The sequence below is a fragment of the Shewanella sp. KX20019 genome (assembly GCF_016757755.1).
Lineage (GTDB): Bacteria > Pseudomonadota > Gammaproteobacteria > Enterobacterales > Shewanellaceae > Shewanella.
Map to the genome: position 1 here is coordinate 922744 of NZ_CP068437.1, position 57671 is coordinate 980414.

Below are 57671 nucleotides of genomic sequence, written 5' to 3' on the forward strand. Positions count from 1 at the left end.
TTGATTGCTTCTCGAGCTGCAGTGCGGATTTGGGTGACATCATTGCTAACAAGGCGAGAAAGCAGATCGCGATATTCTGTTGCAACTGCAGAGATATCGGCATCGGTCTGTTTCGATTTAAGATCAACTATCCAGTGAGTCTCCTCATATCTCAGCTCCATTGAGCCAAAATTGATATAGGAAAGACGCAAATTCTGAAACGTCTGGCGGCCAATAAAAGGACGACTGTAGCTGCGAATATACTGGCCGACGCCATCAGGTTGACCAAGTAACGACAACACCACCTCTAAGCTGTCACCGGTTTTTATTCTTGCAAAATTATCTGCCGTGGCACGAATATGTTTGCCATTAATCGGAGCTATATGCGCTGTATATTCAGTCGCATCAAATTGTGCGACTTCAGTGTTTTTAAGATCTTTAATCGCTGCCTTAAAGTAGCGCTTTACCTTGTTTGATTGGGCTAGTTTAAGTTGTGAGCTCAATAGCTGTTGATATCGACCATTTTTGCTTTCACCGATAGCTTTGGCTAGCCAAGAGATTGTATCGTCAAACTCATCATCTTCTTTATTGCCATTATGATTCATCGACCAAATTGTAAATGCGGCTAAGTCCCACAGTTGAACGTTATCTGGCAGGTCATGATGTAGCGATTTAGCCCCCAGTTTCACGTTCTGTAAGTTCTGGCTAGTGAGTAAATCTGCATAGATAGATGCTTTACTGTCAAAGTCGGCGTGAGTCATGAATGAGCAGAGGATTAAAAAAATGGCGAGGAGTTTTTTCATTTTATCGAAGATCCATTATTGTCGGCATCCTAAGTCGATGATGCCGTAAAGCTGTCCATAGTGAATGTATGATGACCGAAAATTTGGCCGACTTCAATTGACTGATATTGATAAGGGTTAAATCTAATGCTTGTCGAAATCTAAAGGTGGACGACTGGCGGCCTTGTTGGGTGCCATCATGTAAGGTCTATTCTTGCCCGCTTTAGCGGTATGCGCAGTAGATAACACTGGGCTACTTTCCTGTATAACTAATGCGATAAATGGCATTGGCAGCATCATCTGATACCAGTAAGGAACCATCATCCAAAGTTAGCACTGCAGCAGGCCGTCCCCAGCTTTTTTCCCCTTGTAACCAGCCAAATGCAAAGACCTCTGAGCTAACAACTTTGTTGCCATCGAGTTTGACACTAACAACACGATAGCCGACTTTGTTGCTACGGTTCCAAGAGCCATGTTGAGCAATGAAGATGTTATTTTTATAACTCGCAGGGAACTGTTTACCTTGGTAAAACTCCATACCTAACGCGGCGACATGGGCACCTAACTTAAGCGCTGGTGGGCGGTTGTTAATGTTACCGGCTTTGTCTCCAAACTCCGGGTCAAGGATGTCGGCATTATGAACATAAGGAAAACCAAAATGCTGCCCAGTTGTTGATAGGTGGTTAAGCTCATCGTCAGGCAAGTCATCGCCCATCATGTCACGGCCGTTGTCGGTAAACCATAGATCGCCAGTAACGGGATGAAAATCAAACCCTACGCTATTACGAACACCTGTAGCAACTGTGATGCTCTGTTTAGTATCTACATTGAGCTTGATAATACTGGCAAAAGGCGCATCACTCTCACATACATTACAGGGGGCGCCTACTGGAATATAGAGCAGGCCATCTGGACCAAAGCGAATAAACTTCCAGCCATGGTGCGATTTGCTCGGTAACTTGTCATAAACCAGTTCTGGCTCAGGTATTTTGGGGAGCAAAGCTTCAATATTGCGATAACGCCAAATCTTGTCGACCTCCGCGACGTATAAGTCACCTCGATGAAAGGTGATGCCTGATGGTAAGAAGAGGTCACTGGCAATCTCAATAATAGCATCAGCTTGGTAGTCATTATTGCTATCAATTACAGCATGTACTTTACCTGCCTTACGGCTGCCGACAAACAGTGTACCTTTGTCGCCTAACGCCATCTGTCTAGCGTTGTCGACACCCTCTGCATAAATGGAGATTTCAAAGCCTTCGGGAAGTGTAATGTTGTCGATGGGTAGGACTGCATACGCCGTTGAAGGCAGCAATAAGCTGATTGAGATTGTGGCTATTTTTAGCACTCGCGTCATCCTTGTTGGTTGCTTAATCTATAGTAAGGCTAAGTTGCAGACGATGGAAAGCATGTTAGTCACTTCTAGAATAAATTATCAGCAACTTGACGGCAATAAGATATACACCTTATATGTTATCGGGCGTTGACGTTGTAAGCGCTTTAGGGTTAAGAACCAGCTCAAGGTTAAATAAATATTTTTTTGGCTGTAAATGTTTGCTCTTACAGGATATTGTGGCAAGTTATATGTTAGTGACTTATTAGTCAGGTAGTTCGTTCGCATTAATTTGGATGGAGTGTTGAATGATAGCGATAGAGATCTCTACGACTCAGCAAGCTCAATGGCGTAAGTCCATTGATATGCTGGCGCGTATTTCTGGTTGTGGAGTCGGTCTATTAAAGGTTAATCAAGATGATTGTCTAGAGCCATTTTCGGCGGCGGGCATTAATCTTGAAAGCTTAGAAAATCTTTGTCAAGTTTGTGCCAAATCAGACCTCAATGACTCGCTATCAACATCTTCTTTTTCTAGTGCTACGGCATTAAATGGTAAACCTGCTGCCAATGATAGATTATTTGAATTAGGCGTAAGCTGCTGCGTGGCAATCCATTGGCCTTCCCAAGCCCTGTTCGGCTACCTATGCCTTACGACACTAACAAAGCAAGCTCTCCCACTCAATAAAGCCGATTTAAGACTATTACTAAAGCAGTGCGCCGATAGTTTTGAGCTCGATCTAGCGAGTCTCTATCGCCATTATCGGGACAGCATTCAACGAGATAATGACGCTAAAATTGATACAACTGCGGTGACTCTGCAACAGTTCATCGATTCGATGAAAGAACATGTATGGATGAAAGATCCCCAAGGGCGTTATGTTGTTGTCAACCGTAGTGTCGAGATCGCTTGGGATAAATCATCTGAGCAGATCCTCAACCATACCGATGAAGAGCTATTTAATCCTCAGTTAGCTAAACAGTTTGTTGATGGTGATAAAGAGTCAATTACCAAAGGTGTACAAGTGACGGCCGGAGAGTGTAAAGGCCTGGATATCGATAATGTTGAATCATGGTTAGAAACCACCAAAGTGCCCGTGGTGAGTGATGTGGGAGAATTAGCTGGCATCATTGGTATTTCTCGTAATATCTCCTCACATAAGGCAGCGCAAGATCAGTTAGAGCTTGCCGCGCGGGTGTTTGAAAACTCGGTGGAAGGAGTATTGATAACTGATGTTGATGGCAACATTATTGATGCCCATGGGGCATACACCCATATCACTGGATTTGAGAAAAGTGAGTTGCTCGGTCAAAACCCGAAAATGTTTAATTCTGGACGCCATGATAAAGCGTTCTTTAACGAACTGTGGCAATCGCTTTTAAGCACGGGAAAATGGCATGGTGAAATATGGAACCGCCGTAAAAATGGTGCCGTTTTCCCGCAACTATTAACGGTTAGCGCAGTTTATGGTGATGAACATCAGATCCGCTATTTCGTTGCTGTTTTCGCTGATCTTTCGACACAGAAAAAGAACGAAGCCGAGCTAGTTCATTTAGCCTTTCATGATCCACTAACCAAACTCCCCAACCGTATGGCTGTAACTTCTCGCTTGGAGCAGGAGATACGGCTGGCCAATAGAAGTGAATACCAGCTTGGCGTGGTTTATATAGATGTGGACCTTTTTAAGCAGATTAATGACAGCTACGGTCACCTTATGGGGGATGAGGTGTTGGTTGAACTTAGCCAGCGCTTTAGTCTAGCGCTAGGCAGCTTAGCAACCGTTGCACGATTGGGTGGGGATGAGTTTGCGGTTATCCTGCCAAATATTGAAAGTAGCGATATGTTGTCGCTGCGGATCAGCAAGCTACAACAGGTTTTTGATAAACCTTTTCTACTTGGTGATAGTGCATCTGTGCGTTTAACGGCCAGTATGGGGATGGCTATTTACCCCCAAGATGGTCGTGATTCCAGTACATTATTGGTCAATGCTGATGCCGCTATGCATAGAGCGAAGCAAGATGGACGTAATAACTACGCCTTTTATACTCAATCATTAACATATGAATCAGTTGCACATCTTAAATTGCAAAGCGCACTGCATGATGCGCTGTCGCTTGGGGCACTGTATTTGGTGTATCAGCCGAAGGTTGATTGTTGCACTCAGCAGTTAAGCGGCTTTGAAGCGCTGCTGCGTTGGGAGGACCCTTTATTGGGGCCAATATCACCGGCGATATTTATTCCCGTTGCTGAAAAAATTGGTTTAATCCAAGAGATTGGCCGTTGGGTATTACAACAAGCGTGTGAGCAAGGGGTGAGATGGCTCGCCGAGGGCAAAGATTTTGTGCGTATTGCCGTCAACGTCGCCGGGCCGCAGTTACAGCGACGTAATTTTGTCAACGAGGTTGCAGAAGTGCTCAAAGCTACGGGTTTACCGGCAAATAGATTGGAGCTTGAAGTCACCGAAAGTTGCATGATGTCCGATCCCGAGTCCGTTGGACGCGATCTGGTTAAGCTGGGTGAAATGGGAATAATGTTGTCTATTGATGACTTTGGTACTGGCTACTCCTCTCTCAATTACCTCAAAAAGCTGCCGATTAATAAGCTGAAAATCGACCAAGGATTTGTGAGGGATATCCCTGATGATGTCAATAATACAGCTATTGCCAAAGCGGTAATCGCACTGGGCCATTCACTTAATTTAAAAGTGATTGCCGAAGGGGTAGAGACACTAGAGCAGGCGAAGTTTTTGGCTGCTAATGGTTGTGATGAAGCTCAGGGCTATTTGTTTAGTAAGCCAAAATTGGCTGCAGAGCTTGAACACTTTTTTGTAAAAGCCAGCTGTACAAACGGCTAGTTTAGGCCGTTTCTTTAACGGCCTAGCACTGCATTAAAATCTGAAAGTGGAATGACGTCGCCAGCTTGCATTGCTGTGATGTCGATATCGCCAACTCTTACTCTAACCAACCTTAGTGTTGCAAAACCTACTGCAGCAGTCATCTTTCTAATCTGACGGTTTTTGCCTTCACGTAAGGTGATAGACACCCAGCTTGTTGGACCGTGTCTTGGATCACGGATCTTCCGACCTCGCAAAGGCAGCTGTGGTTCCTGCGTTAACTTGAATGCTTTGCAGGGCAAGGTTTGATATTTTTCTCCATTCACTCCAATTTCAACACCGTTTTGTAGCGCTAACACTGCCGCGGCAGAGATGTCGCCATCAAGCTGAACATAATACTCTTTCTCGACTTTTTTACTGCGGATCAAGTGACTCATCATGCCATCGGTCGTTAGTAGTAGTAACCCTTCGGAGTCGTGATCAAGGCGGCCGATAGCCATGGTTTTTTCGGGGAACGTAAATAGTTCAGCCAACAGCTTTTTACTTTTACGCGTTTCGGGCACAAATTGGCTTAAAAAACCGTAGGGCTTAAAGATTTTAAAGTGCTGATGCTTGTCTGGCGCTGCAGTTAATTCTACTTTTTCTAGGGTGATCGAGGCCATTGATGTCGCTCTTAATTAGCTTGATTGCTATTAATCTTAACTTAGCATGATTATATACCCATCCCACTGAATCCTGAATCCTCAGATAGAATGGGTATACGTAAACTCTTATGGCAACGCACCTCATCCCAATTGACGTGCTCCTCGCAAATGAGAGCTGTCGTGTTTAATTGATAAGCTATGGTCATTTGGTGATTGCCGCAATAACAGTAGATGACAGCGTTGTCATTTGAGGTTATAGTAATGTTACATATTTAGCTGGTAGTACGATAGCTATCTCATAAGAGCATATTTCATGCTCTGTTTTGGCGAGTACAGTTCGACAGTATCGGCTAATTTCTCACTTTAATTGGATCCCTTTTATGCAAATCGTAATATTAAAAGACAGCGCGGCAGTTGCGGCCTATGGCGCAAATATTTTTATTAAACAATTGCAGAAAAAACCGGATTCAGTACTGGGGTTAGCAACAGGCTCAACGCCGGTATCGCTCTATCAGCAGTTGATTGGAGCGACTAAAGCTAGGCTAATCTCATTTGCCAAAACCACCACCTTTAACCTCGATGAATACTTGGGGTTAGCGGCAACGCACCCGCAAAGTTACCGCTATTTTATGAAGCAGCAACTATTTGATCATATCGATATCGATCAAGCTAATACTCATGTGCCTCCTGGCGACGCGGTTAATCCAATTACGGCGTGCCAAGGCTACGAAGAGCAGATCGCGGCCGCTGGTGGTGTTGATGTTCAGTTATTGGGAATAGGCCGTAATGGTCACATTGGCTTTAATGAGCCGTCATCGGGTTTGCTGTCGCGTACCCGAGTTAAAACCTTAACCAAGGCGACGATTAAAGATAACGCTCGCTTCTTTGAAGCCGATGAATATCAGCCGCATCTGTCGATTACGATGGGGATTGGTACGATTATGGATGCTAAAAAAGTCGTTTTATTAGCGACTGGTGCAAATAAAGCTGAAGCTATTAAGGCGACTGTAGAAGGCCCATTAACTGCTGCATGTCCAGCTTCCGCACTGCAGATGCATCAAGATGTGGTGTTAGTGATAGATGAAGCGGCGGCATCAAGCTTGTCTGATTGTGACTTTTATAAACATATCGAAGTGGAAAACCAAAAGCTGATGGCTAGATTAGGCTTGTAACTAGCTGTAATTAGTCGCAGATAAAAAAGGACAAGCATGGCTTGTCCTTTTTATTTTTCAGCCCGAGAACATCTATTGCAGTTGGTGGTTCGCATCAATTAGGCGTTTGCTGATATTGAACCAAAATGCCACCACTGTTCTTATGTTAATTATTTGTATACTCTTAATTGATGAAGGTAATTTTTAGATCAAAAACTAATCACTTATAAAGAGTAAAATTATGCTGAAAAAATTCTCATTAGCGGTGCTTGTGTTAATCACACTGCCCTTTGTCATCGCGCTGTTTGTTCAAAAAGAGTATTCGGTAGTGGCCCAAATCACCATCGATAGACCAGTGTCAGAGGTGTTTAGCTACGTGAAGCAGCTAAAGAATCAAGATAACTTTAGCGTCTGGGCACAAATGGACCCAGATATGAAAAAAAGCTATCGCGGCACTGACGGAACCGTAGGTTTTGTGTCTCGATGGGAAAGTGATAAAGAGGAAGTTGGTATTGGCGAGCAGGAGATAATGCGTATTGATGAGGGCAAGCGCATTGATTTTGAACTGCGATTTTATGCTCCATTTGAGTCAACCGATCCTGCTTTTATGAGCACCGCAGCTATGGCTGACAATCAAACATTGCTGAAGTGGGGCTTCGATGGCCATTTAGATTATCCTATGAACCTGATGTTTTTATTTCTAGATTTCGAAACCATGATTGCAAACGATCTCAATCAAGGGTTAGTGAAATTAAAGCAGCTGTTAGAGGCGGAGTAGTCCTTGTTGGTGGCAAGTTCGATGTTGCAGGATTGGCATAAAACTGAAATTACACCCTAGGCCAAGTTGTTCATTTTAAACTATGTGCGTGATAAACAAGATGCATTACCAAGGTAGGAAGACTCAATGACAGAAGCTCATCATCTATTAACTGACTTTATTGAATACCCTGAACATGAAATGCTTGCTCGGGCAGAACGAAATTATGCTGAGGTGAAGCGGCGTCACTCGATTCGAAAGTTTTCTAACAGGGCGGTACCGCAAGAGATCATTGAAAAATGCATCTTGGCGGCGGGCACTGCGCCCAATGGTGCCAATCATCAACCTTGGCATTTTGTAGCGATAAATAGTCCTGAAATTAAGGCGCAAATACGCCATGAAGCTGAAGCATTAGAGCAGGCTTTTTATGCCGGACGTGCGGGAGAGGAGTGGCTCGATGCACTTAAACCGTTAGGCACCAATGCTGATAAACCCTATCTAGAACATGCCCCTTGGCTAATCGCCATATTCAGCAAAAAACGCAGCGAAGATGAAGGCGAGCAAAAAACCAATTATTACGTGCATGAATCGGTTGGGATCGCGACTGGATTTTTGATCCAAGCGCTGCACAATGCAGGCTTAGGCACCTTAACTCATACGCCAAAGCCTATGTCATTCTTAAGTAAAGTATGTGGTCGAGATAATTCAAATGAGCGACCGTATATGTTGATCATAGCTGGCTACCCAAGCGAAGATGCGACAGTGCCAGAGCACGCATTACAAAAGAAAGCGCTGGCAGAGATCTGCGACTTTCTCTAATAGCCGCTAAATGATTAACGACTTAAGGGAATTGGTATAACTACTTAGGGGAATGGCTGCAACGCCAACTGCTAAGTTATTCCAGCAGATGGCGAGCGACCGAAGGTAGAGCCTAGCTCTGCCTCGCACTAAAAAGTATTGTGGTGTAATGCCAAATGAATAAGCCAAAAGCAACTATCCAGCAAAGCGCACTAATGTCCCATGCAAGAATAGGTTGTTGCAGCAAGGGTAAAGCAACCCGTGCGAGTGCGCCGATCAGGATCAGCATAAACGCTATGTTGATTGAAAAATGAGGCTTAAGCGCTCGACCTGTATGCCCGAGAGATACGCGAGCTATCATGGCTAAGATCATCGCACCAATGGTACCAATAGTGATGAGATGCAATGCATCAGCAAAGCGCAACACGTCAATGTGGTAACTTGCACCCAGTGCGATGAGTCCGATGGCTAAGGCAAAATATGAACCGTGCAAAGACCAAAGTAGCGGCACTTTCAATGTCGCTGTGCTATTCCAATTCAGTATGCGTAGTAAGTGTAAAACTCCCGCTAAGATCAGTAGTGGAGCCGCAGTAAAGGGCAGCTCAATAAAGTCGTTAATAAAGAAGACAGCTAGGCCTAATAAAGAGACCCAAGGCAAGCATTTGTCGAGTTTTGGCGTGGGCTTTACCTTGGCATTTTCAGCGCCACGGCCGGTAAAAAATGGGATCACTCGTCCGCCGACGATGCCGACAAGTAAGCAAAAGAGCAGAATCGCACAACGTGATAGATGCAGGGCAAGCTCGCTATAACCATAGATATCGGCCAGTAAAAAACCAATGTTAAAAGACATCATCGCGGTCAGTAGCGGAATAAATTGATAGTTACGGCTGCTTTTAGCCTTAATCACCATCGAAGCAATATAGCCAATTGAGATAAGCCACCAACTTGCTTGTAAAGCCACTGCAGTTAACTGCAGCTTGGGGTTTGAAGACCAGAGTAACCCCCGTACCAGCAGCCAAATCACAGTGAGCAGCATCAAGGCAAAACCATTAATACTACGGCGATTGGTCCAAGTCTGAGCGGCTGTCAGTAAAAAACCGACCGCTATCGTGGCAGCGAAACCAAACAGCATTTCATGGATATGCCAGATGACAGGGCTTAATCCTGCAGTCGCAAGACCGAGAAACTGCCCATGAAGAAACAATATCCACAGCGTGATGCTGACTACCGACGACAGCGCCGCCGCTAAAAACCAGGGTCTAAAAGCCAAGTCCCACAAAGGCATATCGCTCAGTTGGCTGAATAGGTTTTTAGGCTGCAGCGCAACCTGTTCAACTTCACCACTAGCGGAGAGTACTTGTTTAGTTTTAGGTTCTGTAATTGATTGCATGGAGATCTATCTTGATTAAACGTAATTTGACACTGCGATAAATGTGCCAATGTTCAAAGTCGTGATGGTTACTCAATTTCAGACTGTTCTGTACACCACTGTAGTCATTTAGACCTCGTTAATTTGTAGTCTTTATGACTCTTAAGGGTCGTTTGGAGTCGTATTTTGAGTACTGTTTGGAGCCGTGGTATGGTGGCTGCAGTGATAATTGATTGAGTTTACAATTCTTGTGAGTGAAATATCCTCAGCCGCCTTAGTCCAACTAGCCTTAGATCTTACCAATAGTCTGACAACTAAAGACAGGTTTGATCGCTTGCTCAATACCGTGCGTAACGCCGTCGCTTGTGATGCTGTGGTGTTATTGCATATGCAAGGTAACTACTTAAAACCGCTGGCACTGCAAGGCTTGACGAAAGAGACATTAGGTCGCCGGTTTGAGATGGCCTCCCACCCAAGATTTGAGCAGATCTGTGCGTCGAAAACACCGGTGAGGTTTGCAGCTGATAGTGAATTAGCTGATCCTTATGATGGTTTACTGCTGTCCCACAGTGGCGATCTGCCAGTACACGCTTGCATGGGGCTACCATTGCTTTGTGACGACAAGCTGATTGGTGTTTTGACCTTAGACAGCATGCTTCCCAATGTCTTTGATGAGATCCCCAAGCAAACGTTAGACATTATTGCGGCGATGTCCGCAGCGACCTTAAACACCGCTATTTTGCTGCAACAACTTGAACAGCATTCAAAACATAATCAACAGGTAGTAGCGGAGCTAACCCATGAAGCTTTAGTCAAAGATGGCGGTGAGCTGATAGGCAATAGTGAGGTCATGCTTAAATTAAAACGTGAAATAGAGATGGTAGCAGCCTCTAACTTTTCCATTTTAATCGAAGGGGAAACAGGCGTTGGCAAGGAGCTAGTGGCTAGGACGCTGCATAGGCAATCGAGCCGCAGTGAAGGCCCTTTAGTCTATGTGAACTGTGCAGCACTGCCTGAAAGCCTGATTGAAAGCGAGCTATTTGGTCATGTTAAAGGGGCATTTACTGGCGCCGATCGAAACCGCATTGGTAAATTTAGCCTCGCTAGCGGCGGCACAATATTTCTCGACGAGATTGGCGAGTTACCACTGGCGGTACAAAGTAAGTTGTTGCGAGCTTTGCAGAATCAAGAGATCCAAGTGGTGGGTAAAGATGAGGTTGACTATGTAGACGTGCGTATTCTTGCAGCAACTAATAGACAGCTTAAAGTGGAAGTTGAACAGGGGCGTTTTCGTGCCGACCTTTATCATCGTCTGAGTGTATATCCCATCATTGTGCCGCCATTAAGGCAGCGTGATGAGGATATTAGTTTACTTAGCGGTTACTTTATCGAGCTAACGCGGCGCAAACTGGGCATGAGTCAACTGACCTTAGAGCCAAGTGCGATGAAAATGCTCAATCAGTATGATTGGCCGGGTAATGTTCGCGAACTGGAACATGTTATTAGCCGCGCAGCCCTTAGAGCGAGAAGCGAAAGTACCGCTGCTATTGTACGCATTGGCATTACCCATCTTGCGCTACTTTTGCCCAATGCCAGCCTAAGCGAAACCACAGCTAATCAATTGCAGGATCCATTACAGCAGAAGCTGCCAGCCGAAGATGGTGGCAACCTTAAACAGCAAATCGATGACTTTCAACGGCAGTTGATTTTACAGACGCTAACCCTGCAACAGGGTAATTGGTCGGCAACCGCCAAGCAGTTGCAGATGGATCGAGCCAATCTAAATCGTCTTGCCAAGCGCTTGGGAATTAGAGTGAGCAAGAGTATTGTCGTCGGAATTTAAAGTCGGCATTTGAAAGAAAGCAGGGAGCACAATGGAAAAACATCATATTCTCGATAATATACCGAGTGATTTAACCTTAGAGCAGTTTCAGCCATTGGTGAAAACTGATGCAGTGTTGATTGAGATAATTGTCTTGGCAGCGTATGTGGCTCCTGAAGGAGCAAATGTAAAGAAAGCTGAGGGCACAATGGAAAAACATCATATTCTCGATAATCTACCGAACGATTTAACGCTGGAACAAATTTAGCCGTTGGTAAAAACAGATGCTGTCTTAATTGAGATAATTGTCTTGGCAGCGTATGTGGCTCCAGAAGGAGCAAATGTAAAGAAAGCTGGGAGCACAATGGAAAAACATCATATTCTCGATAATCTACCGAACGATTTAACGCTGGAACAGTTTGAGCCGTTGGTGAAAACTGACAGCGTTTTAATCGAACGCATTGTCTCGGCAGCGCATGTAACGCCTGAAGGGGAATGGTATGATCAAGTCCGCAATGAGTGGGTGATGGTTATGCAAGGAGCGGCAAGGCTTGAGTTCGAGGGGGGCAAAGTTGTGAGTTTAAACCAGGGTGAACATATCAATATTGGCGCACATGTAAAACATCGAGTGGCCTGGACAAGTGAGCAAACCGAAACCATCTGGTTAGCGGTACATTACTAATCATCATTAGTCATCGCCCAGCATAAACCGTTAATCAACAAGGAAGAGAGCAGCTATGCAACATGATAAGTGGACGTGTTTGAAGTGTAATAATAAACAGTTTGATACGGGCGAGATCCGTGTCTCGGGTGGGTTTTGGTCGCGTATTTTCGATATGCAGAATAAAAAATACTATGCGGTTACCTGCTCAAATTGCAGTTATACCGAGTTTTATAAGGGTAAATCTTCAGCGCTGGGCAACGCGTTCGATCTGTTTACTTAATAAAACGCTCTAGCTAGCGTTTGATAACAACCATCGTATCAATTGTTTAAGTATCACAGTTGATTAGTCAATGATGGCAGTGAGCAAAAGCTATATACCGATTATATTAGCTAACGCCAAATCGCTGCTTTTTTGCTATAATCTTCGCCCAAAATAATACAGTTCCCATTTTTGAGTGATTTATTTATGAGCAATGTTGGTATCTTCAGCCCTAATGACAAGCCTGATAGCGCACCTCTGCCACCACTTGAGCGGAAATCTAACCGACTTGAGTTGTTAGCGCCCGCTAAAAACGCTGACTTTGGTATTGAAGCTATCCGTCATGGCGCCGATGCGGTTTATATCGGTGGCCCCGCTTTTGGTGCCCGTGCTACTGCAGGCAATAGCGTTGAAGACATTGCTAGATTGTGTACCTTTGCTCATCAATATCATGCGCAAGTGTTTGTTGCTATTAACACTATCTTGATGAATGAAGATGAACTCGATGCGGCGCAAAAGCTCATCTGGCAGGTGTATGAAGCCGGAGCAGATGCACTAATTGTGCAAGACATGGGTATTCTTCAGCTCGATCTACCGCCAATTGCGCTGCACGCTAGTACACAGATGGATAACCGCAATCCAGAAAAAGTCGCTTTTTTAGAGCAAGTCGGCTTCTCACAAGTGGTACTGGCTCGAGAGCTTGGTTTAAGCCAAATTCGAGATGTAGCAGCTAAAACCAATATGCAAATCGAGTTCTTTATTCATGGAGCGTTATGCGTCGCTTATAGCGGTTTGTGTAACTTAAGCCACTCTTTCAGTAATCGCAGCGCTAACCGCGGTGAATGCTCACAATTATGTCGCCTTCCGGGTGATTTAAAGACCCGCCAAGGGGAAGTGCTTGCGCAAAATGAACACCTTTTATCATTAAAAGATAATAACCAAACCGATAACCTTGAAGCCCTTATCGATGCTGGCGTACGTTCATTTAAAATTGAAGGGCGCCTTAAAGATCTGAGCTACGTAAAAAACGTGACGGCGCATTATCGTCAAGCGCTGGACAAGATCATTGCAGCCCGCCCAGAGTTCAGTGCCTCTTCCCATGGTCGCTGCGAACATAGCTTTACCCCAGATCCTGAAAAAACCTTTAACCGCGGTAAAACAGACTACTTTGTCCATGAACGCAGCCAGGGGATGAATGACTTTCGTTCACCCAAATATATTGGCGAAGAGATCGGCATCGTTAAACGCATTGGTAGTGACTTTATCGAGGTCAGCTCTGAGCACAGTTTTAATAATGGCGATGGTTTATGTTTTTTCCCGAGCAATTTTGCCGAAGCTAAGCAGTCAGATGACAAACTGAAAGGCTTGCGGGTTAATCGCGCCGATGGCCTTAAGTTGTTTGTATTACGGATGCCAAAAGAGCTCAAAGTCGGTATGACTATTTATCGTAATCATAACCAAGCATTTGAAGCGGTATTAGCTAAAGAGTCGGCTAAGCGGATTATTGGCGTTGATGTAGTGTTAGCTGATACTCCTGATGGTGTGTCACTGACAATGACCGATATTTACGGTCACAGTGCGGTGCAAACGTTAGTGTTCGAAAAAACGCCCGCAACTGATGTTGAAAAGGCAATGCTGGGGCTACGCAAGCAGTTAGGGAAACTCGGCAGTACCGATTTTAAAGTACGTGCGATGAGTATTGACACGGCGCAAGCTTGGTTTATCCCAACGTCAGTACTGAACGGCTTACGCCGTGATACTGTCGCGGCATTAGAGCTCGCTCGCGTTAATGGTTATCAACGCCCTAAAGCGTGGAAGTACAATCAAGACGCTGTGTATCCAGTGAAGCATTTAAGCTATTTAGGTAATGTCGCTAACGACAAAGCCAAGACGTTTTATCAGCGTCACGGGGTGATTGAGATTCAAGATACCTACGAGAAAAATGGCGTTACTGAAGATGTACCATTAATGGTGACTAAGCACTGCCTGCGCTTTAATTTCAACTTATGCCCGAAAGAGGTTCCTGGCATTAAAGCTGATCCTATGGTATTAGAGATAGGCAAAGATGTATTGAAGCTGGTTTTCGATTGCCCTAAATGCGAAATGCTAGTGGTTGCCGAAAACAGACAGGTACGCTCTGAGTAATGGTTAGCTATTTTTGACCCAAAATGGTTTGGGTCTTTACTCGCAATTGTTTCTCCAAATCAAAATCTAAATCTAAATCTAAATCTAAACCTAAACCTAAACCTAAACCTAAACCTAAGTCAAAGTCGTGGCGCTTCGCCACCCCCAAGCCAAGGGGAAAAGCGCTTGCGCCCGCTCTTTACTTCATAAGAGTCAATCCCTCAGCGCGCCGGCGAAATTTAAACAGCTAAATTTCCAACTGGGGAGATTGGGCTATCTGTTAGTTTGAATTTATAGTTGAACTTTCGTGTTTTCTGCCACTGGCCACTGGAACCACTGTTGCCTGAAGGTAACGCGTTTAAGTCCAAAAACTGTTTAGTTTCTTGCCCAAGATCAACCAAAGACACCCATCATTAATTGCATGTTTTTGTGCCTCTTACTAAGCTTTAGGTATTGCTTAAGTTGGAGATTGTTATGCCCCGGCCGAGAAGTACGCTCATTAGCCTAGAAGACACTCCTTATTATCACTGCTGTAGCCGCGTGGTTCGGCGCGCCTTTCTATGCGGAGATGATAAGTTCACGGGCAAGAATTATGACCATCGCCGGGGTTGGGTTGAAGCACAAATACTGAAGTTAACAGAAGTGTTCGCGATTGACGTAGCTGCGTATGCAGTGATGAGTAATCATTTACATATTGTGCTTTATATCGACCTCGAAACCGCGAATCAATGGTCAGATAGAGAGGTGGTCATTCAATGGCATAAGTTATTTAACGGTACTGATTTAACACAGAAATTTTCTAAAGGTGAAGTGATTGAAGAGTGCATGGTCATTCCATTAAAGCACTTGATTGCGACATACCGTTCACGATTAAGTGATATAAGTTGGTTTATGCGTTGTCTTAATGAACCTATTGCCAGGCAAGCTAATTTTGAAGATAACTGCACAGGGCATTTCTGGGAAGGGCGTTTTAAAAGTCAGGCATTGCTAGATGAAGCTGCCGTGCTGGCCTGTATGGCTTATGTCGAGCTGAACCCTATTCGTGCTAGGGTGGCTAAAACGCCTGAGACGTCAGACTACACCAGCCTGCAGTTGAGAGTGAATGCCGCCCTGAAAGGTAAGCAACCTGCCAAGCTTTTACCTTTTATCGGTAATGAAAAAAACAATCAGCCAAAAGGTATCAACTTCTCGCTTCAAGATTACTTGATACTTGTTGATGAAACGGGTCGGATCATTCGAGATGATAAACGAGGCGCAATTTCTTATAATGCAGAAAAGATACTGAATAGACTCAACATTCCTAGCGACAACTGGCTCAAGATTACGACTGATTTTGGTAAACTATTCCTTGGTCCAGTCGGGTCGTTACAAGAGCTAACCCATTATTGCGAACATTTAGAAAAGCGACGACGGCACTTTGCTAGTAGCTGTCAGTACCTCTCGGCAAGTTGAACCACCAACATAACAACCCCTTCTGTTTTTAAAGCATTCTAAAAGCAAACTTACTATGTCTAAAATTCACCAGTTTTCCGCTTAACCTACTTTGTTATTGCCTTTTATCCAGGTAAACAATACTCATACACGAACTACAGGCTTGATAATCACAGTTGTGCATCTTGCAATGGAAATAGATCCGTATGTTGCTGATTGATAATGGGTGGCTATAGAATTTTAGCTGATTGTGGCGTTAGGCTACTTTGCAACCTTCTCTTCCCACTCGGCAGCCCAATTTCTTAACGGATTTAGAGTATCCATTAAGGACAATCCTAATTCTGTTAATTTATAGCCTTCAGATGTTGTAAAAACCAATTCAGCTTCAGTCAATTGCTTAATTCTAGTGTTTAAAACAGATGGCGACATACCGTCACATCGCTCTTGTAATCCTCTAAAACTGAGAGGAGTGGAGTTAAGTTCCCACATAATTCTCATGTTCCATTTTCGACCTAGCAAATCAAAAACAGCCATGATAGCTACACCCGAACTTGATCCTCTTACTAACTTTTTAGGTAGTGGTGTTGTCATATCATTGCGCTTCTAAAAAAGTAGCGGTATAGTTTGCTACGAAATAAGTAGCGATTTTATATTAATCTATTTAGAAAGCGAGAATTATATGTATTTAGTAGATATGAGTTTTACTGACATGGAAAAAATCACACCGGAACTAACTGCACATCATAAGAGTTATCTGGAAAAAGAATATAAATTAAACAAGCTGATGTTTGGAGGCAGAAAAGTACCTCGAACAGGGGGGATACTTATTTCACAACATGCGAGTGAGTATGAGCTTCAACAGGTTCTAAACTCAGACCCATTCGTTAAAAGTGGAGCTGTAGCTTATTCAATTACTGAATTCATTCCTGTAATGGCCTCTAAAGGTTATGAAAGCATCATAGCCTAACAAGCTGTTAAACAAGAACAAATACAGTTGGTTTTTGTTCTTTCGTCGCTTATCATCGTCAACTATATTTAGCCTGCTAACAGTTTCGAACTATGGTTACCTTCATGTTTATTGTCATTGCAGTAATTGGTGTCGCGTTGCTCCTGATACCAACAGAGTTCATCTTAGCGTTTGATGGTCAAACTGGACGCTGGCTATATGAGCACGCAAAAGACAAAGAAAAAGGAGTGAGTAAAGCTAGAAAATTTTACAGGCTTCTTGGTGCTTCTTGTTTAATTGTCTCAGTCAGTTTCTTGATATTCACCTAAGAGATAAAAACAGGACAGCTTTTCTTTTTATTGACTGTATATTTAAAACTCAAATGACGAATGATTGTACTTTTCTAATCTGGTGTATATGCGGCTGAGGCCTTCGGTTTCAGGGCGAAGTTTCGCATTGTAAAACTCTCTGAGCGAGAGATAGGGGTATCGAACTGGCCGTTAAACATGGAAGTTGTTGGAAACCGCAGAGCGGACATGGCCATTTCTGTTCCATACATAATTTGGCATTCCCTCCGTCCTTGGAGGTCTGACGGCGCAAAGCGTGCCTTAGTAGCGTCTGCACATACGCCGACCGCAGGTCATTGAAACCACCTTTGCCTGAACGTAACGCATTTCTGTCCAAAAACGTCTCTAAAGCGATCAAACCTAATTGTTTACCGACCGCTAGGTGCTTTTCTATGATGCTTAAATTGTGGGTTAACCCATAAATATTTACCCGTGACTTGCTCATTGTATTTGACGATTTTGATTGGATTAATATAGCAATAGCGGTTAAGTTCTTATCTACTGCATTGATTTGTGGCTGTGAATACTTTGACTCAATATTAAGGAAAATAAAATGGGATTGTTAGATTCGCTGATGGGAAATGCTTCAGAGGTTAACCTTGAAGAGCTGACAGAAGAGCTTAGCCCGATATTGGCTGACAATGAGTCGCTGAGCTTAGCCTACAAAGTGATTCGAGATATGTTTGTCTTTACCAATAAACGCCTGATCTTAATCGATAAGCAGGGAGTGACGGGGAAAAAGGTTAGCTACCATTCAGTGCCTTATAAAGCGATAACCCATTTTGAGGTAGAAACAGCGGGCAGATTTGATATGGATGCAGAGCTAAAATTGTGGATCTCGGGTCAAAAAGAGCCGTTAGTTAAGGAGTTAAAACGAGGCACAGATGTGGTCGGCATTCAAAAGACCATTGCTAACTTTTCACTGTAACTTGTTGCTAGATTCATCTCTCCGACAAAGAACATTGCCGCAGCACCTTAGCTGCGGTTTTGCCAACGCCAACTTGGCTTAGTCAAAATATCCTGCCCAATAATCTCTGTTTGCCCGAGTTGTTTATCTAGCTCAATCAAGTTGCAATCTTCAAACTGATTTAACGAATTAATCAATCTATTCGCATGAGACACCACCCATAACTGACAGCGCTCTGATGCTTTCACTATAAGCCGAGATAATGCTGGCAGTAGATCGGGGTGCAGGCTGGTTTCTGGCTCATTGAGTACCATTAACTCGGGTGGTCTTGGTGTTAGCAAAGCAGCAACGAGCAACAGGTAACGCAGCGTGCCATCGGATAGTTCTGCAGCATTGAGCGGCCTAAGTAGACCGTGTTGGTGAAACTTAACGGTTAACATGCCATTAGATTCATATTCGATAATCACATGTGCGCCGGGGAAAGCATCACTGACGGCGCTATCGAATGCATCACGATCGCCCACTTCAAAGATGGTTTGAATAGCGGAGGCTAAATCTCTACCATCATGGTGCAGCACAGGGGTTCGAGTGCCTAGCTGTGGCTTTCTGGCTGGGGCGTCATTGTCACTGCGAAAATGATCGTAAAAACGCCAGGCGCGAATGTTGTCTCGTAGGCGTATCACCTCGGGCGTTCGCTCGGGGTCGGCAAGTTCAGTAAAGATACTGTCGCTATGTTGCATGTGCACATTGAGTGTTTGCCAGCCTGCTTGTTTTGCGCCTTCGGTGCGGCTTTTGACTAATGCTGAGCGGCGTTCAAGCAATACCGTACTTGGACGATAGGAGTTACCTACCCAAATAGCTTCACGCTTAATCTGCGGATCTAAGCCAAACAAGGTGGTGGAGTCTGGTTTTGGCAGTCCGAGTTCAATCAAGTAACTAAATTCATCACTAGCAAAGCCGAGCCTTAGCCGTTTGACCTGTTGCCTTACGCTGGGTTCTACTGGCGCCTCTTCCGCTAGCATGGCCCGTGACAATGTCTCTGGTCCTGCCCAGAAGCTTGAGTCTAAACCACCTTCTAGCGCTAAGGCATTGACCACACCACCTTGGGCTGTTTGCGCCAGCAGCCGTAATGCTTTGTATAAGTTGGACTTGCCACTGCCATTAGCACCCGTGACGAGATTGAGTCGTGCCAAGGGAATAGTGACATTCCGTAAAGAGCGATAGTTTTCAATGGCGAGTGTGGTTAGCATTTCGTGCTCATTTCTACAAATGGGTCTAGTGTCACTTTAACGATCAAAGGCTATCGATGTCTATGATGAGTCATGGGAAAATATAAAGTGAACTGCAGATCATAATCCCACCACCTGACATTACGATTGATAGATGTTGGGTTGCCAGACTTGCATTAACGTTTCGGGGTTTTCAATCGCTTTAAAACCAAACTGAGCATATAGACCATGTGCGTCTTTGGTCGCTAATACGATGCGCCTTAATCCCTGTAAGTCATCGTGTGCAACGATATGGGTCATTAACCACTTACTTAAACCCAAACCACGGTAACTTTCTAGGATAAAGACATCTGCCAAGTAGGCATATGTTGCTCTATCGGTGATGAGTCTGGCAAAGCCAATTTGTTGCTGCTGCTGATTAAACACGGCAAAACATAAGCTATTAGTAATAGCTTTCTTTAGAGTCGACTTGGAGATCCCTTTAGCCCAATAGCTGTTTGAGATAAATTGATAGATAACATCAAACTCAAATTGGCTGTTATCGGTACTGATGCTGAATCCTTTCATAGTGGCTCTCGTTTTGTATACTGGTATTAGGGATGAACGTTTGGGTTAATCTTCGACGTCAGTACATGGTCTTGCCAGCGACCGGCGATCTTCAAATAAGACTTGGCGATTCCTTCCTGCTCAAAGCCTAACTTGTCGAGCACTGCGGCACTACGATTGTTGGTGATAATATAGTTTGCCATGATGCGATGTAAGCCCATGCTATCAAAGGCATAGTTAATGGCAGCTTGCAGGACTTCATACATATAGCCACGACCTTCATATCTCTTAGCGACAGAATAGCCGAGATTACACGCCTGAAAAATACCCATTACGATATTGCTGAAGTTGCACACCGCAATGATCTCTGTCTGGCTTTTGTTGAGCGCGACAAGTTTTAGTGCGCTGCCATCCTCATACTGCTTAAGGTTCTCTGTAAGTTGGTGTTGCCAATATGCGATGGTATAAAACTCTTCAGATCGTAGTGGCTCCCACAGCGCTAAATGCGATTGATTTTGCTGGTAGTAATCTCGTATGAGCTCAGCGTCAACAGAGGTTAACATTAACAGGCTAGTTCTTTCTGTTTCTATCACTGGCGTGATCGTGCTTAAAGGCCTGTTACTTAAAGAGCCGTTGCTTAAAGTTCTGTCCATGAATAGGTGTCCTATCTATACCCGTTCCACTTGAATATGCTCGTTTCAGAGGCATTGTGCGAGTTCAATTCTAGGCGCATTAACATAGAAATGGTTATTCCCTTTTAAGTTAGTGCAACAACGAAGTGGGCTTGCACAACGCCTTCGTTGATGGGTTTTAATGGGCTTTACTCTGTGTTATTGATTTTACTAAGGGAACGACCATTAGTGGTAATCAATGCCTCGCATACATGGATGTAGGTGCTTAGGTTCAGCCTGGAGCAATGAACCTGTGATTAAAGCCCATTAAACTCCCACTGAATCCTGCATTTTCACGTAGAACGGGTATAGTTGTTTTATTTGTAGGTTTAAATTATATAAGCCAATGTATTTAGATCAACACATCACTCAGTACTCTTTGCCAATTTTGTCCCATGATCTTATCGCGATCATTACCGCTAAAGCCGGCTTTGCCTAAGGCGAAGTCAATTCGATTCATGCGATCGATATGGTTAAGCTCAGGGATCACCACATGTTCAGGCTCTACATCGTAACCAAGGACCTTTTTCTCGCGCAGACTATGCCACCAACCAAGGTACTGTTTTACCCCTTCGGCATTATTGTTGTTCAGTTTGAGCAAGTTTTTCTGGCCGCGCAGTGGGTAGTCATTGGCAATGGCGACAGCATCAATACCACCGACATTAGCGACATGTTTAAGATGGTTAATGTAGTGATCAACGGTTGGCACTTTGTCGTTAGTTAGCCAAAAGCTCATCATAAACACGCCGAATAAACCGCCGCTGTCGGCGATCGCTTTAATCACCTCATCTGGGCTACAACGGGCATGATTGACCAAAGCACGCACCGCGCCATGACTTTGCACTATGGGCATACGGCTAACTCTGGCGGTATCTAGCGCCGCTTGTGGACTTGAATGGCTAACATCGACCAGGATATTCTTGTCATTCAGCTTATTAATTAGTGTGTTACCTGCTTTGGTTAGCGGCAGGTTAAGCCCGCCACTGGCATCATTATCAAGTGCGCCGCCACTAAATTTATTGCCGTAATGATGAGTCAGTTGCAGCGCTCTTAACCCTTGGCGATGAAACTCGTCAACTTGGCTTAAGTCATTATCAATGCTGCCCTCGACGCAATCCGAACCCTGGATCTGGAAGTACACTACAGTGCGATCAGTTTGCTTGGCTCGGTTAATGTCATTGCCGTTAAGCCCAAGAATGAGTTTATCGCTGTTGGCTTCAACGCGGCTTTTTGCCGCTTTGATGCTTTTAATACAAGCTTGATAAGTACGTTTGTAGTTGGTGGTGCCATCAGGTTGTTTTATCGCTTCAATGGCTGAGATATCGCAAAGGTAAGCATCAATGTTTGACGCTGCTAAATCAGCGAGGTCATCGGGGAGAAAACAAAGACCATCGACAAACAGGCGTTTATGCTCTTTGGCTAATGCGGGCAGAGGGCCAAGCTGGCTCAAGAGCGTACCCGCGGCAAGACCTTTAATAAGTTGACGTCGATTAATTAATTGCTGCATCGGTTTCTCCCACACTAGGCATTGATTAGGTTACTTTTATTGTTATCCCCCCATAGTATCCTATCGACTTCGACTATTCGATATCTTGACAATGATTGAGCCTTAAGTGACTATTCGAGGCCAAATTGAAGTGAAATTATTAATAATTAAAGGCTTTTAAATCAAAGTCTAATATATGAAAGTTAACAAAATTAAGGGGAAGGCTATGTTTCATCGCGCGTTAGCACTTGCACTACTATTGGTATTGCCAGCGTCAGTTCAAGCCGAAAACTATTCGATTGGCACCGGTGGTCAAAGCGGGATCTATTACCCTTTTGGTGGGGCATTAGCCAAAGTATGGTCTGATAAAGTGCCTGAAGTGAATGTTAAAGCGGAAGTGACAGCAGCTTCTGTAGAGAACACTATCAAGGTGGTACGCGGTGATATGATCGCCGGGATCGCCATGGGCAATGTAGTACTCGATGCCTATAAAGGCGAAGGTAAATTTAGAAGTGCCATGCCAGTGAAAACTCTGTTCGCACTCTACCCAAATCTAGTGCACGCCATCAGCTTAGAAAAATCAGGCATTACCTCTCTGGCTGATCTCAAGGGTAAGCGTATCTCTTTGGGCGCTCCTGCAAGTGGTACCGCTGTGACTTCAGCAGCATTGCTTGAATCAATCGGTATTGATGTTAAAAAAGATATCACCGCGGTTTATCTTAATTACGCCGAAACGACTAACGCATTAGCGAACGGTCAAATAGATGCCGGCTTTATTGTTGGCGGCCAAGGTGTTGGCGCTGTGACTCAAGTTGCGCTAACCCATAAGATTAATATTATCCCAGTATCTGCTGCCCAAAGCGCTGCATTTATCGCGAAAAATCCAGCTTATAGTAACTACACGATCCCAAGCGACGTGTATAACAATGTTGCTGCAGTATCGACGTTAAGCGTGTGGAATGTGATTGTTGTCAGTGCCAAAATGAGTGATGAGATGGCATTTAATCTGACTAAAGCAGCCTTTGAAAATATGGGTGAAGTGCAGAAAGTGGTTAAAGTGGCGGACGCTACGACACCTGAAAATGCTAATCGCTTGAAAGGGGTGCCATTACATCCTGGCGCGCAAAAGTACTTAGACTCTCTTAGCAAATAATCTCTTTAATCACTGGCACTTATATTCTATAAGTGCATTGCAACATCGACAAAGGCAACTAAGTAGTTGCCTTTGCGTTATTTAGGCCATTGAGTTGGCTGGTGCAAACTCAATGGCCTCAAGGATAAATTATGACCCCAGTTGACGACAAAGAGGTTAACCAACCCCTTGCTACAACTCCGGCCGAACAGCTTAAAAACAGTAATGTAGTGGATAAGACCTTAGCTTATGAAACCGCTGTAAAGATTTTTGGTTATCTCATTTTGGCGCTTGCGGTAGCGCTTTCATCTTTCCAAATTTGGCAAGGCGTTACATCCACTATCTCGGCAACTTACTTTCGTCCAGTACACCTATGCTGGGTATTGGTACTGATATTTTTGCATTATCCATTGATAAGCAATCGGTATAACAAAGCTTATATGTTGGGGCGGGTAACTGATTTAGCGCTGTGTGGCTTAACGGTATTTGCAGGCTACCGTATGTTGATTTTCGATTATAACGATATCGATCATCTGCTGTATGGCCTAGGCACAGCTGATTTAGTGGCTGGTAGTGCCTTAGTACTGCTACTGCTCGAAGGTTGCCGCCGCACAGTCGGTTGGGTGATGGTGCTTATCGCAGGCTTGTTTCTAGCCTACAGTGCTTTTGGCGATATGCTGCCAGGTGCGTTGGCAACTAAAGCGTATTCTTTACAAGAGTTGGTTCAGTTTCAGATCTTCTCCGCCAATGGTGTGTTTGGCTCGGCGCTGGGTATTGCCGCGACAACGGTATTTATTTTCGTGTTATTTGGCGCCTTCTTAGAGGTGACTGGTGCGGGTAAGTTCTTTATCGATTTGGCGTTTTCTATCGCGGGGAAATATCGTGGCGGGCCAGCTAAAGCAGCGGTGTTAGCCTCAGCGGGGCTAGGCTCTATCTCAGGCTCTGCTATTGCGAATACGGTCACCACGGGCTCGGTGACGATTCCAATGATGAAGAAGCTCGGCTATACGCCGGAGCAGTCTGCGGGAATTGAAGCGGCGGCCTCAACGGGTGGACAGATCATGCCACCGATTATGGGGGCGGGTGCCTTTGTAATGGCACAGTTTACGGGGGTACCCTATAGCGACATTATGCTGGCATCAATAGCGCCTGCTATTCTCTACTTCTTCTGTACATTGCTATACGTGCACCTGATGGCCTGTAAGTTAAATCTACAAGCTGCGAGTCGTACTGAGGCTGTTATTAGCGTAATGAAGGACGGGGCTCACCATCTTATTCCGCTGGGGATTATTACCACCTTACTGATGATGGCGTATTCGCCATTACTGGTGGGTGTTGCCGGTTGTGCGGCGATTTTACTGACCGCGGCGCTGCGTAAGCACAGCCGTATTGGCTTGAGTAAGTTTATCTCTGGTATGAAAAACGGCGCGTTAATGGCATTGCCTATTTCGGTCGCCTGTGGCGCGGCGGGGATTATTGTTGGCGTGGTAGGCCAGACCGGAATCGGTCTGCAGTTTACTCAATTTGTGATGGAGTTTTCCGGCGGATATATGCTGGTGGCGCTGGGCTTAATCAGCATTGTGGCATTGGTACTGGGTATGGGGTTACCCGTTACCGCAGCTTATATTGTGCTGGCAGTCATGGCGGTGCCTATGCTCGGAGACTTTGGTCTACCTCTGCTCACTGCGCATTTGATTGTGTTTTGGTTATCGCAAACATCCAATGTCACGCCACCTATCGCGCTGGCAGCCTTTGCTGGCGCGGGTGTTGCCAATGCCAATCCGATGAAATCATCTGTTGAAGCGTTTAAACTTGCGGGCGGGCTGTTTATGATCCCGATCATGATGGCTTATACCGACCTGCTCAATCCAGAGGCTGGGATGATGGCATTTGGGTTTGCCATAGTGCAGACGGCAACGATTATTGTTGCTATCGCCATATCGATAGAGGGTTATCTTTTGAGACCGTTATCAAAGCTTGAACGTATGCTGGCATTTGCCGCTGCGCCGTGGGTACTGTTTAATCCCTTCAGTACAGGCTTTGTCGGTGTGTTGCTGATTTTAGGCTTGATTGGCTGGCAGTGGAAAACCCGAGTTAAGGCAGCAGTCTAAAGAGCATAGCGTTACTTAGATTAAGTGTTAGCTAGATAAAGTATTACTGAGCAGAGAGAACCGATGACGCGTTGACTAACGAGTTATCGGTTCGCGTGCTGATGCTTGAGGTTTTTACTCGCTTTCACTCTTGATCGCGTTCGCTAAGGCCAGCAAACCATTGGTGCGTGATGGGCTTAATTGCCCCTCGAGTCCTAGCTGCTTAAAAAACGGCTTAGGGTCAAAATCGGTGATCTCTGCGCTGGTCTTGCCATTACAGGCGATTAATAATAACGCGATAAGCCCCTTAACGATGCGGGCATCGCTGTCGGCTAGAAAGTAATGTTTACCCTCAATCTCGCAGTGATACAACCAAGCATTGCTCTCACAGCCTCGTACTTGCGCAGTGTCAACGCGAAAACACTCATCGAGTTTAGGCAATGTTTTACCGAGCAACATTATCTGACGATAGCGCTCTTGCCAGTTGTTGGCTTGTTCAAATAGCTCCAGCGTTGCTTGAGCAGATTGATTAAGTTCTAACGCTAAAAACTCTATTGTAGTGGGTTGGACTTGCTGGCTCATACCGGACCTGACTTTAACGTAATGATTATTTGAAATTAATTTAATTGATAAGCTGCGTCTTCTCGACTTTGCTGTTAGATTTCCCTGCTTTCCCTGCTTTTCCGTCCTAGCCGTTCCCGTCCCAGCTTCTAACCGTGCTTTTCCTAGCACCTAGCATCGGCTCTTAACCGTCTTAGCCGTTTCCGTCTCTGCAGCTACCGTCTTAGCATTTACCGGCTTTCTGTCTCTACAGCTACCGTCCCAGCTCCTAACCGTTCTTAAAGCAATAACTCTTTCACGGACTGCATGGCTGCAATGAAACGGTCGATATCTGCCTTATTAGTATAAACGCCTATTGAGGCTCGGCAGCAGCCATTAAGTTGTAAGTTTTGCATTAGAGGCATGGCGCAGTGGTGACCGCAGCGTACCGCTATACCTTGCTGGTCTAGTAGGATCCCAACATCTTGATGGTGCTCACCTGCGAGGTTAAAGGCGACGGCGCCGAGATTGTCGCTGTGGGCGCCATAAAGTACCACATCACCTAAGGCTTTGAGTGAATCTTGCAGATAGATAAGTAACGCTTGCTCTGCTGCAGCGACTTGCTCTGTGGGCAAGGCGTTAATGAAATCAATGGCGGCGCCTAGACCGATAACTTCGGCTATTGGTGGAGTACCTGCTTCGAGTCGATTCGGCAGTTGATTAAACTCGGTGCCACTAAAGCTGACGCTTTTAATCATCTCGCCACCGGTCATGAGTGGGCTTAGGCTATCTAATATCTCAAAGCGGCCATATAAAACACCGATGCCTGTAGGGCCGTACATCTTATGGCCGGAGAATACGTAGAAATCACAATCGATCTCTTGCACATCAACGCTCATATGCGCAATCGCTTGCGCGCCATCAACCAAGGTTATCGCGCCGACTTGCTTTGCTTTGGCGACTAACTCACTCACCGGGTTCACTGTACCTAATACATTTGAAACATGGCTCAGTGCCACTATCGCAGGTTTTTCGAGTAACAAGCTATCAAATGCAGCGGTGTCTAAGCGACAGTCTACGGTCAACGGGAGTGGCTTGATAATCGCGCCTGTGCGTTTAGCTAGCTCCTGCCAAGGCACGATATTGGCGTGATGGGCGGCGGTATCAATTAAGATCAGATCGCCCTGCTTAAGCTGTAGCGTTAACCCATTGGCGACGATGTTAATGGCCTCGGTTGTACCGTGGGTAAATATAATCTCTTCGCGGCGACTTGCCTGAATAAACTGGCATAGTTTGTCGCGTACCGCTTCATATTGAGTGGTCGCACGTGCCGATAACTGGTGCGCAGCCCGGTGTACATTGGCATTGTCGACCTGATAATAGTGATTCATGGCATCGATCACTTGCTGCGGTTTTTGGCTAGTGGCTGCGGTGTCTAAATAGCATAACGGGTAGCCGTCATTAGACTGCGCAAGCACTGGAAATTTTGACCGTAACATTGAAAGATCCATTCATCTGATCCGAAGTTAAGAGTGTAAAGGCGCGCAGATCTTGTAAGATCTACGCGCCTAATGCAAGGCTATTATTTAATGGACTTGGTATTAAGGGCAGGGGAGGCGATATAGCTGTGCTAATTCATCGAGGCGCAGCATTAGCTCTGGTGAAATACTGCAATTGATACTGTCAATATTCTCTTTTAATTGCTCAAGGTTGGTGGCACCTATGATGTTAGCGCCGACAAATTTTTGTGCATTAACAAACGCAATGGCCATTTGTGCTGGGCTCATATTGAACTCTTTGGCGAGTTCAACGTAGGCTTGTGTCGCTTCAAGTGCCATTGCCGTTCCGGTATAGCGCGCAAAGCGTTTAAATAATGTTAACCGAGCACCTTCTGGCCACTGGTCATTAAGATATTTGCCCGACAAGGCGCCGAAAGCCAGTGGAGAGTAAGCAAGTAACGGTACCTCTTCACGATGACTAATTTCGGCCATGCCGACCTCAAAGCTGCGATTAAGTAAGTTATAAGGGTTCTGCACCGAGACGATTTTTGGTAAGCCATGCTTTTCAGCGAGCTGTAAATATTTCATAAAACCCCAAGGGGTTTCATTGGAGATCCCGATATAGCGAATTTTCCCCGCGGTGACTAGATCCGCTAGCGCTTCTAATGTCTCAACAATCGGCGTTTGCTGTTCGCCATCGTCTTGCTGCTCGTAACTTAACTCGCCAAAGAAGTTGCTGTTACGATCGGGCCAGTGTACTTGATAAAGATCGATAGTATCGAGCTGTAATCGCTGCAATGAGTCATCTACAGCGGCATGAATGTTACGCCAGTCCAGCGCCATATTGGGACGAATATAGTCACTCTTGCCACCAGGGCCTGAGACTTTGCTGGCAATAATCAGCTTGTCGCGATTGCCGCGTTGCTTGAGGTAGTTACCCAGAATGGTTTCGGTGGCGCCTTGGGTGTCAGCTTTAGGAGGTACAGGATACATTTCGGCGGTATCGATGAAGTTGATCCCTTCACCAATAGCGTAGTCTAATTGTTCGAAGGCTTGAGCTTGGCTGTTCTGCTCGCCCCACGTCATTGTCCCTAAACAGATTTTACTAACATTTAAGCTTGAGTGTGGCAGACGTTTATATTCCATAATGCAACTCACTTAATTTAAAGACCATCTAGATGAAAGACCTAATAAAAACTATCGACTTAATACACTACCCTAGTTTGGCTAGGATAGGGTGAGTAACATGGTAATTTCACAGGCATCATGGCCGGTGTCACCGAGTGGTGCATCTATATGTTTAAATGCCAACGACTCATATAACTTTATAGCTTCCACTAAATTGGCTGTGGTTTCCAAATAGCAGGCATTAAAACCCTGCTCAGTCGCAAAATCGATCGCTTGTAGTGCCAGTCGTCTCGCAAAGCCTTTACCGCGCAATGCTGGTGAAAAATACATTTTTTGCAATTCACACACACCAAACTGACCGTTAAGTGGCGCGATCCCGCCGCCGCCGAGGATCTGTCCTTGATATTCAATGACCCAATAGCTGGCATTATCAGCTTGATATACTTCATTGAGGTTATCTAGTGTGGGATCTGATACGCCATAACCCTTGTCTGCGGTCAGCCCGTATTCCGCCGAAACTTCTCTAATTATCTGAGCCATAGACGCATTGTCTTGGGCTGTTATCTCTCTGACTGTGTAACCAAACTGCGCTTTAGATTGCACTACCGCTTTAGTGTACTGGGCAATAGCGTTCTCTATCTGGCTTAGTTGCGCGCTGGGCAGCTGCGCCATGATCTCACTAAACTGCTGATTTTGTTGTGCATCGAGTTTAACGAGTTGCTTCTTACCAATACACGTTAGCTGTGCCATCAGGCTACGACTATCTTTTGGGTTAGTAACGGTTTTGACAAAGCCCTTTTCGACGAGATTACTTACAGCACGACTGGCATTGGATTTATCAATATTAAGTAATTCAGCCAACTGCTTTATTGAATAAGAATTTTGTCCCAATTCAACTAATGTGTGCGCTTGAACAGGCGATAGTGGCTGATTACCACAGGCGGCATCCAGCAGTCCTAATTGACGAATGAGTTGTCTGGAAAGGCGGCGTAACTGTGAAGCTTGGTAAGGGGGATTTGGCATATATCGATTCACTAAGGTAATTTAGTTGCGACTAACATCTAACCTACGGGGAATAAACTATTAAATCAAGTACATTTGTGTGAGTTAATAAACTAACCGCTAATGCTGACTTGGTCAAATTGATATTTATATTGACCAAGTGCGCACTATAGAGTGACAGCTACACACAATAAAGTTCAGGGTTTAGCATGGGAGCCATGGCAAGGATGATGGCTTGGGTGTAGATACTTTGGCGTGTGGCATGGCCATGGGTCAATAGTGCTATCGCGCCGCCTTTTTGCTTGATATTAACGGTGTTAAACATACTGTCCATTACATGGCCCAGCTCTTCACCTTGAGTCAGTGCATGGTACACAGGCATTGGGAGCGGCAGTAGTGCGCTGCGACCAACACTGACTTGCTCCTTGTGCGCAATGGCAATATGGGCAAATGTTGCTGGCCCATGGTCAAATAGATCGACACCGCCCTCCATCGCAAGATAGTAATCAGCTTGATAGTGATTTTGGCAGTATTTGACTCTATTGACTGCGCCAGCTTGGGTTTCAGCTTCTGTCATCGGCTGATCAGCGACCAGCGAGGGAGCATGTACGCCTTCGCACTCAATAAGCTCTTCGGGGAATAAGGTGGTTAATGCTGCTTTTGCTGCGCCAACTTTGACAGGGTTTTTAGAACCGACGATGACGCGAATAATGTGTGTCATGAATAGTATTACTTCTTTATCTAGAGGATACGAGCTGTTAATTGTTTATAGCTTTTAGAGACTGTAATGTCACTGCTTAATTACGGCAATTTCTTAGGAGTGAGCCGTTGGTCAATAAACAGGCCCACAATATTTATCTATATTAATCATTAGATTGACTAATCCGAGCTAAATTCTAGCGCTGAAACAGCGTGATCAGGCTCAAGAACGCCGCCTTTTTTGCTGGTCGATATCTCTTTGTCGCCTATTGTGTGACTTATGCCCGCGATGTTTTTTTATGTCTCAATGAATTTATATCAGCATTTAATTAATTAGGTGACCGTAGTGTTAAATCAAGGTTCGATTGGGTTACCAAACTGCAATTAAAATGAAAATTCATGACGTGAAATAAGCGACGGAGTTCGCATTATCGTTAGATTGTGAAAATTAATTACAGAATATGCATCCAGATCAATTTATATACCCTGCATTAGGATTAACTTATGCGCGAAATTACTCCTTAGATATAAATCTACTGGTGTTCGAAAACACCTTTAAGGTAAAGCTAATGCAAAAAGACGCAATCAGTACACAAGAAGTGGCCCAAAACGAAGTAGCAGCGACAAACACGCTGCCTTGGACACGACAAGATACGACCTGGATGTTGAGTTTATTTGGCACCGCAGTGGGTGCTGGCATTTTATTTTTGCCAATTAATGCTGGAATGGGTGGCTTTTGGCCACTAGTCTTAATGGCCGCCATTATTGGTCCTATGACCTACCTTGCCCACCGTGGCTTATCGCGCTTTGTTTGTTCATCGAATAAGCCAGGCAGTGATATTACAGATGTAGTAGAAGAGCATTTCGGTGTTGGTGCAGGTAAAGCCATTACCATGCTGTACTTCTTCGCGATCTATCCTATTGTCTTAATCTACGGTGTGGGTATTACTAACACTGTTGATAGTTTTATTGTTAACCAGCTAGGCATGGATTCACCACCACGCTTTATTCTGTCGGGTGCACTTATCATTGCAATGATGTCTGTAATGGTTGCCGGTGAGAAGTTTATGCTTAAAGTGACTCAGCTTTTGGTTTACCCATTAGTTGCTATCTTGGCATTTATGTCTTTCTATTTGATCCCTGATTGGAAAATGGATGCGCTAAACGTTGTGCCTAGCACCGGTGCTTTCTTGGGCACAGTATGGTTAACCATTCCAGTGCTCATCTTTGCATTTAACCATTCTCCTGCTATTTCACAGTTCTCTGTGGCATTAAAGCGTGAACATGGCAAAAATGCAGCCCGCAAAGCAGACAACATTTTGCGTAACACCACAATGATGTTAGTCGGTTTTGTGATGTTATTTGTATTCTCTTGCGTATTGTCACTATCGCCAGCACAACTAGCAGAAGCGAAAGCAAACAACTTGCCGATTTTATCCTACTTGGCAAACGTACATGACAGCGGTTTTGTTAGCTACTTTGGTCCTATCATCGCTTTTGTTGCGATTATCTCCTCTTTCTTTGGCCACTATATGGGCGCAACTGAAGGCATGAAGGGTATTATCAATAAGCAGCTGCGTAGCAACAAAAAAGAAGTATCAGAGAGCAAAGTTAATAAGTTTATCTTAGGCTTTATGTTCTTCACTATCTGGGCAGTAGCTGTTCTTAACCCAAGCATTTTAGGCATGATTGAAGCATTAGGTGGCCCGATTATCGCGGCGATTCTTTATCTTATGCCTATGTATGCGATTCATAAAGTGCCAGCATTAGCGCCGTACCGTGGCCGAGTGAGCAACATCTTTGTTGTGATTGCAGGTCTACTTTCTATGACGGCTATCTTGTTTGGCTTGATGTCATAAATTGTAAATACTATTCGGGTGTTTATCGCTGTATTTCACGGCATTAACACCCGAGCTTTTGGTTACAACGTTGCATCAATGTTTGACCCAGGGTTAAAAGATCTTTTAACCCTTCCTCCTTTCCCGAGGTAATTCTATGTTTAGCGCATTTGATATTTTTAAGATAGGTGTGGGCCCGTCGAGCTCTCACACTGTCGGGCCGATGAAGGCCGCCAAAGAGTTTATCGATGATTTACATGAAGCTGCTCAGTTCGATAAAGTGACGCGCTTGAGTGTTGAAATTTTTGGCTCTTTGTCACTTACCGGCAAAGGCCACCATACAGATATCGCCATCATTATGGGCTTAGGTGGTAATACACCTGAGAAAGTAGATATCGATGGGATCGCGCATTTTATTGCTCAAGTAGAACAGACTGAGAAATTGCCGATGGGCAAGGAGCAACGTTTAGTCGACTTTGGTCATGATGCGGTTGTTTTTCATAACTATGCTCTGCCGATGCACGAAAACGGTATGATGCTGCATGCGTACGCTGGTGATGAAAAAGTCATGAGTAATACCTATTACTCGATAGGTGGCGGCTTTATCGTTGAGGAAGCGCAGTTTGGTAAGGAAGTACAAAACCCAATTGCCGTGCCATATCCGTACAACTACGCCGATGAATTACTAGCTATCTGTGAAGATACGGGCATGAGCATCAGTACCATTATGTTCAAAAATGAACTGGCATTTAATAGTGAAGCTGATATCTATCAAGGCTTTGCTGATGTATGGCAAACCATGCATGCGGCAATTGAAAAAGGCTGTCAGACGGAAGGGGTGTTGTCTGGACCACTGCGGGTTCCCCGTCGCGCTCCTGCGCTGCACCGTCAATTATTGACAGGCGAACGTCTATCGCAAGATCCAATGGAGATTGTTGACTGGATTAATGTGTTTGCCATGGCTGTCAGCGAAGAGAATGCGGCTGGTGGCCGAGTAGTAACATCGCCAACCAATGGCGCAGCGGGCATCATTCCTGCAGTGTTAGCTTACTATGATAAGTTTATTAAACCTGTCGGTCCGCAAGAATACACGCGCTTCTTTTTAGCCGCGGCCGCGATCGGTTCTTTGTATAAGCGTAACGCTTCAATTTCTGGTGCTGAAGTCGGTTGTCAGGGCGAAGTCGGCGTGGCTTGCTCTATGGCTGCGGCGGGTCTGGCTGAGATTATGGGCGGTAATGCTGCACAAGTATGTATGGCGGCAGAGATCGGTATGGAGCATAACTTAGGGCTGACCTGCGATCCAGTTGCAGGCCAGGTGCAAGTACCCTGTATTGAACGTAATGCGATTGCTGCGGTAAAAGCGATTAACTCTTCACGGATGGCGATGCGTCGAAACTGCCAGCCAAAAGTGAGCCTAGATAAAGTGATCGCGACTATGTATGAAACAGGCAAAGATATGCATGTTAAGTACCGCGAAACTAGCCAGGGTGGATTAGCAATTAAAGTCACCAGCATTTGTGGTTAATCGCCTTAGGCGACTATCGTGATAAAAAAGATAAGCAAAAGGCCATCAAATGATGGCCTTTTTTAATGGTAATGATTGATTATCAGGCTATTTTTCTTCGTACATCAGGTAATAGCTTTGTTCCATCCCTAAGGCACTGTAAGTCTGTTGTGCTTTAGTATTTTCTTGCTCAACATAGAGTCTAAAGCTGGCAGCACCGCCATTTCTAGCGGCAATATCTTTAACTTCTTGATAGAGCTTATTATAGATCCCTTGGCGTCTATTCTCTGGGCGAATATAGACACTTTGGATCCAGTAATAGTCTTTTGCCCGCCAGTCACTCCACTCAAATGTCACCATTAATGAGCCAGCTATTTCACCATTGACTTCGGCGACCAGATAAAAGCCTTTCTCTGGCGAGGTGAGCAGGGTATTAACGCCCTTGGTTAGTACATCAGTGTCGAGCGCAAGGTCTTCTGTTTCTAGTGCCATCGCTTGATTGAAGTTTATTAGCGCCTGTAAATCGGTAACTTGGCCTTTACGAATGTTCATCTTTTATCCCTATTTTTTTGCGGTCACTTTAACATGGGAGGTGATTTAAATACGGCAATTTTTTGATTTTATCGATAGATTAATATTCGACTAAAGTCTAACTCTGCTACACTTTTTTTAGAGTTGAAAAAAGTTGAGGTTACGATGGATAACACTCCCCGTTCCCATGATGAACAGTGTCATATTGAATGCGAGCAACCGCTTAAGAGCTTTAAACCTATCAATCACCCGCGTCACTTTTTGGCGACACTAATGACCTTTGGCGCATGGGGATTAGTTTGGTGGTGGCTTATTCTACGCGCAGAGGGAAAGCATAAGCAGTTTTTCAGTGGCTTTGATGACGCCTATTGGAGTTACTTGATGGAACGAGAGCAGCCGCCAGCCGCACTGCACAAGATGCGCTTTTCTAAAAATGAGAAAAACTCAAAATTTGAGGCCTAAAATTACGGATCCTTTACTGGCCTAGCCATTATTGTTGTGACTAATCTATCGAAGGGCGCAGCGTGATACAGATCATCCCTACCATTTAATGGCTATGCTAAACTGCCGCGTTATTTTTCAAGCATGTATTTGCTTGTGTCTTCCTCTTCCAATGTCGCAAGGTTTAATTATGTCAAAACAACAAACTTCACTTTTTGGCAAAGTGTGGTCACGCTGGATGTCGGTGCCATTATGGCTACAGATCATGATTGGTATGCTGTTGGGGATCTTAACCGGCGTCGGTTTTGGTGAACAAGCGACGGTATTGAAGCCAATTGGAACCCTGTTTGTTAATACCATTAAGATGCTTATTGTACCGCTAGTATTTTGCTCGTTGATTGTCGGTGTCACGTCTATGCAAGATACGGCTAAAATGGGCCGTATTGGTTTTAAGTCATTTGCCTTCTATTTAGGTACCACTTCGATTGCGATCACTGTCGGTCTCGCAGTGGGTCACTTTTTGCAGCCAGGTAAAGGTCTAAATATGGTTGCAGAAGCCTCTGATGAGGTGATTAAAGCGGTACCATCGGTGATGGAAACCTTGATTAATATCATACCGACTAACCCGGTTGCAGCACTTGCCAGTGGTCAAATATTACAAGTGATTGTATTTGCGGTTGCACTTGGTGTGGCTCTGGTGCTTATTGGTGATCATGGTAAACCAGCAATAAAAGTATTCGAAAGCCTAGCTGAAGCGATGTACAAACTAACCGACATGGTGATGAGACTAGCACCTTACGGCGTATTTGGACTTATGGCATGGGTTGCTGGCGAATATGGTATTGGCATGTTAATGCCATTGATTAAGGTCATTGTGGCAGTATATATTGGTTGCTTCTTACATATCGTGGGCTTCTACAGCATCGTATTGACTGTTTTTGCCAAACTAAACCCAATACAGTTCTTTAAAGGGATCAGTAATGCCATTGCGGTGGCATTCACCACTTCAAGCTCTGCGGGTACCTTGCCTGCCAGTATGAAGTGCGCCAATGAGTATTTAGGGGTCAATAAGAAGATCTCTAGCTTCGTTTTGCCACTGGGAACCACCATCAATATGGATGGTACCGCGCTTTATCAAGGCGTGACGGCGCTGTTTGTTGCGCAGGCCTTTGGTATTGATCTGAGCTGGGTTGACTATATTACTATTATCCTCACCGCGACCTTAGCCTCTATTGGAACTGCGGGTGTACCTGGAGCTGGATTGGTGATGCTAACACTAGTGTTAACCACTGTTGGTTTGCCGTTAGAGGGCGTTGCATTGATTGCTGGTATTGATCGTGTGCTTGATATGGCTCGCACCGTAGTGAATGTTTCAGGTGATCTAGTGGCGACCACAGTGATCGCCAAATCTGAAGGCGAACTCAACGTAGAGCATTACAATGCGGGCGCAGAAGAGAGCGCTGAAATAGCTGAGAAGTTAAACTCATAATAAATACCCGTTCTATTTCAAAGTGCATGTTTCTGAGCTGCCTGAGCTAAATCGATTTAAGGTGTATTGTTGTAATCATGGGTTACCTTATACGCCACTTCTTTCAAAAGAGTGCAACAAAGAACAGGAGCAGCTCAGGCGCTCCCACTGAAATCACCCATCTTGAGCTAGAACGGGTATATACGGCTAGATACAAATAAATAAACCGCCTATTTAGGCGGTTTATTTATTGCTTAGTGAATCGGTAACGATTACTTTTTACTAAGTATTAATAACGTTTTATCGTCCGCATCTTGCAGCAATAATTTACCTTTCGAGAGTTTACCTTGGCTGATGGCTGGCATCGCTTGCATCACGCGTTGCTCTTGCGCCATTAGGGCATCGACACAGGCTTTCATGGTGTGGCCTGCGGGTTGCAACTGCAGCGATTGGCCCGATAAAACATAACTACCAAAGAAATTATTGCAGCTATTGTTGCCAGTTAACTTACCTTCTGCTTCGAAAGTCAGCTGAGCTGGGCTATAGTCGATAACAGGTTGACCGTTTGCGACCTCAATATGCCAGGTACCTTCAATGGCTAAATCCTCAATTTGGGCTTGCGGAGTTGATTGGCATGCGGATAAACCCAGTAGCAAACTTGCTACGATAAAGGATTGTTTTATCATGTTACGGATCCAAAGTGATTAATATCGATATATTGTGAGTATTCTAGCTCAAAATCAACAGAAATAAGGCGATTGTTAGTGCAAAAAAATGTAATTAATTACCTCAAGATGCTGCATTGGGTCGGATTAAGTATGTTGTTATGCGGTGTTGGGCTGTTTTTCTTTACGGAAATGGCGCAACAAGTAACAGGAATGATGCTTATTGCCTGTCTTGCGGGGCTGGGGATGGTGATGATGTCTCCCTTTCCCATTGCGCTGTTTCTACAATGGGCTAGGGATCAAACACCTGATCAGTAGGGCTTGTTGGCTAACGATTGGCGGCTCAGTTCGAGATCGTCCTCAGCAGCTTGTTGCATTGGCACTAGTGATTGCTGAGCATCCGGGGTAAAAAAGCTTTTACCAACGACGATACTCAACTTTCCGGCCGCTTTAGTGATCTGTTTTCGCAGACGAGCTATTAATGTCGCCAGATTCGATTCGCTGTCGACAAAAGCCAAAATGATGAACTTGTTCTCATCGATTCGTGCAGACATATCAGCTTCTCGTAAACAGTCGGAAATAATGCTTGCTAAAAGGCGCGCTTTTTGTGACTGAGATAGTTGCACGGTTCGCATCAATGGATTGTCGACCATTTCAATGATAATAATCCCAGCATGTGAGCCAAAACGTCGACTTAAACTCAGCTGCCTTGGCGCCATGAGGCCAAAACCATAGGGGTTGAGCATCTGCGTGGTTTCATCCTGAAACGACAAGCGTTGTACTTGCTGCATTAAGTACACTTGCTTAAGTTCGCCTTGCAGTAGAGCGCGAACAGATTCAATCACGGTTAACGAAGCCGATGAAGATTGAGTGGTATTAGGATCACAGATTAAAATACAGCCAAAAACCCGACCATCAGGCCAAGATAGTTGTAAACTCAATACTTGCTCATAGTGTGAGAACTGCTCACCAATATCATTAGGGTTTAATGTACTTGTGCCGTAGCTACTGCTTAAGCTCACGGCATCAATTAGCGGTGAGTTTACCAGTAATAAACCTGTTTTTAGTGGATTATCAGCTTGCCTTTTCCCACAAACTATTTGCGCGTCTTGAGCTGAAAACTGCACGATAAGACTGGTTTTTGAACCATACAAGTCGTTGAGTAGATCGACTTGTTGTTGCCATCTTGGGATGCTTACAGCTGAGTGTTCTTGCTCTCTTAGCCAAATATTTTGATCGATAGGATGAGTTAACATTTTTAAACTCGCTAGTGATTATTTCCGCCTGAAAATGGACATTAAATAATGCATGGGTGACGCGGTACTATACTGCGTTTTTTAGGTTGTTCAAATGTAAATTTGTTAAAGTTGTGAGCTATTTTTGTATAATTCGTGCTCATCGGATCACTCTTGTAGTCTTTGTATATTTTATGTCGATACTGGGCACGGTTTTACTGAGATAAACTAATATACCCATCCTACTGGAAGGTGCTCGTTTCAGAGGCGTTGTGCAAGTTCAATTCTAGGCGCGTTAACGTAGAAATGGTTATTCCCTTTTAAATTAATGCAACAACGAAGTGGGCTTGCACAACGCCTTCGTTGATGGGTTTTAATGGGCTTTACTCTGTGTTATTGATTTTACTAAGGGAACGACCATTAGTGGTAATCAATGCCTTGATTAAAGCCCGTTAAATTCCCACTGAATCCTGCATCTTCAGGTAGGATGGGTATATAATATGGTTATGATTAGTGTTTTTACTCCAAAAATAACATGAAAAACAGTATTAATGTTCGGTTAGCAACTGCAGAAGATGTCCAGTCTCTTGCGGCTTTAGAGCAAAGCCAATTGCAGGATGAACTGTCAATTGAGCAGCGTAATAATAGCTTAGATGGGCAATCATTTAGCGAAACCGATTTAACCTGTCTGGTGACACAACACTGGGTGGTTGTCGCTGAGTTAAATGAGCAAATAATAGGTTATGTTATTGCGGGGCGCTGGTCTTTTTTTAAACAGTGGCCTATCTATCGTAATTTGCTTAATCGCTTATCAAGAATTGAATACGATAAGGCAAGATTGACTGAAAAAAACTGTTGTCAGTACGGGCCTATTTGGGTTACGACAGCATACCGTGGCCAGGGCATCTTTGAAGCGCTGGTTCAGTCCATCAGAAAAGCCGTTGCGAAAGAGTTGCCTTATATGCTGACTTTTATAGCTGAAGATAATGCCGGCTCATTCGCAGCCCATACTCGTAAAGGTGGAATGCAAGTGGTCGACTTTATTAGTTTTGATGAGCGCGACTACTACTTACTTGTATTACCGACTACCGACTCTTTTTTCTAAGGATTATTATGTTGTCTGAATCTGTCGCCACTATTTTCTCACCGTATCTGTCACTAAACTTGTCTGGGTTTGATAACCTTAAATTGGTTGTCGCGGTATTGACTGAAAAGGGCGAAGAGTGCCACGCTTTAATAGCGGATATCATGGTTGATGAAAAGCAGGAAAGCAGTTATCTAGTGCGTTGGCATAAGCACTTTATCTATTGTGGTCGCACTAACTCTTACGGCAATAAGATCGATGAAGTGGGCGACTTGGGTACGATTAATCCTGAATCTATAGAGGTACTGCAACCACCAGTGTTATCGATGCAACAAGTTGAGTTTATGTGCATGGAGAATGCACATTTTGACCATTGTTAGAGGTGTTTTTGGACTGAAAACGTTTTAGCTTTTTTAAGCTACCAAGCAGCGCTTGACCTCTAAGTTAGACTGCGTCTAACAACTAACGTCGTGGCACTGCGGCCACTTCACAGCATCAAGCTGCGCTTGACCAAGGTCGTGCAGCTTCGTCCATTCTTGTAATCAAGAGTCGAGCCAAGGGGCAAAGCGCTTGCGCCCGCTCTTGACTTCATGAGAGTCAAACTCTCAGCGCCCCGGCGAAATTTCCAACGTATTTCGGCAACTCCTATGGGGAATTGGCATTGTTTGTGAGCCTCGCTATTGGTTTGATTTGTTCAAGTAATTGCTATTTAGTACCGAAGTTCTAGAAAGTTTAAGCTGAGCTTCATTTATTTGCGTTACAGTCACCAGTTAGCTCTGTCTCAACAATGTTTGATGAAGAGTGACACTTGATGCAGAACAAGGTATTTCTACGCCGCTATAGGTTAGTGAGTATCGATACTGGCATCATAAAAGTTGCAGTAATGGTTTTTATCTTTAAATTTTTTCGAAGCTTACATACTTCGCCTGGAAAACAACATATGAGTAGTACATCGACACATAAACCTCGGCCTTTGGTTGACCTGATAGTGAGCATTGCCATACCCGCTTTTATTCTAATGAAGCTAAGTGGTGAAGATCAGTTAGGGGCGAGTGGTGGATTAATGTTGGCGTTAAGCTTTCCATTGGGTTGGGGCATATTTGAGCTGATAAAGTATAAGAAGTTTAATTTTATCGCCTTGCTTGGGTTAGCCAATGTGCTGTTGACCGGTGGAATTGGTTTATTAGCACTTGACCTTAAGTGGCTGGCAATCAAAGAGGCCGCCATTCCAGCGGCTATCGGTATTGCCGTCATTATTTCGACCTTTACTTCTAAACCATTAATTAAAGCCATTATATTTAATCCTGCAGTGATGGATGTTGATAAGATCATTAAGCGACTGCAGCAGAACAATTGTGTGGCTGCATTTGAACAACGATTAATGAAGGCCACCTATTTGGTTGCGGGTTCGTTCGCGTTCTCCGCCATTATGAATTATGTACTGGCTAAATGGATCGTCACTAGCCCAACAGGCACCTCTGAATTTAATGAGCAGTTAGGGCAGTTGACCTTATACAGTTATCCGATGATAGCCTTGCCATCTATGTTGATGATGATGGGAACATTTTATTATTTATGGCGAACTATCCATGATTTAACGGGGCTTAAGCTGGAAGAGGTTTTGGCAAATCAGTAATGGTTGTGTCAGGTTGCGTCTGACTTACGCTTTACAGCGCTAGGTAATCAAACTTCGTTTGATAAAAGGTCGTGACCTTGTCACTTATCAGGCGATGCCTGCTTTCTAAAGTTAGACTGCGTTTAACAATTAACAATTAACAATTAACAATTAACGTCGCGGCGCTTCGCCCATTCTTGTAATCAAGAGTCGAGTCAAGGGGCGAAGCGCTTGTCCCCGCTCTTGGTTATAAAGTGCCTAACCCTCAGCGCCCCAGACGAAGTTGTGATCCTTCAGTTATTTTCGACAATCGCTACCGCCTCATATTCGCCATCCATGGCTCACCTAAGGCTATCTCAGCATCCATGCCTCGCTCACGCGATTGACTTTAATAACTTCGGCAACTTTATTTTGCCCCCAATTATACCTAAATCATCTTTTACATTTTCATTAGCTTTAAGGCCGCTTCAATAAGTTCATCACGTCCAGATTTTATGCTTGCAACTGTTGGGGAGACCTTTATATCTGGAACAATTCCTATTCTTTGAGTTTCGGAGCCATCTGGGTAATAGACGCCCAGCCCTGATATTCCTGTTTTGATGCCGCCCGGTAGATAAAATATAGATACATCTCCGTCAGCGCCAGCTGTAGTGCTGCCTATAACAGTTGCATTTCCGCCAGCCCTTAAAGCCATGGCGGTGAATTCGGCTTGGCTTAGGGTATTTTCATTGACAAGTATGACGACTTTGCCACGATAGTAGTTGTCGTTTCCTGCGGTGTTTACTGCAGGCATCAAATTAAACTCACCAGGGTTATTAAGATTCAGAGTTGAAAACATTACCCAAGGAGTGGCTTCTTTGGTAAAAAGTTCAGCCAATTGATAAGTTACAAATGTGTTGGGGTAATTTCTAAGATCAACGATTATGCCTTTGGTGTCCTGCATTTCTTGTTCAATCCTCTTTATATCGGATTTTTTAATACTGATTAGATTTACGTAACCGATATTGTTATCCCATTTCTCTATACTAGGGACGCTGCTTTTAGCATTATAATAAGCCTTCATGTTGAGCTCTTTCCATGTATATAATGAAAGCAGTTTGGTCGACTCCTTGCCGTTTGAAACGTAGCTTATTTTTATTGATTTATTGTTAGATCGAAGTAGCTTCTTACTAATATCGAAAAGCTGTCTTGAATAATTGGAGGCTGGTGTATAAGGTAGTTGCTGATTGACAACATCTGCAATCATTACATCTTCGATTTCAGTTATCTCATCGCCAATCCTAAGTCCTGTTTCTTGTTGTAAATCTGGATTAAAAAATTCAGTCACAATTAACTTATTTTCAATGAAATTCACTGCTACTGGCGGGCGATACTGTCCTCTCCAGTTGTATAACGCATTATGACCACCTCTGATATTTGCGTGAGTATCTTGAACCTCAGCAATTAATTTCAATACTGCAATTTCATATTCAAGTTCATTGTTTGCATTAATAAATGAAGGAATGTGTTTTCTCATGACGCCGCGCCAATCATTATCAATTAGGTGCTTATTTGGGAAATAATAGTGGATTATATTCCAGTACCGGTAAACAGAGAGGAGTCTAAATCCATCGTCAGGATAAGGGAGGTTGGCATAGCTTTTTTCATGATTAAAAATAGGGTTGCCGACTTCTTTGGCTACTTCTATATAATAGTGGGTTCCTTGGTGGCGATTTTCGTAAATGAACAGCAATTGCTGTTTGAGCTTTACCGATAGCTTGAGCGTATTCATCCATTCAAGATCTGGCTTTAGGAAAGCATCGCTTGCTGTGGGAGTACACTGTTGACATAGCTCTACGTTGCCTAGCCCTTCAATCCATTTAAATAGTGTAAGGTCTCGCTCGCTAGAGGTGACAACTTTTTGGTAGTTAGGTAAAAACCTCAAAAGTTCATAGTCCCAGTTGTAGTTACCCTTCGCTACTCCTGGGTGGTGGTACTTAATAAATCCCCAAACTTTACCTAATATTTCAAGGTTCTCTAACTCTTGGTTAGACTTAATTCCAACCTCGATATCTGAGCCATTATCAAACTCTCTATCTTTGTCTGCGCTTTTGAACGCTTTTAAGGGGGCTGCATCAATCGATATGCCATCTATTGATAAGTGTAAATTATCAACCCAAACTTTACCTGTTCCTGTTAAATAGGCTGAAACAGTTATCTCTTCAGCTTGTTGGGGCTTTAGATCCAAATTGATCTCATACTTTTTCCAATCTGTTGTACCGGTAATCTCTCGGCCTTGCATTGCATCAAAAGCTATTGATGGCGATACGCTCATAGCAAAGCCAGCATTACCATTTTTTACACCTTCAGTTTTGATGTAACCACTTAATACTATTTTTTCGCCTTGGTAACTTGCCGGCAGCCTAAGCTGCCAGTTTTGACTTCGTGGCTTGTCGGATAAGTTCTTTATGTATAGTGAGTAGCTGCCACTATTAAAGATCAATGTGTCAGTGCTAGAGCTACTTTTATCAACGTTATAGGATTTCCATAAAGTGGGAGCATTATCCTTTTGCTGTTCAAAATCAAGATTAAAACTGTCGCAGTGGACATAGTCGCTAAGTAATAAGCTTGCAAATAGCATAGTGGAAACTAGTTTCATTTTTTATAAGATCCAAATCAAAAAGTTATTGTTATCAACATTGGAGTGTATTTGCTAGCAGTGCTGCAGCGATATGAAATAATGTACAGTTGTGTTGATTTTCTTCGCTGGGAAACAATACATAGACACAGTTAATGACACTCTTTTGGATCTAGTTATGTTATTGACTATCAATGGCTGGCTAGGTTGGATGTTTCATGCCTTAGAGGCCGAGTTAACCGTAACGGGTAAGTTAGAAACAAGTTATCTTGTGTGTTGGGGAAAACATTTCAAAATGTGGGCTCAGGGTAAAATTTAATAATTAATAACTCTGGTGCTAGACGATTGTGCTTTTCTAACCAAGTGAAGATGCGGCAATAACCGACCATGACAAGGATGTCATGGTCGAGCTTCCACGGATATTCTATCCAACACTTACCGCAGGCATTGGAACCAATGCTGCAGGAAGTTACCTTCTATCTAGTAGATAGAGCTTGATACCGTTTTTTGTTGAGCGCAGCGCAGCATTTATCTTGGTCGTATGGTCGCAGCTATCAACAGTTAGAAGGTGTTAACAGTGCAAACTCCCTGCATTAGGCTTATTGATGAAATTTTTAAAATTAGATAAACCTCCCACCAGTGAGCATCAGAATTTACATTTAAGTCGCCAAATTTGCAGACAGCAATCTCCCCCGTTGGAAATTTCGCTTTTTAAATTTCGCCGGGGCGCTGAGGGTTTGTTAAGGGGGACAAGCGCTTTACCCCTTGGCTCTGGTGTGGGCGAAGCACCACGACTTTAGTTGTTAGACGAAGTCTAACTGTTAATCTTCAAAGGCCATAAGGCCTCATTCCCACTAAGCTGTGGGATTAAACCCCATTAACACCAGCTCATCGCCATCCCTCTGATACTTCAAAAACAACTGCGCAATATCATTCGGCGCTGATGACACAGCGCAAAACCCATGTTGCGCATAAAAGCTCTCCAAATGCGCCAAGGCAAAAATATAAGTTTTTCCATCTGAAATTACTGATGCCAACTCTCGCATTAAGCGGTGCCCAACACCTTGGCCACGAAAATTTGGATGCACCAACATCCCAGTTAAAATGGATAACTGGCCAATAGGCCGGATACGGGCACTGGCAACTATCTCAAAGGCAATAGGTTTAGAATGAGTTATATCAGAGGAAGTTATTTCAACGCTATTAGCCGAAGCTGAATCGGCTCGAGTCAACACGCAGACTAACTCTTTCTGCAACAAGCGTGCATAAGGCATATATTGACGGTAGAACTGCTTTACCTCAATACGATCATCAGTCGCCAACCAAGTTAATTGCACTTTTGTATTAATTGCTGCTGTCATAAACAAAAAGGTTGTGAGTCAATTTATGAAAGTTAAATTGTCGCACTAAAGCAGACTTCATACTACCTATGGCATACAGGCATAGCTAACTCTTGTTCATTAATTACTTTGGTGCCTGAGGTAGTGTTTTCTAATTTAGCGTAGATACGGCTGTGACCGTCCATGACATGGACGTCATGGCCGAGCCTCCAGGGATGGACTTGCAGCGTGTCACTGAAGTATCTACGCATACGCCGACCGCAGGTCATCGGAACCACTATTGATAAAAAGAGCACTTGGTTTCATATACCTAGTCAAGCTAGAAATCGTGCATTTCTTAATGCTTGCAGCAGATACAACGAAGATTTTTTACCCTCCATGGTAAATCTTCAGAAATGTTCCAGGCATAAAAAAACCGCCCTTAGGCGGTTTTAATTGCGAGCTTTGCCGATTTAATCGGTAAAGCTTAAAGACCTGCGTCAGCGCGTAGTGCTTCTGCTTTGTCAGTTGCTTCCCAAGGAAACTCTTCACGACCAAAGTGACCATATGCAGCTGTCGCTTGGTAGATTGGACGAGCTAGGTTTAACATCTCTGTTAGACCGTATGGACGTAGGTCGAAGTGACGACGAACTAGGTCAATCAATAACTCTTCAGCTACTTTAGCAGTGCCAAATGTTTCGATGCTGATAGATGTTGGCTCTGCAACACCAATGGCGTAAGACACTTGAATCTCACAACGTTCAGCAAGACCCGCTGCAACAATGTTCTTTGCAACGTAACGGGCAGCGTATGCCGCACTACGGTCAACTTTTGATGGGTCTTTACCAGAGAAAGCACCACCACCATGACGCGCCATGCCGCCGTAGGTATCTACGATGATCTTACGACCGGTTAGACCACAATCACCTACTGGACCACCGATAACAAAACGGCCTGTTGGATTGATGAAGTACTTAGTGTCTTTAGATAACCACTTAGCCGGCAATACAGGCTTGATGATGGTTTCCATAACACCTTCGATCAGGTCCGCTTGGCTTACGCTGTCGCAATGCTGGGTCGAAAGTACAACTGCGTCGATACCATGGATGCTGCCGTCTTTGTTATAGGCAAAAGTCACTTGGCTTTTTGCATCAGGACGCAACCAAGGAAGTGTCTTGTCTTTACGAACTTCAGACTGACGCTTCACTAACTTGTGTGAATACGTAATCGGTGCAGGCATAAGTACATCGGTTTCGTTGTTGGCATAACCAAACATTAGGCCTTGGTCACCAGCACCTTGCTCTTTAGGGTCTGCACGGTCAACACCTTGGTTGATGTCTGGAGATTGTTTACCAATGACATTTAAGATAGCGCAAGAATCAGCGTCAAAGCCCATATCAGAATGGGTGTAACCAATGTCGCGTACAGTCTTACGGGTGATCTCTTCGATATCAACCCAAGCTGAAGTAGTTACTTCACCGCCAACCATAACCATGCCAGTTTTGACATAAGTTTCGCATGCTACGCGTGCTTTTGGATCTTGCTCCAAAATTGCGTCTAATACCGCATCAGAAATCTGATCGGCGATTTTATCTGGATGACCTTCTGAGACAGACTCAGAGGTGAACAAGTGCTTTGCCATGATGGGGAATCTCGTCTTTATACAATTTGAATGTGTAGAAGTATCTACATCTAGACGGCTATCTTAGTTGAAAACAGAAAAGAAGACACCCCTTTCACTTAATTTTGTGCAGTGATCCACGCTATTAAATCCTTATAAATATCATGGGTAATCATCCGGTTTCTATATAAGCGACTGTTATTGAAGTTTTTTATTGGTTGGTGTCGATATTTATTCCAATAAAAAAATGATCAATGCTGAGCTTGTATTGCTTGGCCAAGAGAGGAATATTTTATTTTACTTAAGATTTAATGGGCTAAAGCGCGGTTAAGGTGTTGTTAAATATAGTTAGGCTACCTGCTGAATCAGCTAATAAGTGCCGATATTTTTCAATCAGGGCGAATTAAATTTGCGTCCTACAGCCTAGTAGGCGAAAATATGGCTCCAAATTTTGCTGTAGTGCAGGGTAAAGCAGATACCAAAGTTGCTGCCTTGCGCTAGATCTAAGCCTCAATACCTCAACACGACGCAGGAGAGAGCATGTCATCTCGTAAAGAACTCGCTAACGCAATCCGTGCATTAACCATGGATGCCGTTCAAAAAGCCAATTCTGGTCACCCAGGTGCACCAATGGGGATGGCTGACATCGCTGAAGTGCTATGGAATGATTTCCTTAAGCACAACCCAAACAACCCAGAGTGGGTTGATCGTGACCGTTTTATCTTGTCAAACGGCCATGGTTCTATGCTTATTTATTCTTTACTGCACCTAACAGGTTACGCATTACCTATTGAAGAGTTGAAGAACTTCCGTCAGCTTCACTCTAAAACACCGGGTCACCCAGAATATGGTTACACCCCAGGTGTTGAAACAACAACAGGCCCACTAGGCGCTGGTATTAGTAACGCTGTGGGTATGGCTATTGCTGAAAAGACCTTGGCTGCGCAGTTCAACCAGCCTGGTCACGACATTGTTGATCACTTCACCTATTGCTTCTTAGGCGATGGCTGCTTGATGGAAGGTATCTCTCATGAAGCCTGTTCTTTAGCGGGTACTTTGGGTCTTGGTAAGCTAGTCGCTTTCTGGGATGACAACGGTATCTCTATTGATGGCCATGTTGAAGGCTGGTTTACTGATGATACGCCTAAGCGTTTCGAATCTTACGGCTGGCATGTGATTGCTAACGTAGATGGTCATGACAGCGATGCTATCCGCGCGGCAATCGAAGCAGCTAAGTCTGTTACTGATAAGCCGACAATGATCTGTTGTAAAACGACTATCGGTTTTGGCTCGCCAAACAAATCTGGTAGCCATGACTGCCACGGCGCACCACTAGGTGATGCTGAAATTGCAGCTGCTCGTGAATTCCTTGGTTGGGATCACGGCGCATTTGAAATCCCAGAAACCGTCTATGAAGGTTGGGATGCTAAAGATTCTGGCGCTTCAAACGAAGCAAGCTGGAACGAAAAGTTCGCGGCTTACACGGCTGCTTTCCCAGAACTTGCTGCTGAGTATAAGCGTCGTGTTATCACTGGCGAATTGCCTGCTGAATTTGAAGAGAAGGCCAATGCCTTTATTCAAGAATGCCAAGATAAAGCTGAAGGTATTGCTAGCCGTAAAGCGTCACAAAATGCGATTGGTACTTTCGGTGCAATGCTACCTGAAATGCTTGGTGGCTCTGCTGACCTTGCAGGCTCCAACCTAACATTATGGTCAGGTTCTAAGGGTATTCAAGACGATGCTGCCGGTAACTACATCTACTATGGTGTACGTGAATTCGGCATGAGCGGCATTATGAATGGTGCATCTCTACATGGTGGTTTCATCAACTACGGCGCAACGTTCATGATGTTTATGGAGTATGCGCGTAATGCAGTACGTATGTCTGCGTTGATGGGTATTCAAAACATCTTCGTTTATACCCATGACTCTATTGGTCAAGGTGAAGATGGTCCAACTCACCAGCCAGTTGAGCAACTTGCTAACTTGCGTATGACACCAAACATGACGGTATGGCGTCCATGTGATGCAGCTGAAACTGCAGTATCTTGGAAGAATGCGATTGAACGTCGTGATGCTCCTACTTCGCTAATCTTTAGTCGTCAGGGCCTTAAGGCGCAAGCACGTAGCGCTGAGCAATTGGCTGATGTAGCTAAAGGCGGTTATGTACTGAGTGATTGCGCGGGTACGCCTGACTTAATCCTTATCGCTACCGGTTCTGAGGTGCAACTAGCGATGGATTCTGCAGCTGCTCTTACAGAACAAGGTCAGAAAGTACGAGTTGTTTCTATGCCTTCGACTAACGAGTTCGATAAGCAAGATGCTGCTTATAAAGAGTCTGTACTGCCAAGCAGTGTGACTAAGCGAGTGGCGATTGAAGCGGCACACGTTGATTTCTGGCACAAGTATGTTGGTTTCAACGGCGCTATTGTTGGCATGAGTACTTTTGGTGAGTCTGCACCAGGTGCTGATTTGTTGAAGCACTTCGGCTTTACGGTAGACAATGTTATAGCAACCGTTAACGGTCTATAATCGTCAGTGATAAAGCTGACGGCGCATTGGCAAGCTAAAGTTTGTCGATTGCGCCGATAGACTGCTCTATGATCCAACGGCCTACCAATCGCGGTAGGCCGTTGTTGTATCAATAAATCGATGAGTATAAAGGTAAATTAGTTAATGATAAGAGTCGCTATCAATGGTTATGGCCGTATTGGTCGTTCAATTCTTCGTGCGGTTTATGAGTCTGAAAAACGCGATCGAATTCAAATCGTGGCGATTAATGAGTTGGCAAAACCTGAAGCGATGCTGCATTTAACCCAATATGACACCACCCATGGACGTTTTCACACCCAGGTTAAATTAGAAGATCAGCATATGGTCATTGGTGACGATGCCATTAAGCTACTGCATGAAGCGAACCCTGAAAACTTGCCATGGCAAGAGATGGGCATTGATATTGTATTTGAAGCTACTGGGGTGATTAACGACAGGCAAGCTTGCGAGGCGCATATAAAAGCGGGTGCCAAACAAGTTCTTATTAGTAATCCGTCATCAAGTGATGTTGATGCCACAATCGTCTATGGCGTTAACCATGAACTGTTGAAAGCTGAACATACCATCGTCTCGAATGCCTCCTGCACCACTAATTGTATTGTGCCAGTGATCGATGTACTCGATGAATATTTTGGAGTCAAAAGTGGTGCCATTACCACGATTCATTCGGCGATGAATGACCAGCAAGTGATCGATGCCTACCATGATGATTTGCGTCGAACCCGCGCCGCAGGGCAATCAATTATTCCGGTGGATACTAAACTTGCCCGTGGTATTGAACGCATCCTACCGCATATGAAAGACAAGTTTGAAGCTATCTCAGTACGTGTTCCTACCATTAATGTTACCGCTATCGACCTTTCCGTTACGCTCAATAAGCGCGTCGATATCGAACACGTAAATAAGGTGCTAAAACAGGCATCTGAAGGTTCATTCTCTGGGGTTGTTGGCTATACTAACGAACCATTAGTGTCATGTGATTTTAACCATGACCCACGCTCAAGTATTGTCGATGGTACACAAACTCGAGTAAGTGATGGCCATCTAGTTAAGTTATTACTTTGGTGTGATAACGAGTGGGGCTTTGCTAATCGCATGCTCGATACCAGTTTAGAGATGATTAAGGCGAAAAGAAGGTTTAAATAGAAGGACCTAGGTCCTAGGGAAAGCAGGTTCTAGAGACTAAGACGATAAAACCGGAAAGCAAAAGTAGAAGAGCGTAAGAAAGGTTACTGGTGGCGTTGTTTTGCTTTTGTTTTTATAGAAGGCGGAAGCCGTCCTGGAAGTGAGCTTGCGAACGGCCTAAAACCTAGGGCCTTCTTCTAAAGTAGGTCGGCATTTATGCCGTCATCAATGATGGGCTAAAGCCGAACCTAGATTAAAAAACATAATACGGGCTGTTGATTGTATAACAGGGCGAAGCCCGCTCTAGCCGCGAAGCGTCCTCGCAGCGAGTTTACGAGTGCTCTAGCTTCTAGGATTCAAGCAGGTTCTAGGAAAGGCTAAGACGGAAGAGCAAAACATTATAAAGAGCTGGCAGGCGGTGTTTACTGCCTGCTAATACTCAAGCCTAGACAATGGGTGTCGTGTCCTCAGAGTCGAGTGGAACAGTTTCATTTTTACTTTAATTTTTTAACTTTAACTTTAACTTTAACTTTAACTTAAATCGTAAGGAAGCATGAAATGGCGATTCTTAATATGCAAGACATAGACCTTCAAGGTAAGCGTGTGCTTATTCGTGAAGATCTCAACGTGCCAGTCAGTGACGGTGTGGTAACAAGCGATGCACGTTTACGTGCATCGTTGCCAACCATTAAGCTTGCGCTTGAAAAGGGTGCTGCTGTAATGGTGATGTCTCACCTTGGGCGTCCAACAGAAGGGGAGTTCAATGCTGAATTCTCAATGCAGCCAGTAGTTAACTATCTTGCTAAGGCACTGGATTGCCCTGTGCGTTTAGCTAGCGAATATCTTGATGGTGTTGAGGCGGCAGTTGGCGAAGTGGTTGTTTTTGAAAACGTCCGTTTCAATGTTGGTGAGAAGAAGAATGACGAAGCACTGGCTAAAAAAATGGCAGCGCTTTGCGATGTTTACGTTATGGATGCATTTGGAACGGCTCACAGAGCACAAGCATCGACTCATGGCGTTGGTCTACACGCACCGATTGCCTGTGCAGGTCCTTTGCTAGCGGGTGAGCTCGCTGCACTGGGTAAAGCGCTTGATAATCCAGCTCGCCCAATGGTAGCTATTGTTGGTGGTTCTAAAGTGTCCACTAAGCTGACAGTGCTAGAGAGTTTATCAACTAAAGTTGACCAGCTCGTTGTTGGTGGTGGCATCGCGAATACATTCATTGCTGCTGCGGGTCACAAAGTCGGTAAGTCGCTTTATGAAGCAGATCTTATTGATGAAGCTAAGCGTCTTGTTGCGGCTGCACAAAGCGGTGGCGGTGATATTCCTGTACCGACAGATGTGGTTGTTGCGAGTGAGTTTAGCCCAACAGCGACTGCAACATTGAAAGATGTTAGTGCCGTTACGGACACGGATATGATTTTTGATATCGGTCCAGATAGTGCTGAAGCGTTAGCTGAGATCATCAAGAATGCCGGTACCGTGGTTTGGAATGGCCCTGTTGGTGTATTTGAGTTTGACCAATTTGGTGAAGGTACTAAGCGTATCGCTCAAGCCATCGCCGATTCAAATGCATTTTCGATTGCGGGTGGTGGAGACACGCTAGCGGCAGTTGATAAGTATGATATCGCTGACAAGGTGTCATACATCTCAACCGGTGGCGGCGCTTTCTTAGAGTTTTTAGAAGGCAAAGAGCTTCCAGCCGTAGTGATGTTGGAGAGTCGCGGTCAGTAACCGATACTGATTTAGCTATAGCATACAAAAAAATTACCAAACTGTTTGTTGGCGGGCTTTAAATCGACATTTGTCGGAGTTACACTAGCCGCCAACAATACAGTGCTTAAATCTGTAGCAAAAAAATAGAATTATAAAAACAACCAGTAACCGTGGTTGAGTCTGAAGCAAGAACGCTGATGACTTAATGACATAAAAATCAATCCAAACGATAGCGACCTCGGTGAGTCAAATCACCCTATTATTGGAGTAATAAATGGCCTTAATTTCCCTACGTCAAATGTTAGATCACGCAGCAGAGCATGGATATGGCGTACCTGCGTTTAACGTGAACAACTTAGAGCAGATGCGTGCGATTATGCAAGCAGCTGAAGCTACTGACAGCCCTGTGATTGTTCAGGCATCAGCTGGCGCACGTAAATATGCTCGCCCACAGTTCTTAAAGTATCTAATGGCTGCAGCACTTGAGCAGTATCCAGATATCCCTGTGTGTATTCACCAAGACCATGGTACCGATCCTGATATTTGTCAGCGTTCAATCCAATTGGGCATGTCATCAGTAATGATGGATGGCTCTTTGATGGCAGATGGTAAAACACCTGCATCATATGATTACAACGTTGATGTTACCCGCCGTACAGTGGCATTCGCACACGCTTGTGGTGTGTCTGTTGAAGGTGAAATCGGTTGTCTAGGTAGCTTGGAAACAGGTGAAGCAGGCGAAGAAGATGGTATCGGTGCAGCTGGGATCCTGACGATGGACCAGATGCTAACCACACCAGAAGAAGCGGCACGTTTTGTTGCTGACACTCACGTTGATGCGCTTGCAATTGCGATTGGTACTAGCCACGGTGCTTATAAGTTTAGCCGTAAGCCTACCGGTGACGTGCTGCGTATTGACCGTATCAAAGAGATCCACGCTCGTATTCCTAACACTCACTTAGTGATGCACGGTTCATCTTCAGTGCCACAAGAGTGGTTAGAGATCATCAACCAGTACGGTGGTGCTATCCCTGAAACTTATGGCGTACCGCTGGAAGAGATCGTTGAAGGTATCAAGCATGGCGTACGTAAAGTCAATATCGATACTGATTTACGTTTAGCGTCAACGGGTGCTGTTCGTAAGTTCCTTGCTGAAAACCCAACAGAATTTGATCCACGTAAATTCTTGAAGGCGTCAATGGAAGCAATGGCTGATATCTGTACCACACGTTACGAAGCCTTTGGTTGTGCAGGGATGGGTTCTAAGATTAAGCCTAAGTCGCTGCAGGCAATGTATAAATCTTATCAGTCAGGCGAGCTTGATCCACAGATTAAGTAACCTTGATATGAGAGCGATTGACTCGCTCAGTATATGAAAATACCTGCCTAGTGCAGGTATTTTTTTGGCTGTTATAAGTTCTTTTAGCTGCTGGTATTAAAGGCGATAGATTATTCTAGCAACAATTTTCATTTATGAGTGCTAAATGTTAAGATCGCGCCGATTTTTAGGGATTTAGGTAAACGGAGTAATACATAAATGAAAACAATGTTGACTGCTATAGCGGTTCTATTGGCGGCTCCTTTTGCTGCCCATGCTGGTGCTGATTTTGTAGAGGGCGATAAGACGTTCGCGGGTGAAGCTGAATTAGGCGCGACATTGACGACGGGTAACACAGATACTTCGTCAATCAAAGGACGCTTAAACTTGATGCAGGAGCTAGGTAATTGGGAAAACCAATACCTGTTCGAAGGGCTTTACAAAGAAGATACTGGCGATGTAACAGCTAAGCGTTATTACGCAGGTATTCAGGGAGACTACAAGTTTGATGAAAAGAACTACATGTTCATCACTGCAAACTATGAAGTTGACCCATTCACTGGTTATGACTTTAAATCGGTTGTTTCGGCTGGTTACGGTCATAAGTTTATAGATACAGGCAAAGTGTTGCTCAGCGCTGAGTTCGGTCCTGGTTATATCTACAAGAGCCTTGATGAAGAGCAGGCGGCGCTACGTGGATATGATTCTGAAGACAGTGTTGTAGGCCACGGTGTGATGAACTTTGCTTATGAAATTAGTGACAGCTCAAAATTCACTCAAATGTTTGTCGCTGACTACGGTAATAGCTTAGAGGGACGTTCTGAAACGGCTATCACGGCGAATATTGTTGGCGCTCTAGCGATGAAATTTGCTGTTATTGTACGTTATAACAACGAACCATTAGATGACAAGAAGAGCACAGATACCGAAACAAACATGACATTGTTATATGCTTTCTAGCCATTATTGAGTGGTTATTGCGGGTTATCACTATTCCGCTGCTTCTTACACCGTAAGATGAGGATATACCTATGAAAAGGCATCTATGATCTAGATGCCTTTTGTGTTTTTTATGCGCTCACTCGCCTCCCTTAACGTTTCTCTTGTTGATGTTTTGTATCTGTAAATGTGTTTAGGCTCTATTGGTTAACAAGTGTTACGTATCGTACCGTTCGTGGTATTTTTTTAATAAAATTAGTGTGGTGGAGCTCACGAAAGTGTGATTAACACTCACCTTGTACTGATTGAACAAGGACGTAAAGGTCGATAAACAGTAAACTGCTAAGCATTGAAATTGCCAGAGTTGTTAATGTGTTTATAGGTCCAGTCAGGTTTGATATTGAGTTAAAGCAGTTGGTGAATCCCGAAACTGCACAAACGCTCAAGTTATCGAATATTGAATTTCTAGTGATGAGTGATTTGATGTCATCTAGAGGCCAAGTCGTGTCGACTGAATCTTTGTGTTGCAAGTTAATGCCTCAGGTGGTGACTGCCCAGGATATCGCACTGGCAATAACTAATATTAGGGCCTTCTTAGGTGCTGATGCGACAACCATGATCGAGGTGATTACTAATCAAGGTTATCTACTGCATACCAAAGCCAAAGCGCAGATGCACAATAGCCCCTATGAAGCGCTGTCGATTAAACAGTTCTCACTGTTTTTACTGCTCGGTATCTTGCTGGTGGCGTTTTTAGCGACTCATTTTAAAACTACGCCTAATATTCATTTTTCTATCCCTGAGCAAATTTTACTAGACGGAAAAAAATCAGTATTAGTGCCAATCTACTCCTCAGATATCGAGCTCGCGGACTTTGGTGACAAGTTTAGAAGTATGGCTGTATTGATTGATAGCTGCGATACCATTGTTTGGCAAAAAATCTACGCAGCATCCTCTCAAAAGGGCGATGTTCTCCATTTCATTCTGCACAGTACCGACGCCGTTGGTGATGAGTTTACCGGTTTTAAAGTGATTAATGTTGATGAGAATTGGGACTTCTTGACGAATGCTTGGCTAAAGGAGGTTGGCTTCTGTGAATAGACGATTAAACCGCGAATTATTCTTAGGCTTTAAATCGACGCCAATATTGACCATGCTGGTTTTCATTTTGGGACTCTGTCTGCTGCTCGACCACATTGTTGAGCCAAGCGAAGATATCAAGCTTATCTGCCATACCAGCAGTTACGATGTTAAAAAACCTAGTGCGGAAGTCGGGAAGATACGCTTTGAAATAGAGCGGGTTGCGGATGCCATTGAGCTGAAAATGACCTTTGTAAAGGCCAATCATGCTCTGGTTAGCGTTAGTGCCGTTGGTTCGTTGCTTGAGGTGAGTGGTCCGCTATTGACCTATGAAATACAGTTACAGAATGGAAAAGTGCACAGAGATATCTTAAACACGACGTTTAGCGAAGAGGTCCGTGACCAGGTCGAATTCGTTAAAGAGTCGCTTATTCTAGACTCTTTCGAGCAGGAAAAATCCTTTTATATCAAGGTACTCGAGATGGACAAAACGCTCGGCTTTGTCACTTTACAGTTCTCGGCTCGAAATGGGTTATGGGCCTGTAAAATTCAGTAAAGTTGAATTGGCATTAGGCGATGTTGATCTTTCGAGCCTAGTGATTTGACCGGAAAGGGTGGCGCTTCTCGGCTATTTTTACTGTGTTGTAGGTTATTTGTGGAGTATAACTAAGCAGCATAGCCTCCGCCTTATTAAAGTAGCCAATAAACTGCGGTAAAAACAACCGTGAAAGATCGACAGCCCCTAGTGCTAATTTAGTTTCAACAGTTGAGATACGCTATACTTACTCCATGGTTGAAGTGCTCTGTCGTAAGATAACTTTACAGACAAATGGCGGTGGGCAGAAAGAGCTAAACTACATGCAAACGGCAAATCAGCTAAGTAATGAGCTGTAAAGGTTGATATTAATCATCTTTAGCGATGACTTTTGCGGAAGCGCTCACCTGTATTGTCTATTTCCTCGGTGAAATGAGTTGCGAAGAATAACAGGTGCTCACACTCATCAACCTCTATTAACAGCATTATCACGCAGTCTCACTTCGCTATTAGTGTTATAAAGTCTTTGGTTATCTTCGTTTGTATTGCAATGCGGCAGCATTGATGTCGAAAAGATAACAATTGCGAAGCTATCAAGCTGTTTTCGTCATAAGGATATTTGTGGCTAAAGTTAGAGTTAAACAAGAAGAATCACTATCGATTAAATTTCTCCATCAGATGGAAGTGGCAGACAATCGTCGTTTAGATCTCTATTTTTTTCTGCCTAAAGAGATGGGGATAAATCCGCAAAGCTTAAATGAGGAGGAGTATTACCACTCCTCAATCACTGGACGACGTTCATATTACTCATCTGGCTTACATCTGCCGTTAGTTCAAAGCCGTTTTGTCAGTCAAAAAAAGCGCACGGTAGAGGAGTTCAGACTGTACCTCAACTTATTTGCATATCAATTTTCGGTGGCTATTGAAACTGACAGTAAAGAACTCTCTCAAGTTGAGGATTTAGGCCAGTTTTACGCGTCTCTAGAGGAGCTTAGTGAGCAAGTTATTCATTTGCTTAAACGTTTTAGACGTAATGAACCCAGTGATGAAAAATGGAAGTCTTACTTTGAGAATGCCGATAATTACCTGTCATGGCTCTGTGAACAACGATTACTTAAACTCTTGGCTCATGCGCCTAGAAGCAGTGATTTTAACGAGATAACAGACAATGTGGTGGCCTTGTGTAGAGCCGAAGCCCAATACCGAGCAGAGCACAAATATAACTCCTCTAAAACCGTACAAGATGCAAACCGTATCGCTAACAAAATGCATCTGCTACGTAGGCTAATACAGCAAGGCGTGGTGCTAAAAGAGGAGCTTAAACCGTTAGGGGTTGGTCTCAAAAAGATGACTACTGGTATAGCAACTGCGATGGTTATGCTAGTGGTGTCCACGCTAATAATTAAGGCTCAGGGTGTATTTAGTGGTTTAACTATTGCCCTAGTGCTCACCCTTGCGGTGATTTATGGTTTCAGAGAGATCTTTAAAGATGATATTCGTAATGCACTATGGCGTTTAATACAGCGTGGCCGTCCCCGTTGGAGTCGATTACTTCAAGATACCACCAGTAAATTGCCGATTGCCAAGCAACTCGTGTGGCTCGACTTTATGCGTAAAAAGGAGCTGCCAATTGAGGTTATTGAGATCTTAAGGCAGCGGCATAGCCAGAACAAAGTGGATGCAGAAATTTTGCATTACGGTATTCACACTAGAGTCTCTGCGAAAGGTTTTTTAGCCGGATATTCAAGGATCCAAGAGCAGGTCAACTTTAGCTTAGTTCCCTTTGCTCGAAATTTAGAACGTGGTAAGGCCAAGATTTACAAGGAACATGAGGGCAAGGTTAGTAATGAGTCTGTTGAGCGGCGATACCAAGTTAATCTTATTCTAGCGTTAAAAGAGGGTCGTGATGAGCCTCAGTATGCACGCTATAAGATCACCATGAATCGCTCGGCTATTATTGAAATCAGCGAAAGTGATCTCCCTACCGGCATGAGAAATATGGATGAAGCCCCGTTTGAAGATGAGCTTTTAGTACCAGTAGATGCTAAAGCGAACGAGGCTAAACCTGACTAAATGATCTAGCTGCTTACGTCATCTGTCGAGTAAATGCTTGGCAGATGTTCTGTTCATCAGTTTGCTTAGCCCGCTTAAGCGCGACTTCTGCATTACTTAGGAATTGCTCAAGGCCTTGACCACCCTGATAAGCGGCGATTCCGATGCAGATCCCATCTCCTAAGCCGTTGTCTTTGAGCTTTGTCAGTGTATCTATGGCAAAGTAGTGAGCTTGATCTGAGTCGGTAT

54 protein-coding genes (2 of these 54 only partly in view) are annotated in these 57671 nt (G+C 44.2%); 32 read left to right on the forward strand and 22 right to left on the reverse strand.

Features of this window, described 5'->3' with window-relative positions:
• Window positions 1-782: the 5' portion of a hypothetical protein gene (locus JK628_RS03995; protein WP_202287985.1), read on the reverse strand. Its footprint begins 295 nt before the window's first position; the window shows 782 of its 1077 coding nt (coding positions 1-782); the start codon lies at window positions 780-782; its stop codon lies beyond the left edge, outside the window.
• Window positions 783-1014: 232 nt separating this feature from the next.
• Complete coding sequence (locus JK628_RS04000; RefSeq protein ID WP_202287986.1) at window positions 1015-2118, reverse strand: PQQ-dependent sugar dehydrogenase; 1104 nt, start codon at window positions 2116-2118, stop codon at window positions 1015-1017.
• Window positions 2119-2402: 284 nt separating this feature from the next.
• On the opposite strand from JK628_RS04000, the gene JK628_RS04005 reads away from it, so the two are divergent.
• Entirely contained in the window at window positions 2403-4946 is a 2544-nt protein-coding gene (locus JK628_RS04005) for a putative bifunctional diguanylate cyclase/phosphodiesterase (RefSeq protein ID WP_202287987.1), read from the forward strand.
• A 14-nt stretch (window positions 4947-4960) separates the two neighbouring features.
• Here JK628_RS04005 and JK628_RS04010 read toward each other — a convergent pair whose 3' ends face one another.
• Window positions 4961-5587 (reverse strand): pseudouridine synthase, encoded by a 627-nt coding sequence (locus JK628_RS04010; RefSeq protein WP_202287988.1) that lies wholly within the window; start codon window positions 5585-5587, stop codon window positions 4961-4963.
• Between the two features lie 362 nt (window positions 5588-5949).
• Between JK628_RS04010 and nagB the strand changes: the two genes are divergently transcribed.
• The 3 genes from nagB to JK628_RS04025 all read left to right on the forward strand — a co-directional run bounded on the left by nagB (window position 5950) and on the right by JK628_RS04025 (window position 8296).
• Window positions 5950-6741 (forward strand): glucosamine-6-phosphate deaminase, encoded by a 792-nt coding sequence (gene nagB, locus JK628_RS04015; protein WP_202287989.1) that lies wholly within the window; start codon window positions 5950-5952, stop codon window positions 6739-6741.
• A 220-nt stretch (window positions 6742-6961) separates the two neighbouring features.
• Window positions 6962-7498 carry an SRPBCC family protein gene (locus JK628_RS04020; RefSeq protein ID WP_202287990.1) on the forward strand — a complete coding sequence of 179 codons (537 nt, stop codon included), beginning with the start codon at window positions 6962-6964 and terminating at the stop codon, window positions 7496-7498.
• 126 nt (window positions 7499-7624) lie between these two features.
• A complete protein-coding gene (locus JK628_RS04025) occupies window positions 7625-8296 on the forward strand; it encodes a nitroreductase family protein (protein ID WP_202287991.1) in 672 nt (223 codons plus the stop codon).
• A 112-nt stretch (window positions 8297-8408) separates the two neighbouring features.
• Here JK628_RS04025 and JK628_RS04030 read toward each other — a convergent pair whose 3' ends face one another.
• Window positions 8409-9665 carry an NnrS family protein gene (locus JK628_RS04030; protein ID WP_202287992.1) on the reverse strand — a complete coding sequence of 419 codons (1257 nt, stop codon included), beginning with the start codon at window positions 9663-9665 and terminating at the stop codon, window positions 8409-8411.
• A 229-nt stretch (window positions 9666-9894) separates the two neighbouring features.
• On the opposite strand from JK628_RS04030, the gene norR reads away from it, so the two are divergent.
• From norR to JK628_RS04055, 5 genes are all read left to right on the forward strand, one after another.
• On the forward strand, window positions 9895-11487 hold the full coding sequence (gene norR, locus JK628_RS04035; RefSeq protein WP_202287993.1) for a nitric oxide reductase transcriptional regulator NorR: 1593 nt from the start codon (window positions 9895-9897) through the stop codon (window positions 11485-11487).
• A 31-nt stretch (window positions 11488-11518) separates the two neighbouring features.
• Window positions 11519-11734, forward strand: a complete 216-nt coding sequence (locus tag JK628_RS04040) for a hypothetical protein (RefSeq protein ID WP_202287994.1) — start codon at window positions 11519-11521, stop codon at window positions 11732-11734.
• A gap of 96 nt (window positions 11735-11830) precedes the next feature.
• The gene (locus tag JK628_RS04045; protein WP_202287995.1) at window positions 11831-12148 is read left to right on the forward strand and encodes a cupin domain-containing protein; all 318 of its coding nucleotides are present in this window, start codon (window positions 11831-11833) and stop codon (window positions 12146-12148) included.
• Window positions 12149-12203: 55 nt separating this feature from the next.
• Window positions 12204-12410, forward strand: coding sequence for a zinc ribbon domain-containing protein (locus JK628_RS04050; protein ID WP_202287996.1), 207 nt, complete (start codon window positions 12204-12206; stop codon window positions 12408-12410).
• Window positions 12411-12596: 186 nt separating this feature from the next.
• On the forward strand, window positions 12597-14534 hold the full coding sequence (locus tag JK628_RS04055) for a peptidase U32 family protein (RefSeq protein ID WP_202287997.1): 1938 nt from the start codon (window positions 12597-12599) through the stop codon (window positions 14532-14534).
• A 7-nt stretch (window positions 14535-14541) separates the two neighbouring features.
• Here JK628_RS04055 and JK628_RS23430 read toward each other — a convergent pair whose 3' ends face one another.
• Window positions 14542-14676, reverse strand: coding sequence for a hypothetical protein (locus tag JK628_RS23430; RefSeq protein WP_272931643.1), 135 nt, complete (start codon window positions 14674-14676; stop codon window positions 14542-14544).
• 311 nt (window positions 14677-14987) lie between these two features.
• Between JK628_RS23430 and JK628_RS04060 the strand changes: the two genes are divergently transcribed.
• Entirely contained in the window at window positions 14988-15965 is a 978-nt protein-coding gene (locus tag JK628_RS04060) for a transposase (RefSeq protein WP_202287998.1), read from the forward strand.
• 240 nt (window positions 15966-16205) lie between these two features.
• On the opposite strand, the gene JK628_RS04065 is transcribed toward JK628_RS04060, so the two are convergent.
• Complete coding sequence (locus JK628_RS04065; RefSeq protein ID WP_202287999.1) at window positions 16206-16535, reverse strand: winged helix-turn-helix transcriptional regulator; 330 nt, start codon at window positions 16533-16535, stop codon at window positions 16206-16208.
• Window positions 16536-16623: 88 nt separating this feature from the next.
• Between JK628_RS04065 and JK628_RS04070 the strand changes: the two genes are divergently transcribed.
• The 3 genes from JK628_RS04070 to JK628_RS04080 all read left to right on the forward strand — a co-directional run bounded on the left by JK628_RS04070 (window position 16624) and on the right by JK628_RS04080 (window position 18165).
• On the forward strand, window positions 16624-16911 hold the full coding sequence (locus JK628_RS04070) for a YciI family protein (protein WP_202288000.1): 288 nt from the start codon (window positions 16624-16626) through the stop codon (window positions 16909-16911).
• Window positions 16912-17015: 104 nt separating this feature from the next.
• Window positions 17016-17219 (forward strand): hypothetical protein, encoded by a 204-nt coding sequence (locus JK628_RS04075; protein WP_202288001.1) that lies wholly within the window; start codon window positions 17016-17018, stop codon window positions 17217-17219.
• 571 nt (window positions 17220-17790) lie between these two features.
• A complete protein-coding gene (locus JK628_RS04080) occupies window positions 17791-18165 on the forward strand; it encodes a PH domain-containing protein (RefSeq protein ID WP_202288002.1) in 375 nt (124 codons plus the stop codon).
• A 47-nt stretch (window positions 18166-18212) separates the two neighbouring features.
• Here JK628_RS04080 and JK628_RS04085 read toward each other — a convergent pair whose 3' ends face one another.
• The 4 genes from JK628_RS04085 to JK628_RS04100 all read right to left on the reverse strand — a co-directional run bounded on the left by JK628_RS04085 (window position 18213) and on the right by JK628_RS04100 (window position 22097).
• Complete coding sequence (locus JK628_RS04085; protein WP_202288003.1) at window positions 18213-19394, reverse strand: AAA family ATPase; 1182 nt, start codon at window positions 19392-19394, stop codon at window positions 18213-18215.
• A 120-nt stretch (window positions 19395-19514) separates the two neighbouring features.
• A complete protein-coding gene (locus tag JK628_RS04090) occupies window positions 19515-19940 on the reverse strand; it encodes a GNAT family N-acetyltransferase (protein ID WP_202288004.1) in 426 nt (141 codons plus the stop codon).
• Between the two features lie 26 nt (window positions 19941-19966).
• Window positions 19967-20572, reverse strand: a complete 606-nt coding sequence (locus tag JK628_RS04095) for a GNAT family N-acetyltransferase (protein WP_202288005.1) — start codon at window positions 20570-20572, stop codon at window positions 19967-19969.
• Between the two features lie 370 nt (window positions 20573-20942).
• Window positions 20943-22097, reverse strand: a complete 1155-nt coding sequence (locus JK628_RS04100) for a membrane dipeptidase (RefSeq protein WP_202288006.1) — start codon at window positions 22095-22097, stop codon at window positions 20943-20945.
• A gap of 205 nt (window positions 22098-22302) precedes the next feature.
• Here JK628_RS04100 and JK628_RS04105 point away from each other — a divergent pair, with 205 nt between their 5' ends.
• Together JK628_RS04105 and JK628_RS04110 are read left to right on the forward strand one after the other, a co-directional pair.
• The gene (locus JK628_RS04105) at window positions 22303-23229 is read left to right on the forward strand and encodes a TAXI family TRAP transporter solute-binding subunit (RefSeq protein ID WP_202288007.1); all 927 of its coding nucleotides are present in this window, start codon (window positions 22303-22305) and stop codon (window positions 23227-23229) included.
• 131 nt (window positions 23230-23360) lie between these two features.
• Window positions 23361-25319: a TRAP transporter permease gene (locus JK628_RS04110; RefSeq protein WP_202288008.1), complete on the forward strand. Its 1959-nt coding sequence runs from the start codon at window positions 23361-23363 to the stop codon at window positions 25317-25319.
• Between the two features lie 114 nt (window positions 25320-25433).
• Here the strand turns inward: JK628_RS04110 and JK628_RS04115 are convergent, their stop codons facing one another.
• The 5 genes from JK628_RS04115 to yjjX all read right to left on the reverse strand — a co-directional run bounded on the left by JK628_RS04115 (window position 25434) and on the right by yjjX (window position 30188).
• A complete protein-coding gene (locus JK628_RS04115) occupies window positions 25434-25880 on the reverse strand; it encodes a SufE family protein (protein WP_202288009.1) in 447 nt (148 codons plus the stop codon).
• Between the two features lie 257 nt (window positions 25881-26137).
• Window positions 26138-27349, reverse strand: coding sequence for a cysteine desulfurase (locus tag JK628_RS04120; protein WP_202288010.1), 1212 nt, complete (start codon window positions 27347-27349; stop codon window positions 26138-26140).
• A 90-nt stretch (window positions 27350-27439) separates the two neighbouring features.
• Window positions 27440-28483 carry an NADP(H)-dependent aldo-keto reductase gene (locus tag JK628_RS04125; protein ID WP_202288011.1) on the reverse strand — a complete coding sequence of 348 codons (1044 nt, stop codon included), beginning with the start codon at window positions 28481-28483 and terminating at the stop codon, window positions 27440-27442.
• Window positions 28484-28564: 81 nt separating this feature from the next.
• Window positions 28565-29488: a bifunctional helix-turn-helix transcriptional regulator/GNAT family N-acetyltransferase gene (locus JK628_RS04130; RefSeq protein ID WP_202288012.1), complete on the reverse strand. Its 924-nt coding sequence runs from the start codon at window positions 29486-29488 to the stop codon at window positions 28565-28567.
• Between the two features lie 160 nt (window positions 29489-29648).
• Window positions 29649-30188 (reverse strand): inosine/xanthosine triphosphatase, encoded by a 540-nt coding sequence (gene yjjX / locus JK628_RS04135; protein WP_202288013.1) that lies wholly within the window; start codon window positions 30186-30188, stop codon window positions 29649-29651.
• A 547-nt stretch (window positions 30189-30735) separates the two neighbouring features.
• Between yjjX and JK628_RS04140 the strand changes: the two genes are divergently transcribed.
• On the forward strand, window positions 30736-32025 hold the full coding sequence (locus JK628_RS04140) for a serine/threonine transporter (RefSeq protein WP_202288014.1): 1290 nt from the start codon (window positions 30736-30738) through the stop codon (window positions 32023-32025).
• 136 nt (window positions 32026-32161) lie between these two features.
• On the forward strand, window positions 32162-33529 hold the full coding sequence (locus JK628_RS04145) for an L-serine ammonia-lyase (protein WP_202288015.1): 1368 nt from the start codon (window positions 32162-32164) through the stop codon (window positions 33527-33529).
• Window positions 33530-33616: 87 nt separating this feature from the next.
• Here the strand turns inward: JK628_RS04145 and JK628_RS04150 are convergent, their stop codons facing one another.
• Complete coding sequence (locus tag JK628_RS04150) at window positions 33617-34060, reverse strand: GNAT family N-acetyltransferase (RefSeq protein ID WP_202288016.1); 444 nt, start codon at window positions 34058-34060, stop codon at window positions 33617-33619.
• 144 nt (window positions 34061-34204) lie between these two features.
• Here JK628_RS04150 and JK628_RS04155 point away from each other — a divergent pair, with 144 nt between their 5' ends.
• Window positions 34205-34501 carry a hypothetical protein gene (locus tag JK628_RS04155; RefSeq protein WP_202288017.1) on the forward strand — a complete coding sequence of 99 codons (297 nt, stop codon included), beginning with the start codon at window positions 34205-34207 and terminating at the stop codon, window positions 34499-34501.
• 169 nt (window positions 34502-34670) lie between these two features.
• Window positions 34671-35969, forward strand: coding sequence for a dicarboxylate/amino acid:cation symporter (locus JK628_RS04160; protein ID WP_202288018.1), 1299 nt, complete (start codon window positions 34671-34673; stop codon window positions 35967-35969).
• Window positions 35970-36220: 251 nt separating this feature from the next.
• Here the strand turns inward: JK628_RS04160 and JK628_RS04165 are convergent, their stop codons facing one another.
• On the reverse strand, window positions 36221-36634 hold the full coding sequence (locus JK628_RS04165) for an META domain-containing protein (protein WP_202288019.1): 414 nt from the start codon (window positions 36632-36634) through the stop codon (window positions 36221-36223).
• A 78-nt stretch (window positions 36635-36712) separates the two neighbouring features.
• Between JK628_RS04165 and JK628_RS04170 the strand changes: the two genes are divergently transcribed.
• Entirely contained in the window at window positions 36713-36931 is a 219-nt protein-coding gene (locus tag JK628_RS04170) for a hypothetical protein (protein ID WP_237524136.1), read from the forward strand.
• Here JK628_RS04170 and JK628_RS04175 read toward each other — a convergent pair.
• Window positions 36925-37869, reverse strand: a complete 945-nt coding sequence (locus JK628_RS04175) for a GGDEF domain-containing protein (protein WP_202288020.1) — start codon at window positions 37867-37869, stop codon at window positions 36925-36927. The two genes, JK628_RS04170 and JK628_RS04175, sit on opposite strands and share 7 nt — an antisense overlap.
• Window positions 37870-38383: 514 nt before the next feature.
• On the opposite strand from JK628_RS04175, the gene JK628_RS04180 reads away from it, so the two are divergent.
• The 3 genes from JK628_RS04180 to JK628_RS04190 all read left to right on the forward strand — a co-directional run bounded on the left by JK628_RS04180 (window position 38384) and on the right by JK628_RS04190 (window position 40568).
• Window positions 38384-38953, forward strand: a complete 570-nt coding sequence (locus tag JK628_RS04180; RefSeq protein ID WP_443019988.1) for a GNAT family N-acetyltransferase — start codon at window positions 38384-38386, stop codon at window positions 38951-38953.
• Window positions 38954-38961: 8 nt separating this feature from the next.
• Window positions 38962-39312: a hypothetical protein gene (locus JK628_RS04185; protein ID WP_202288021.1), complete on the forward strand. Its 351-nt coding sequence runs from the start codon at window positions 38962-38964 to the stop codon at window positions 39310-39312.
• 560 nt (window positions 39313-39872) lie between these two features.
• A complete protein-coding gene (locus tag JK628_RS04190; RefSeq protein WP_202288022.1) occupies window positions 39873-40568 on the forward strand; it encodes a VC0807 family protein in 696 nt (231 codons plus the stop codon).
• Window positions 40569-40986: 418 nt separating this feature from the next.
• Here the strand turns inward: JK628_RS04190 and JK628_RS04195 are convergent, their stop codons facing one another.
• Entirely contained in the window at window positions 40987-43185 is a 2199-nt protein-coding gene (locus tag JK628_RS04195) for a S41 family peptidase (RefSeq protein ID WP_202288023.1), read from the reverse strand.
• 157 nt (window positions 43186-43342) lie between these two features.
• Between JK628_RS04195 and JK628_RS04200 the strand changes: the two genes are divergently transcribed.
• Complete coding sequence (locus tag JK628_RS04200; RefSeq protein ID WP_202288024.1) at window positions 43343-43483, forward strand: hypothetical protein; 141 nt, start codon at window positions 43343-43345, stop codon at window positions 43481-43483.
• A gap of 535 nt (window positions 43484-44018) precedes the next feature.
• Here the strand turns inward: JK628_RS04200 and JK628_RS04205 are convergent.
• Together JK628_RS04205 and metK are read right to left on the reverse strand one after the other, a co-directional pair.
• Window positions 44019-44525, reverse strand: coding sequence for a GNAT family N-acetyltransferase (locus JK628_RS04205; protein WP_237524137.1), 507 nt, complete (start codon window positions 44523-44525; stop codon window positions 44019-44021).
• A gap of 445 nt (window positions 44526-44970) precedes the next feature.
• Entirely contained in the window at window positions 44971-46125 is a 1155-nt protein-coding gene (gene metK / locus JK628_RS04210) for a methionine adenosyltransferase (RefSeq protein ID WP_202288025.1), read from the reverse strand.
• A gap of 519 nt (window positions 46126-46644) precedes the next feature.
• On the opposite strand from metK, the gene tkt reads away from it, so the two are divergent.
• The 8 genes from tkt (at window position 46645) to JK628_RS04250 (ending at window position 57443) form a co-directional block, all read left to right on the forward strand.
• Entirely contained in the window at window positions 46645-48636 is a 1992-nt protein-coding gene (gene tkt / locus JK628_RS04215; RefSeq protein WP_202288026.1) for a transketolase, read from the forward strand.
• 144 nt (window positions 48637-48780) lie between these two features.
• Entirely contained in the window at window positions 48781-49803 is a 1023-nt protein-coding gene (epd, locus tag JK628_RS04220; RefSeq protein ID WP_202288027.1) for an erythrose-4-phosphate dehydrogenase, read from the forward strand.
• A gap of 537 nt (window positions 49804-50340) precedes the next feature.
• On the forward strand, window positions 50341-51516 hold the full coding sequence (locus JK628_RS04225; RefSeq protein ID WP_202288028.1) for a phosphoglycerate kinase: 1176 nt from the start codon (window positions 50341-50343) through the stop codon (window positions 51514-51516).
• A 256-nt stretch (window positions 51517-51772) separates the two neighbouring features.
• Window positions 51773-52837, forward strand: coding sequence for a class II fructose-bisphosphate aldolase (fba, locus tag JK628_RS04230; protein WP_202288029.1), 1065 nt, complete (start codon window positions 51773-51775; stop codon window positions 52835-52837).
• Window positions 52838-53035: 198 nt separating this feature from the next.
• Window positions 53036-53776 carry a DUF481 domain-containing protein gene (locus tag JK628_RS04235; protein WP_202288030.1) on the forward strand — a complete coding sequence of 247 codons (741 nt, stop codon included), beginning with the start codon at window positions 53036-53038 and terminating at the stop codon, window positions 53774-53776.
• 351 nt (window positions 53777-54127) lie between these two features.
• Window positions 54128-54856, forward strand: a complete 729-nt coding sequence (locus JK628_RS04240) for a helix-turn-helix domain-containing protein (protein ID WP_202288031.1) — start codon at window positions 54128-54130, stop codon at window positions 54854-54856.
• Complete coding sequence (locus JK628_RS04245) at window positions 54849-55391, forward strand: hypothetical protein (RefSeq protein ID WP_202288032.1); 543 nt, start codon at window positions 54849-54851, stop codon at window positions 55389-55391. Before JK628_RS04240 ends, JK628_RS04245 begins: the two co-directional genes overlap by 8 nt.
• Before the next feature lie 600 nt (window positions 55392-55991).
• A complete protein-coding gene (locus JK628_RS04250; RefSeq protein ID WP_202288033.1) occupies window positions 55992-57443 on the forward strand; it encodes a hypothetical protein in 1452 nt (483 codons plus the stop codon).
• A gap of 13 nt (window positions 57444-57456) precedes the next feature.
• Here the strand turns inward: JK628_RS04250 and JK628_RS04255 are convergent, their stop codons facing one another.
• Window positions 57457-57671, reverse strand: partial view of a PAS domain-containing protein gene (locus JK628_RS04255; RefSeq protein WP_202288034.1) — the end only. 2005 nt of this gene lie beyond the right edge of the window; only the last 215 of its 2220 coding nucleotides appear in the window; the start codon falls outside the window, past its right edge; it ends in the stop codon at window positions 57457-57459.

Excerpts from the sequence above, each read along its gene's own strand:
- JK628_RS04000 (WP_202287986.1), bottom strand. The coding sequence starts at position 2,118 with ATGACGCGAGTGCTAAAAATAGCCACAATCTCAATCAGCTTATTGCTG.
- JK628_RS04005 (WP_202287987.1), top strand. The coding sequence starts at position 2,403 with ATGATAGCGATAGAGATCTCTACGACTCAGCAAGCTCAATGGCGTAAG.
- JK628_RS04010 (WP_202287988.1), bottom strand. The coding sequence starts at position 5,587 with ATGGCCTCGATCACCCTAGAAAAAGTAGAATTAACTGCAGCGCCAGAC.
- nagB (WP_202287989.1), top strand. The coding sequence starts at position 5,950 with ATGCAAATCGTAATATTAAAAGACAGCGCGGCAGTTGCGGCCTATGGC.
- JK628_RS04020 (WP_202287990.1), top strand. The coding sequence starts at position 6,962 with ATGCTGAAAAAATTCTCATTAGCGGTGCTTGTGTTAATCACACTGCCC.
- JK628_RS04025 (WP_202287991.1), top strand. The coding sequence starts at position 7,625 with ATGACAGAAGCTCATCATCTATTAACTGACTTTATTGAATACCCTGAA.
- JK628_RS04030 (WP_202287992.1), bottom strand. The coding sequence starts at position 9,665 with ATGCAATCAATTACAGAACCTAAAACTAAACAAGTACTCTCCGCTAGT.
- JK628_RS04040 (WP_202287994.1), top strand. The coding sequence starts at position 11,519 with ATGGAAAAACATCATATTCTCGATAATATACCGAGTGATTTAACCTTA.
- JK628_RS04045 (WP_202287995.1), top strand. The coding sequence starts at position 11,831 with ATGGAAAAACATCATATTCTCGATAATCTACCGAACGATTTAACGCTG.
- JK628_RS04050 (WP_202287996.1), top strand. The coding sequence starts at position 12,204 with ATGCAACATGATAAGTGGACGTGTTTGAAGTGTAATAATAAACAGTTT.
- JK628_RS04055 (WP_202287997.1), top strand. The coding sequence starts at position 12,597 with ATGAGCAATGTTGGTATCTTCAGCCCTAATGACAAGCCTGATAGCGCA.
- JK628_RS04060 (WP_202287998.1), top strand. The coding sequence starts at position 14,988 with ATGCCCCGGCCGAGAAGTACGCTCATTAGCCTAGAAGACACTCCTTAT.
- JK628_RS04065 (WP_202287999.1), bottom strand. The coding sequence starts at position 16,535 with ATGACAACACCACTACCTAAAAAGTTAGTAAGAGGATCAAGTTCGGGT.
- JK628_RS04070 (WP_202288000.1), top strand. The coding sequence starts at position 16,624 with ATGTATTTAGTAGATATGAGTTTTACTGACATGGAAAAAATCACACCG.
- JK628_RS04075 (WP_202288001.1), top strand. The coding sequence starts at position 17,016 with ATGTTTATTGTCATTGCAGTAATTGGTGTCGCGTTGCTCCTGATACCA.
- JK628_RS04080 (WP_202288002.1), top strand. The coding sequence starts at position 17,791 with ATGGGATTGTTAGATTCGCTGATGGGAAATGCTTCAGAGGTTAACCTT.
- JK628_RS04085 (WP_202288003.1), bottom strand. The coding sequence starts at position 19,394 with ATGCTAACCACACTCGCCATTGAAAACTATCGCTCTTTACGGAATGTC.
- JK628_RS04090 (WP_202288004.1), bottom strand. The coding sequence starts at position 19,940 with ATGAAAGGATTCAGCATCAGTACCGATAACAGCCAATTTGAGTTTGAT.
- JK628_RS04095 (WP_202288005.1), bottom strand. The coding sequence starts at position 20,572 with ATGGACAGAACTTTAAGCAACGGCTCTTTAAGTAACAGGCCTTTAAGC.
- JK628_RS04100 (WP_202288006.1), bottom strand. The coding sequence starts at position 22,097 with ATGCAGCAATTAATTAATCGACGTCAACTTATTAAAGGTCTTGCCGCG.
- JK628_RS04105 (WP_202288007.1), top strand. The coding sequence starts at position 22,303 with ATGTTTCATCGCGCGTTAGCACTTGCACTACTATTGGTATTGCCAGCG.
- JK628_RS04110 (WP_202288008.1), top strand. The coding sequence starts at position 23,361 with ATGACCCCAGTTGACGACAAAGAGGTTAACCAACCCCTTGCTACAACT.
- JK628_RS04115 (WP_202288009.1), bottom strand. The coding sequence starts at position 25,880 with ATGAGCCAGCAAGTCCAACCCACTACAATAGAGTTTTTAGCGTTAGAA.
- JK628_RS04120 (WP_202288010.1), bottom strand. The coding sequence starts at position 27,349 with ATGGATCTTTCAATGTTACGGTCAAAATTTCCAGTGCTTGCGCAGTCT.
- JK628_RS04125 (WP_202288011.1), bottom strand. The coding sequence starts at position 28,483 with ATGGAATATAAACGTCTGCCACACTCAAGCTTAAATGTTAGTAAAATC.
- JK628_RS04130 (WP_202288012.1), bottom strand. The coding sequence starts at position 29,488 with ATGCCAAATCCCCCTTACCAAGCTTCACAGTTACGCCGCCTTTCCAGA.
- yjjX (WP_202288013.1), bottom strand. The coding sequence starts at position 30,188 with ATGACACACATTATTCGCGTCATCGTCGGTTCTAAAAACCCTGTCAAA.
- JK628_RS04140 (WP_202288014.1), top strand. The coding sequence starts at position 30,736 with ATGCAAAAAGACGCAATCAGTACACAAGAAGTGGCCCAAAACGAAGTA.
- JK628_RS04145 (WP_202288015.1), top strand. The coding sequence starts at position 32,162 with ATGTTTAGCGCATTTGATATTTTTAAGATAGGTGTGGGCCCGTCGAGC.
- JK628_RS04150 (WP_202288016.1), bottom strand. The coding sequence starts at position 34,060 with ATGAACATTCGTAAAGGCCAAGTTACCGATTTACAGGCGCTAATAAAC.
- JK628_RS04155 (WP_202288017.1), top strand. The coding sequence starts at position 34,205 with ATGGATAACACTCCCCGTTCCCATGATGAACAGTGTCATATTGAATGC.
- JK628_RS04160 (WP_202288018.1), top strand. The coding sequence starts at position 34,671 with ATGTCAAAACAACAAACTTCACTTTTTGGCAAAGTGTGGTCACGCTGG.
- JK628_RS04165 (WP_202288019.1), bottom strand. The coding sequence starts at position 36,634 with ATGATAAAACAATCCTTTATCGTAGCAAGTTTGCTACTGGGTTTATCC.
- JK628_RS04175 (WP_202288020.1), bottom strand. The coding sequence starts at position 37,869 with ATGTTAACTCATCCTATCGATCAAAATATTTGGCTAAGAGAGCAAGAA.
- JK628_RS04180 (WP_443019988.1), top strand. The coding sequence starts at position 38,384 with ATGAAAAACAGTATTAATGTTCGGTTAGCAACTGCAGAAGATGTCCAG.
- JK628_RS04185 (WP_202288021.1), top strand. The coding sequence starts at position 38,962 with ATGTTGTCTGAATCTGTCGCCACTATTTTCTCACCGTATCTGTCACTA.
- JK628_RS04190 (WP_202288022.1), top strand. The coding sequence starts at position 39,873 with ATGAGTAGTACATCGACACATAAACCTCGGCCTTTGGTTGACCTGATA.
- JK628_RS04195 (WP_202288023.1), bottom strand. The coding sequence starts at position 43,185 with ATGAAACTAGTTTCCACTATGCTATTTGCAAGCTTATTACTTAGCGAC.
- JK628_RS04200 (WP_202288024.1), top strand. The coding sequence starts at position 43,343 with ATGTTATTGACTATCAATGGCTGGCTAGGTTGGATGTTTCATGCCTTA.
- JK628_RS04205 (WP_237524137.1), bottom strand. The coding sequence starts at position 44,525 with ATGACAGCAGCAATTAATACAAAAGTGCAATTAACTTGGTTGGCGACT.
- metK (WP_202288025.1), bottom strand. The coding sequence starts at position 46,125 with ATGGCAAAGCACTTGTTCACCTCTGAGTCTGTCTCAGAAGGTCATCCA.
- tkt (WP_202288026.1), top strand. The coding sequence starts at position 46,645 with ATGTCATCTCGTAAAGAACTCGCTAACGCAATCCGTGCATTAACCATG.
- epd (WP_202288027.1), top strand. The coding sequence starts at position 48,781 with ATGATAAGAGTCGCTATCAATGGTTATGGCCGTATTGGTCGTTCAATT.
- JK628_RS04225 (WP_202288028.1), top strand. The coding sequence starts at position 50,341 with ATGGCGATTCTTAATATGCAAGACATAGACCTTCAAGGTAAGCGTGTG.
- fba (WP_202288029.1), top strand. The coding sequence starts at position 51,773 with ATGGCCTTAATTTCCCTACGTCAAATGTTAGATCACGCAGCAGAGCAT.
- JK628_RS04235 (WP_202288030.1), top strand. The coding sequence starts at position 53,036 with ATGAAAACAATGTTGACTGCTATAGCGGTTCTATTGGCGGCTCCTTTT.